Annotated in this window: 46 protein-coding genes and 1 tRNA gene (2 of these 47 running past the window's edge); 31 read left to right on the top strand and 16 right to left on the bottom strand. The window is 65.4% G+C overall.

Going from position 1 to position 57,671, the window contains the following annotated elements; genetic code table 11:
* The 3 genes from E4K64_RS25240 to E4K64_RS25230 form a co-directional block, all read left to right on the top strand.
* Window positions 1–474 carry the 3' portion of a TetR/AcrR family transcriptional regulator gene (locus E4K64_RS25240; RefSeq protein WP_235884778.1) on the top strand. It extends 63 nt beyond the left edge of the window, so the window shows 474 of its 537 coding nt (coding positions 64–537); the start codon falls outside the window, past its left edge; the stop codon is at window positions 472–474.
* Between the two features lie 71 nt (window positions 475–545).
* A complete protein-coding gene (locus E4K64_RS25235) occupies window positions 546–1,406 on the top strand; it encodes a DMT family transporter (protein ID WP_135165909.1) in 861 nt (286 codons plus the stop codon).
* A gap of 129 nt (window positions 1,407–1,535) precedes the next feature.
* Window positions 1,536–2,024, top strand: coding sequence for an Lrp/AsnC family transcriptional regulator (locus E4K64_RS25230; RefSeq protein WP_135165908.1), 489 nt, complete (start codon window positions 1,536–1,538; stop codon window positions 2,022–2,024).
* Here E4K64_RS25230 and E4K64_RS25225 read toward each other — a convergent pair.
* The gene (locus tag E4K64_RS25225) at window positions 2,021–3,049 is read right to left on the bottom strand and encodes an AraC family transcriptional regulator (RefSeq protein WP_135165907.1); all 1,029 of its coding nucleotides are present in this window, start codon (window positions 3,047–3,049) and stop codon (window positions 2,021–2,023) included. The genes E4K64_RS25230 and E4K64_RS25225 overlap by 4 nt on opposite strands.
* A 101-nt stretch (window positions 3,050–3,150) precedes the next feature.
* On the opposite strand from E4K64_RS25225, the gene E4K64_RS25220 reads away from it, so the two are divergent.
* Genes E4K64_RS25220 through E4K64_RS25205 form a run of 4 tightly spaced genes read left to right on the top strand, consistent with a single transcriptional unit; the run spans window position 3,151 to window position 8,873 of the window.
* Window positions 3,151–4,323 carry an isovaleryl-CoA dehydrogenase gene (locus tag E4K64_RS25220; protein WP_167772245.1) on the top strand — a complete coding sequence of 391 codons (1,173 nt, stop codon included), beginning with the start codon at window positions 3,151–3,153 and terminating at the stop codon, window positions 4,321–4,323.
* 24 nt (window positions 4,324–4,347) lie between these two features.
* Complete coding sequence (locus tag E4K64_RS25215; protein WP_135165906.1) at window positions 4,348–5,952, top strand: carboxyl transferase domain-containing protein; 1,605 nt, start codon at window positions 4,348–4,350, stop codon at window positions 5,950–5,952.
* Window positions 5,953–5,956: 4 nt separating this feature from the next.
* Complete coding sequence (locus tag E4K64_RS25210) at window positions 5,957–7,960, top strand: acetyl/propionyl/methylcrotonyl-CoA carboxylase subunit alpha (protein ID WP_167772244.1); 2,004 nt, start codon at window positions 5,957–5,959, stop codon at window positions 7,958–7,960.
* Between the two features lies 1 nt (window position 7,961).
* The gene (locus E4K64_RS25205; RefSeq protein ID WP_135165904.1) at window positions 7,962–8,873 is read left to right on the top strand and encodes a hydroxymethylglutaryl-CoA lyase; all 912 of its coding nucleotides are present in this window, start codon (window positions 7,962–7,964) and stop codon (window positions 8,871–8,873) included.
* Between the two features lie 217 nt (window positions 8,874–9,090).
* Here E4K64_RS25205 and E4K64_RS25200 read toward each other — a convergent pair whose 3' ends face one another.
* The 4 genes from E4K64_RS25200 to E4K64_RS25185 form a co-directional block, all read right to left on the bottom strand.
* Window positions 9,091–10,017, bottom strand: coding sequence for a dihydrodipicolinate synthase family protein (locus tag E4K64_RS25200; RefSeq protein WP_135165903.1), 927 nt, complete (start codon window positions 10,015–10,017; stop codon window positions 9,091–9,093).
* A gap of 75 nt (window positions 10,018–10,092) precedes the next feature.
* Entirely contained in the window at window positions 10,093–11,076 is a 984-nt protein-coding gene (locus E4K64_RS25195; protein WP_135165902.1) for a TRAP transporter substrate-binding protein, read from the bottom strand.
* A gap of 23 nt (window positions 11,077–11,099) precedes the next feature.
* The gene (locus E4K64_RS25190; protein WP_135165901.1) at window positions 11,100–12,365 is read right to left on the bottom strand and encodes a TRAP transporter large permease; all 1,266 of its coding nucleotides are present in this window, start codon (window positions 12,363–12,365) and stop codon (window positions 11,100–11,102) included.
* Window positions 12,365–12,988 (bottom strand): TRAP transporter small permease, encoded by a 624-nt coding sequence (locus tag E4K64_RS25185; protein ID WP_209311876.1) that lies wholly within the window; start codon window positions 12,986–12,988, stop codon window positions 12,365–12,367. The genes E4K64_RS25190 and E4K64_RS25185 overlap by 1 nt, the downstream gene beginning before the upstream one ends.
* A 218-nt stretch (window positions 12,989–13,206) precedes the next feature.
* On the opposite strand from E4K64_RS25185, the gene E4K64_RS25180 reads away from it, so the two are divergent.
* Window positions 13,207–13,890 (top strand): GntR family transcriptional regulator, encoded by a 684-nt coding sequence (locus tag E4K64_RS25180; RefSeq protein ID WP_135165899.1) that lies wholly within the window; start codon window positions 13,207–13,209, stop codon window positions 13,888–13,890.
* A 119-nt stretch (window positions 13,891–14,009) separates the two neighbouring features.
* On the opposite strand, the gene E4K64_RS25170 is transcribed toward E4K64_RS25180, so the two are convergent.
* The 3 genes from E4K64_RS25170 to E4K64_RS25160 are packed head-to-tail and all read right to left on the bottom strand — an operon-like array spanning window position 14,010 to window position 16,938.
* Window positions 14,010–15,368 carry a TRAP transporter large permease gene (locus tag E4K64_RS25170; protein WP_061881506.1) on the bottom strand — a complete coding sequence of 453 codons (1,359 nt, stop codon included), beginning with the start codon at window positions 15,366–15,368 and terminating at the stop codon, window positions 14,010–14,012.
* Complete coding sequence (locus E4K64_RS25165; protein WP_135165898.1) at window positions 15,365–15,919, bottom strand: TRAP transporter small permease; 555 nt, start codon at window positions 15,917–15,919, stop codon at window positions 15,365–15,367. The genes E4K64_RS25170 and E4K64_RS25165 overlap by 4 nt, the downstream gene beginning before the upstream one ends.
* Window positions 15,916–16,938: a TRAP transporter substrate-binding protein gene (locus tag E4K64_RS25160; protein WP_135165897.1), complete on the bottom strand. Its 1,023-nt coding sequence runs from the start codon at window positions 16,936–16,938 to the stop codon at window positions 15,916–15,918. The genes E4K64_RS25165 and E4K64_RS25160 overlap by 4 nt, the downstream gene beginning before the upstream one ends.
* A gap of 332 nt (window positions 16,939–17,270) precedes the next feature.
* Between E4K64_RS25160 and E4K64_RS25155 the strand changes: the two genes are divergently transcribed.
* Window positions 17,271–17,516 (top strand): pentapeptide MXKDX repeat protein, encoded by a 246-nt coding sequence (locus E4K64_RS25155; RefSeq protein ID WP_135165896.1) that lies wholly within the window; start codon window positions 17,271–17,273, stop codon window positions 17,514–17,516.
* Window positions 17,517–17,652: 136 nt separating this feature from the next.
* Here the strand turns inward: E4K64_RS25155 and E4K64_RS25150 are convergent, their stop codons facing one another.
* A complete protein-coding gene (locus E4K64_RS25150; protein ID WP_135165895.1) occupies window positions 17,653–18,000 on the bottom strand; it encodes a DUF6481 family protein in 348 nt (115 codons plus the stop codon).
* A gap of 262 nt (window positions 18,001–18,262) precedes the next feature.
* Here E4K64_RS25150 and E4K64_RS25145 point away from each other — a divergent pair, with 262 nt between their 5' ends.
* From E4K64_RS25145 to E4K64_RS25135, 3 genes are all read left to right on the top strand, one after another.
* Entirely contained in the window at window positions 18,263–18,490 is a 228-nt protein-coding gene (locus E4K64_RS25145; protein ID WP_135165894.1) for a hypothetical protein, read from the top strand.
* A gap of 90 nt (window positions 18,491–18,580) precedes the next feature.
* Entirely contained in the window at window positions 18,581–18,799 is a 219-nt protein-coding gene (locus E4K64_RS25140; RefSeq protein ID WP_135165893.1) for a hypothetical protein, read from the top strand.
* A gap of 196 nt (window positions 18,800–18,995) precedes the next feature.
* Complete coding sequence (locus E4K64_RS25135) at window positions 18,996–19,766, top strand: hypothetical protein (RefSeq protein ID WP_135165892.1); 771 nt, start codon at window positions 18,996–18,998, stop codon at window positions 19,764–19,766.
* Between the two features lie 366 nt (window positions 19,767–20,132).
* Here the strand turns inward: E4K64_RS25135 and E4K64_RS40525 are convergent, their stop codons facing one another.
* Entirely contained in the window at window positions 20,133–20,294 is a 162-nt protein-coding gene (locus tag E4K64_RS40525) for a hypothetical protein (protein WP_167772243.1), read from the bottom strand.
* Between the two features lie 226 nt (window positions 20,295–20,520).
* Between E4K64_RS40525 and E4K64_RS40520 the strand changes: the two genes are divergently transcribed.
* Complete coding sequence (locus E4K64_RS40520; RefSeq protein ID WP_164718612.1) at window positions 20,521–20,670, top strand: hypothetical protein; 150 nt, start codon at window positions 20,521–20,523, stop codon at window positions 20,668–20,670.
* Window positions 20,671–20,942: 272 nt separating this feature from the next.
* Entirely contained in the window at window positions 20,943–21,179 is a 237-nt protein-coding gene (locus E4K64_RS25130; RefSeq protein WP_126257741.1) for a hypothetical protein, read from the top strand.
* A 114-nt stretch (window positions 21,180–21,293) separates the two neighbouring features.
* On the opposite strand, the gene E4K64_RS25125 is transcribed toward E4K64_RS25130, so the two are convergent.
* On the bottom strand, window positions 21,294–21,521 hold the full coding sequence (locus tag E4K64_RS25125; protein ID WP_027574503.1) for a DUF2171 domain-containing protein: 228 nt from the start codon (window positions 21,519–21,521) through the stop codon (window positions 21,294–21,296).
* A 116-nt stretch (window positions 21,522–21,637) separates the two neighbouring features.
* On the opposite strand from E4K64_RS25125, the gene E4K64_RS25120 reads away from it, so the two are divergent.
* The gene (locus tag E4K64_RS25120) at window positions 21,638–22,912 is read left to right on the top strand and encodes a hypothetical protein (protein WP_135165891.1); all 1,275 of its coding nucleotides are present in this window, start codon (window positions 21,638–21,640) and stop codon (window positions 22,910–22,912) included.
* A 212-nt stretch (window positions 22,913–23,124) separates the two neighbouring features.
* On the opposite strand, the gene E4K64_RS25115 is transcribed toward E4K64_RS25120, so the two are convergent.
* Window positions 23,125–23,367, bottom strand: a complete 243-nt coding sequence (locus E4K64_RS25115; protein WP_135165890.1) for a hypothetical protein — start codon at window positions 23,365–23,367, stop codon at window positions 23,125–23,127.
* Window positions 23,368–23,486: 119 nt separating this feature from the next.
* Window positions 23,487–23,563: transfer RNA gene (locus tag E4K64_RS25110), tRNA-Arg, on the bottom strand.
* A gap of 397 nt (window positions 23,564–23,960) precedes the next feature.
* Between E4K64_RS25110 and E4K64_RS25105 the strand changes: the two genes are divergently transcribed.
* The 6 genes from E4K64_RS25105 (at window position 23,961) to E4K64_RS25080 (ending at window position 35,184) form a co-directional block, all read left to right on the top strand.
* Window positions 23,961–29,159: an alpha-2-macroglobulin family protein gene (locus E4K64_RS25105; RefSeq protein WP_135165889.1), complete on the top strand. Its 5,199-nt coding sequence runs from the start codon at window positions 23,961–23,963 to the stop codon at window positions 29,157–29,159.
* Between the two features lie 81 nt (window positions 29,160–29,240).
* A complete protein-coding gene (gene pbpC, locus E4K64_RS25100) occupies window positions 29,241–31,394 on the top strand; it encodes a penicillin-binding protein 1C (RefSeq protein WP_235884777.1) in 2,154 nt (717 codons plus the stop codon).
* A gap of 50 nt (window positions 31,395–31,444) precedes the next feature.
* A complete protein-coding gene (locus E4K64_RS25095; protein WP_135165888.1) occupies window positions 31,445–33,187 on the top strand; it encodes an ArnT family glycosyltransferase in 1,743 nt (580 codons plus the stop codon).
* A gap of 1 nt (window position 33,188) precedes the next feature.
* On the top strand, window positions 33,189–34,034 hold the full coding sequence (locus E4K64_RS25090; protein ID WP_135165887.1) for a phosphatase PAP2 family protein: 846 nt from the start codon (window positions 33,189–33,191) through the stop codon (window positions 34,032–34,034).
* Window positions 34,035–34,096: 62 nt separating this feature from the next.
* The gene (locus E4K64_RS25085) at window positions 34,097–34,849 is read left to right on the top strand and encodes a glycosyltransferase family 2 protein (protein ID WP_167772242.1); all 753 of its coding nucleotides are present in this window, start codon (window positions 34,097–34,099) and stop codon (window positions 34,847–34,849) included.
* Window positions 34,846–35,184, top strand: coding sequence for a lipid-A-disaccharide synthase N-terminal domain-containing protein (locus E4K64_RS25080; protein ID WP_135165886.1), 339 nt, complete (start codon window positions 34,846–34,848; stop codon window positions 35,182–35,184). The genes E4K64_RS25085 and E4K64_RS25080 overlap by 4 nt, the downstream gene beginning before the upstream one ends.
* 9 nt (window positions 35,185–35,193) lie before the next feature.
* On the opposite strand, the gene E4K64_RS25075 is transcribed toward E4K64_RS25080, so the two are convergent.
* Together E4K64_RS25075 and metC are read right to left on the bottom strand one after the other, a co-directional pair.
* A complete protein-coding gene (locus E4K64_RS25075; protein WP_135165885.1) occupies window positions 35,194–36,885 on the bottom strand; it encodes a Na/Pi cotransporter family protein in 1,692 nt (563 codons plus the stop codon).
* 169 nt (window positions 36,886–37,054) lie between these two features.
* The gene (gene metC, locus E4K64_RS25070) at window positions 37,055–38,239 is read right to left on the bottom strand and encodes a cystathionine beta-lyase (RefSeq protein ID WP_135165884.1); all 1,185 of its coding nucleotides are present in this window, start codon (window positions 38,237–38,239) and stop codon (window positions 37,055–37,057) included.
* Window positions 38,240–38,628: 389 nt separating this feature from the next.
* Here metC and E4K64_RS25065 point away from each other — a divergent pair, with 389 nt between their 5' ends.
* The 6 genes from E4K64_RS25065 to E4K64_RS25040 all read left to right on the top strand — a co-directional run bounded on the left by E4K64_RS25065 (window position 38,629) and on the right by E4K64_RS25040 (window position 47,859).
* On the top strand, window positions 38,629–39,645 hold the full coding sequence (locus E4K64_RS25065; RefSeq protein WP_135165883.1) for an amino acid ABC transporter substrate-binding protein: 1,017 nt from the start codon (window positions 38,629–38,631) through the stop codon (window positions 39,643–39,645).
* A gap of 25 nt (window positions 39,646–39,670) precedes the next feature.
* On the top strand, window positions 39,671–40,876 hold the full coding sequence (locus tag E4K64_RS25060) for an amino acid ABC transporter permease (protein ID WP_135165882.1): 1,206 nt from the start codon (window positions 39,671–39,673) through the stop codon (window positions 40,874–40,876).
* Window positions 40,873–42,393: an amino acid ABC transporter permease gene (locus E4K64_RS25055; protein WP_135165881.1), complete on the top strand. Its 1,521-nt coding sequence runs from the start codon at window positions 40,873–40,875 to the stop codon at window positions 42,391–42,393. Before E4K64_RS25060 ends, E4K64_RS25055 begins: the two co-directional genes overlap by 4 nt.
* An 11-nt stretch (window positions 42,394–42,404) precedes the next feature.
* Window positions 42,405–43,142, top strand: coding sequence for an amino acid ABC transporter ATP-binding protein (locus E4K64_RS25050; protein WP_126257729.1), 738 nt, complete (start codon window positions 42,405–42,407; stop codon window positions 43,140–43,142).
* A 99-nt stretch (window positions 43,143–43,241) separates the two neighbouring features.
* Window positions 43,242–45,515: an O-linked N-acetylglucosamine transferase, SPINDLY family protein gene (locus tag E4K64_RS25045; protein ID WP_167772241.1), complete on the top strand. Its 2,274-nt coding sequence runs from the start codon at window positions 43,242–43,244 to the stop codon at window positions 45,513–45,515.
* A 106-nt stretch (window positions 45,516–45,621) separates the two neighbouring features.
* Window positions 45,622–47,859, top strand: a complete 2,238-nt coding sequence (locus tag E4K64_RS25040) for an O-linked N-acetylglucosamine transferase family protein (RefSeq protein ID WP_167772240.1) — start codon at window positions 45,622–45,624, stop codon at window positions 47,857–47,859.
* A 61-nt stretch (window positions 47,860–47,920) separates the two neighbouring features.
* Here the strand turns inward: E4K64_RS25040 and E4K64_RS25035 are convergent, their stop codons facing one another.
* Entirely contained in the window at window positions 47,921–48,955 is a 1,035-nt protein-coding gene (locus tag E4K64_RS25035) for a cysteine synthase A (protein ID WP_126257728.1), read from the bottom strand.
* A 662-nt stretch (window positions 48,956–49,617) separates the two neighbouring features.
* On the opposite strand from E4K64_RS25035, the gene E4K64_RS25030 reads away from it, so the two are divergent.
* The 4 genes in view from E4K64_RS25030 to E4K64_RS25015 are tightly spaced (at most 37 nt apart) and all read left to right on the top strand, a layout consistent with a single transcriptional unit that may run on beyond the window.
* Complete coding sequence (locus E4K64_RS25030; protein WP_135165880.1) at window positions 49,618–51,102, top strand: efflux transporter outer membrane subunit; 1,485 nt, start codon at window positions 49,618–49,620, stop codon at window positions 51,100–51,102.
* A complete protein-coding gene (locus E4K64_RS25025; RefSeq protein WP_135165879.1) occupies window positions 51,092–52,486 on the top strand; it encodes an efflux RND transporter periplasmic adaptor subunit in 1,395 nt (464 codons plus the stop codon). Before E4K64_RS25030 ends, E4K64_RS25025 begins: the two co-directional genes overlap by 11 nt.
* 37 nt (window positions 52,487–52,523) lie before the next feature.
* Window positions 52,524–55,673, top strand: a complete 3,150-nt coding sequence (locus E4K64_RS25020) for an efflux RND transporter permease subunit (protein ID WP_135165878.1) — start codon at window positions 52,524–52,526, stop codon at window positions 55,671–55,673.
* Window positions 55,673–57,671, top strand: the 5' portion of a protein-coding gene (locus E4K64_RS25015; protein ID WP_135165877.1) for an efflux RND transporter permease subunit. 1,106 nt of this gene lie beyond the right edge of the window; only the first 1,999 of its 3,105 coding nucleotides appear in the window; it begins with the start codon at window positions 55,673–55,675; its stop codon lies off the right edge, out of view. Before E4K64_RS25020 ends, E4K64_RS25015 begins: the two co-directional genes overlap by 1 nt.

The raw sequence follows: 57,671 nt of genomic DNA, 5'->3' as shown, positions 1-57,671 counted from the left end.
AAGCTGTCGCGTGGCAGCCTCTACGCCGCTTTCGGTGACAAGCACTCGCTCTTCCTGCGTGCGCTTGATCGCTACATCGCCGATGCCCTGACACGAATGGATATCGAGTTCGATCCCCACAACGAGCCGGTCGATGGCCTGCGGGCCTACCTTGCCGGCTATGTTGACCGCACGAGCGGTGCCAATGGCCGGCGCGGATGCCTGCTCGTGGCCACGGCCATGGAACTGGCCGGCCAGGATGCTGAAGTTGGTCGTCGCGTCGCGGGCTTTTTCAAAGCCATGGAGGCCAGGGTGGCGGATGCACTTTCCCGTGCGAAGGCGGCGGGCAAGTTGGCTGATGGTGTCGAGCCTTCAAGTGCGGCCCGAATCCTCGTCTGTTTCGTCGAGGGGCTGCGCGTGGTCGGCAAGACGGCGCCGGCACGGATCACGTCGCAAGCCACCGTCGAGGCTCTTCTCGATCGCTTCATCAAATGAATGATCCATGGCGTGGCTCCGTTACTGGCACGCCAATATCTGGACTGATCGGTCTTTAAAGGAGAAGTGCCATGTCTGCCATCCAGATCATCTGCGCGGTGGCCGTTCCCTTGCTCTGGGGTTACCAGTTCGTGGCGATCAAGGCGGGCGTCACGGAGTTTCCGCCGCTATTCTTCCTCGGACTGCGCTTCCTGGCCATCGCGCTGTTGCTTGTCCCGTTCGTCAAGAGGCCCACACGTGCGCAGGTAGTCCCGGTCGCAGCCATTTCGATCTTCCTTGGCGGCCTGAACTTCGGGCTGTTCTATGTTGGCCTTGGGCTCGGCTCGGGAAGCATGTCGGCCGTCGCATATCAACTCGCCACGCCCTTCACGGTCCTGCTGGCCTGGCCGCTGCTCGCGGAGAGGCCGTCCGTCACCACGTCCGCCGGAGTGGTCCTTGCATGTGTCGGCGTGGTCGTGTTGGCCGCGGAGCCCGGCCCATCGGCAAACATCCTTCCGCTCCTGCTTGTGATCGGGGCGGCCTTCGCATTCGCGGTGTCAAACGTCTTGACGAAGCGCTACGGCCCTTTTGATCCGTTGATGTTGATGGGGTGGTCGTCACTGCTCACGGTGCCGCAGGTCATGTTGATGTCGCTGCTCATTGAACATGGTCAAATGGCGAGCCTTGTCACGGCGGATAGACGCGGTTGGCTGGCACTCGCCTACACGATTTTCATCGGAGGAATTGTCGGGTTCGGCCTTTGGTTCTGGCTGATCGCCCGTTGCTCCATGAACCGTGTCGCCCCCTTCGGTCTGCTGCTTCCGGTGTTCGCCTTGATTTCGAGCGTGTTGTTCCTTGGCGACCGCATGACCGCAAGGTTGATCGTCGGCGGACTGCTCGCAATCTCCGGAGTCGCCATGACACAAGTCAGGCCGAGCGCTCGACCAACTTGAATCCCAGTCCTGTTTCAGCTGTGACATCGGCCGCGCAACATAATTGGCCAGGATTCCTTTTCCGGCCCTTGGCATCGATTCCGCCGCGTGCTTCGCTGGCCGGCATGACGGGAGCGTGCGAGGTGGGGTATGGCCGGGCGTGACCAGCTCGACAGCGTCGATCTGAGGATACTCTCCGAGCTGCAACAGGACGGGCGGGTTCGCAACAACGAGCTAGCGCTGCGCGTCGGGGTGTCCGCGCCGAACTGCCTGCGACGGTTGAAATCGCTGTTCAGCCGCGGAGTGATCAGGGCGGTGCGGGCCGTCCTCGACGAGCGGCGGATCGGCTATGAGGTGGTCTCGTTCGTCTCGATCCAGCTCGGCAGCCAGGCGCAGCCGGTGCTGGAGGCGTTCGAGATCTCGATCGCCGCGATCCCGCGCATCCAGCAGTGCTGGCGGATTTCCGGCGACACCGACTATCTCCTGAAATGCGTGGCACCGAGCGTCGAGAGCATGCGCCAGCAGCTGCTGCATTTCGCGGCCATGCCCGACGTGAAGAACGTCCGCAGCTTCCCGGTGCTGGGTGTTGCCAAGGACGTGCCGCTGCCGCTGCAGGACGTCGCGGCAGCGTCCTCTTAGCGATACCGTCCTCGAAACTCACGGGGGCTCGCACCGGTCCAGGTGCGGAAGGCGCGGGAAAAGCTCTTTTCGTTGCGGAAGCCGGCGATCTCCGCGATCCGCTTGATCGGCGTGCGGCCCCGCATCAGCTCCTGCTTTGCCAGTTCGAATTTCGCCTCTTCCTTGAGGTCGCGCAGCGAGGTGGCCTCCTCGCGCAGGCGGCGATGCATGGTGCGGGTGGACAGCGCAAGCTCGCGTGCGACATCCTCGGCGCCGAGACTGCGTCCGCGCGCATTGCGCAGCACGCGGCGGACACGCTCGACCAGCAACCGGTCGCGCCGATAGGGCAGCACGGTCAGCCTGAGCGCGCCCTTGAGCATGTTGTCGAGATCGACGGCGCTGCGCGTGAGCGGCAGCGAGAGATAATGCTTGTCGAAGACGATGCGGGCGCGATCGGCATCGAAGCGGATGTTCCGGCAAAAGATGGTCGGATAGACCGAGACATGGCCGGGCTCGGTGTGCGGGAATTCGGCCGCGCGGAGCGCGATCCTGGAATCGACGGCCCAGCAGGAGAAGCCGAGCACGTAGCGGAGCAGCGTGACCAGGCAGAATTCGCGCAAAGCGCCGAGATCGCGCAGCTCCCGGATCGAGACCTCCGCGGTCTCCTCGCCGACCTCGAGATCGAGCAGCACGTCCTCGGTGAGCAGGCGGTGATGCCGGCACCAGCGCTTGAGCGCGACCTCCAGCGTCGGCGCCGTGATCGAGGCGCGGCACAGCATGCCGTAGGTGCCGAAGGGCAGCCGCCGCGAGAACCAGCCGAGCGCCTCGTCGTCGAGCTCGCGCATGGCATGGCCCGCCAGAGCCTCGAACTGGGCGGCCGTGATCCGCCCGTCCGGAGAATTGACAAGGTCTGGCGCAACCTGACTCCGGCTTAGGGCCTCGGCCGGATCGCGGCCGTATCTGGCATAAGCGGCAACCACGCCACGGACGAAGGCGGCCGGAGTGACGGCGCGGCGCGGAACCGCAGTTGCGGCTTGAAAGGGCATGAGGAAAATCCTCGCCAAGTTTGGCGGAAAATGCAACCTTTTCGACCGCAAGAGGGCCCTGACCCCGCTAGGTTCGGTGCCCAAAACACGGAGGAATCGCCTTGAACATCCCGAGCATCGATTTCGACCTGGGCGAAGACATCAGCCTGCTGCGCGACACGCTGCGCGCCTTCGTGGAGGCGGAGATCACCCCCCGCGCCGCCGAGATCGAGAAGGCCAATCTGTTTCCGGCGGACCTCTGGAAGCGCCTCGGCGACCTCGGCCTACTCGGCATGACCGCGCCGGAGCAATATGGCGGCTCCAACATGGGCTACCTCGCCCACATCGTGGCGATGGAAGAGATTTCGCGCGGCTCGGCCGCCGTCGGCTTGTCCTATGGCGCCCATTCCAACCTCTGCGTCAACCAGATCCGCCGCAACGGCAACGACGCGCAGCGCCAGCGCTATCTGCCGAAGCTGATCTCCGGCGAGTATGTCGGCGCCCTCGCGATGTCCGAGCCGGGCGCCGGCTCCGACGTGGTCTCGATGAAGCTGCGCGCCGACAAGCGCGGCGACCGCTACGTGCTCAACGGCTCGAAGATGTGGATCACCAATGGCGGTGATGCCGATGTTCTGGTGGTCTACGCCAAGACAGACCCCGAGGCCGGCCCGCGCGGCATGACGGCTTTCCTGATCGAGAAGGGTTTCAAAGGCTTCAGCCACGGCCAGCATCTCGACAAGCTCGGCATGCGCGGCTCCAACACCTATCCCTTGTTCTTCGACGAATGCGAGGTGCCGGAGGAGAACGTGATGGGCAAGGTCGGCGAGGGCGTCAAGGTGCTGATGTCCGGCCTCGACTATGAGCGCGCGGTGCTGTCGGGCGGCCCGCTCGGGATCATGGCAGCCTGCATGGACGCGGTGGTGCCCTACATGCACGAGCGCAAGCAGTTCGGTCAGCCGATCGGCGATTTCCAGCTGATGCAGGGCAAGCTCGCCGACATGTATGCGACCTGGCAAGCCACGCGCGCCTATGTCTATGCCGTGGGGCGCGCTTGCGACCGCGGCGATCACGCGCGCAGCTTGCGCAAGGACGCGGCTGCCGCGATCCTCTATTCGGCGGAGAAGGCGACGTGGATGGCCGGCGAGGCGATCCAGGCGCTCGGCGGCGTCGGCTACACCAGCGAGTTCCCCGTGGGGCGTCTCTGGCGTGACGCAAAGCTCTACGAGATCGGCGCGGGGACGTCCGAAGTCCGCCGCATGCTGATCGGCCGCGAGCTGATGGCCGAGACGGCCTAAAACCTTCACCCAATTGGAATCAAAATGCCGCTTCATTCCAGCATCGATCCCTCTTCGTCAGATTTTGCACGCAATGCCGAGTCCATGCGCGCCCTCGTTGCCGACTTGCGTGAAAAGCTCAGCCAGGTCGCCGGCGGCGGCGGCGAGGTCTCGCGCAACCGCCACACCGCGCGCGGCAAGATGCTGGCGCGCCAGCGCGTCGACCTGCTGATCGATCCCGGCACCTCGTTCCTGGAGCTGTCGCCGCTCGCGGCCTACGGTCTCTACGGCGGGGACGTGCATTCGGCGAGCGTCGTCACCGGGGTGGGGCGCGTTGCGGGCCGCGAATGCGTCATCGTCGCCAACGACGCCACCATCAAGGGCGGCACATACTATCCCATGACCGTGAAGAAGCATCTGCGTGCGCAGGACATCGCGCGGCAGAACAATCTTCCCTGCGTCTACATGGTCGATTCCGGCGGCGCCTTCCTGCCGCTGCAGGACGAGATCTTCCCGGACGAGCGGCACTTCGGCCGCATCTTCTACAATCAGGCGCAGATGTCCTCGCAGGGCATACCCCAGATCGCGATCGTGATGGGCTCCTGCACCGCCGGCGGCGCCTATGTCCCGGCGATGTCGGACGAGAGCATCATCGTGCGCAATCAAGGCACCATCTTCCTCGGCGGCCCGCCGCTGGTGAAGGCTGCGACCGGCGAGGTGGTCAGCGCCGAGGAGCTCGGCGGTGCCGACGTGCATTCGCGCCAGTCGGGCGTCACCGACCACTATGCTCAGAACGATGCTCATGCGATCGGGATCGCGCGCCGCATCGTCGGCACGCTGAAACCGCCGGTGCGGCCGAACCTCAACATGCACAAGCCGCGCGATCCGCTGTTCCCCGCGGAGGAGATTTACGGCGTGGTGCCCGTCGACGGCCGCAAGCCGTTCGACGTGCGCGACATCATCGCGCGTGTGGTTGATGGTTCCGAGTTCGACGAATTCAAGAAGCTCTACGGCACGACGCTGGTGTGCGGCTTCGCCCATATCTGGGGTTATCCGGTCGGCATCATCGCCAACAACGGCATTCTCTTCAGTGAAAGCTCGCTGAAGGGTGCGCATTTCATCGAGCTGTGCTGCCAGCGCGGCATCCCCCTGGTGTTTTTGCAGAACATCACCGGCTTCATGGTGGGCAAGAAATACGAGGCCGGCGGCATCGCGCGCGACGGCGCCAAGCTGGTGACGGCGGTGGCGACAGCCTCGGTGCCGAAATTCACCGTCGTGATCGGCGGCTCGTACGGCGCCGGCAATTACGGCATGTGCGGCCGCGCCTACTCGCCGCGCTTCCTCTGGATGTGGCCGAACGCGCGCATTTCGGTGATGGGCGGCGAGCAGGCCTCGATGGTGCTGAGCCAGGTCCGCCGCGACAATATCGAGGCCAAGGGCGACAGCTGGTCGAAGGAAGAGGAAGACAAATTCCGCGAGCCCATCCGCGCTCAATATGAGAGCCAGGGGCACCCCTACTACGCGACCGCGCGCCTGTGGGACGACGGCGTGATCGACCCGGCCGACACCCGCCTCGTGCTCGGGTTCGGCCTCTCGGCGGCGTCGAATGCGCCGATCGAGCCGACGAAATTCGGCCTGTTCAGGATGTGATGCGATGGACCGCTCAAAGCTCTACCGGCGTTTTCGCACGCTCCTGATTGCGAACCGCGGCGAGATCGCCTGCCGCGTCATCCGCACTGCCCGCGCCATGGGCCTGCGCACCGTCGCGGTCTATTCCGAGGCCGACCGCGAGGCGATGCATGTCGCGCTCGCGGATGAAGCCGTGCTGCTCGGGCCCGCGCGCGCCCGCGACAGCTATCTCAATGTCGAGCGGCTGATCGAGGCCGCGCGCAAGACCGGCGCCGAGGCCGTGCACCCCGGCTACGGCTTCCTGTCCGAGAATGCCGAGTTCGCGCAGGCCTGCTTCGACGCAGGGCTGGTCTTCGTCGGCCCGACCGCCGAGATGATGAATGCGATGGGGTCGAAATCAGGCTCGAAGGCGCTGATGGAAAAGGCCGGCGTGCCGCTGGTGCCCGGCTATCACGGCGAAGCCCAGGACGAGGCGACGCTTGCGAAGGCCGCGGACAAGATCGGCTTCCCCATTCTGGTGAAGGCGTCCGCCGGCGGCGGTGGCCGCGGCATGCGGATCGTGCGTTCGGCTGGCGAGCTTGCGCCTGCGATCGTCAGCGCCAAGCGCGAGGCCAAGGCCGCGTTCGGTGACGATCTCATGCTGATCGAAAAATATGTTGACAATCCTCGGCATATCGAAGTGCAGGTGATCGGCGACAGTCACGGCAATCTGTTGTCGTTGTTCGAGCGCGAATGCACGCTGCAGCGCCGGCACCAGAAGGTGATCGAGGAGGCACCGTCGCCGACGCTCAATGCTGCCCAGCGCGAGACGGTCTGCGCCGCCGCGCGAAAGGCGGCCGGAGCGGTGAATTATGTCGGCGCCGGCACGATCGAGTTCGTCTCCGACGGCAAGGACGTGTTCTTCATCGAGATGAACACGCGTCTCCAGGTCGAGCATCCCGTGACCGAGCTGATCACCGGCATCGACCTCGTCGAGTGGCAGCTGCGCGTCGCCTTCGGCGAGGCGCTGCCGCTCAAGCAGGACGAGATCAGGCTCAACGGCCATGCCGTCGAGGCGCGGGTCTATGCGGAGAACCCAACCAGGAATTTCATGCCCTCGGTCGGCAGGATCTCGACCTGGCGGTTGCCAGCGGAAGCCGGAGGCTTGCGAATCGACGCCGGCTATCGCGAAGGTGATGCGGTCTCGCCGTATTACGACGCCATGCTCGCCAAGATGATCGCCTGGGCGCCGACGCGGGACGTCGCGATCGAGCGGCTCAATCGGGGACTGGAAGAGTCCGACGTCCGCGGCATCGTGACGAACATCCCGTTCCTGTCGGCGCTGATGACGCATCCGAAGGTACGGACCAATGCGATCGACACCGGCTTCATCGAGCGCGAGCTGGCGGTCCTGACACAGGCCGCGCCGGCGCCCGGCGAGCTCGAGCTTTGCGCCGCGGTGGCTGCGATCCTCAATGACGAGCGACAGGCCGCAGGTGCGCAGGCGAGTTCGCCCTGGCAGACCTTCGGCTGGCAGCCGGTCGGCCGCCGCCAGCGCAACTTTGCCTTCCGTGTCGGGCACGGGCCGGAGCAGAGGATCACGCTGAATTACGGGAGTGGCCCCTCGACGCTGGTGATCGGCGAGCGCGAGCTGGCGTTCACGACCACGGCGAAGGAAGGCGGCTTCGACTTGACGCTGGACGGTGTCAAATCGTCGGTCGCGGCCGTGATCGACGGCCATGAGCTTTACTTGCGCACGCGCAACGGCCGGTTCGACCTGCACTGGGTCGATCCGTTCGGCGGCGAGAGCGAGGAGCAGGCCGGCGAGGACAAGATCGCGGCGCCGCTGCCGGGCACGGTCGTCGCCGTGCTCGCCGAGGAGGGGGCGAAGCTCGAGAAGGGCGCGCCGATCCTGACGCTCGAGGTCATGAAGATGGAGCAGACACTGCGCGCGCCCTTTGCCGGCGTGCTGAAGGCGATCAGGTGCAAGGTCGGCGACATCGTCCAGGAGGGCGTCGAGCTCGCCGTGGTCGAGCCTTCCGGAGAGTGACATGAGCGATCCCGTCCGCATCATCGAAATGGGGCCGCGCGACGGTCTCCAGAACGAGAAGACGCCCGTCAGCGTCGAGGCCCGCATCGCCTTCGTCGAGGCGCTGGTCGCGGCTGGCCTCCATACGGTCGAAGTCGGCGCCTTCGTCTCGCCCAAGGCGATCCCGCAGATGGCTAGCTCCGACGCGGTTCTGCGCGGAGTGAGCCACATCAAGGGTGCCGAATTCCACGTGCTGGTGCCGAACGAGAAGGGCTATGACGCCGCGCGTGCCGCGGGCGCCGAGGTGGTCTCGGTGTTTGCGGCCGCCTCGGAAGGGTTTTCGCGCGCCAACATCAATTGCACGGTCGCGGAGTCCATCGAGCGCTTCAAGCCGGTGCTGGCGCGCGCCAAGGCCGATGGCGTGAAGGTGCGCGGCTATATTTCCTGCGTGCTGGGCTGCCCGTTCGATGGTGAGATCAAGCCGAAGGCCGTCGCCGATCTCGCGAGCACGTTATGGGAGCTCGGCTGCTACGAGATCTCGCTCGGCGACACTATCGGCGTCGGCACGCCATCCAAGGCGAAGGAGATGCTGCGCGCGGTCAGTGCCAGCATCCCTCCCGCCAAGCTCGCGATGCATTTCCACGACACCTACGGCCAGGCGCTCGCCAATCTCTATGCCGGAATGGAAGAGGGCGTGCGCGTCATCGATGCCGCCGCCGGCGGTCTCGGCGGCTGCCCCTATGCGCCGGGCGCGACCGGAAACGTCGCGACCGAGGACGTCGTCTACATGCTCGAAGGCATGGGCGTCAGGACCGGCGTCGATATGGAGAAGCTGCTCGCAGCCACCAACGCGATGAGCGGCGTGCTGGGCAAGCCGCCCGTCAGCCGCGTGGCCTCGGCGCTGAACGCGAAGAAAAAGCGGACCGTCTCCTAGTTCTCCGTCATTGCGGGCGCAGCGAAGCAATCCAGGATCCCTCCGCGGAAATACTCTGGATTGCTTCGTCGCAAGTGCTCCTCGCAATGACGGCTGAGAGAGCTATCGTCGCTCTCGTAGGGTGGGCAAAGGCGCGTAGCGCCGTGCCCACCATCTCTCCATGATCGAGCCCGATGGTGGGCACGCTTTCGCTTTGCCCACCCTACGAGATCTGCGCTCAGGCCGCCTTGAGCCCGACATCCGGCAGGCGCGGCCGGTTCTTGAGCGCCTTGGCCATCATGGCCTCGACCTCGGCCTTCTCATGCGGCAGCAGCGCGAGGCGCGGCGGGCGCGTCAGCGCGGTGCCGCGGCCCATGATGTGCTCGCACAGCTTGATGCACTGGACGAGGTCCGGCCGGGCGTCGAGATGCAAGAGCGGCATGAACCATTCGTAGAGCGGCATCGCCTCGGCGAAGCGGCCGGCCTTGGCGAGCCGGAACAGCGTCTCGCCTTCGCGCGGGAAGGCGTTCGACATGCCCGAGACCCAGCCCACGGCGCCCATGGCGACGCTCTCGACGATGACGTCGTCGAGGCCCGCGAACAGCACGAAGCGGTCACCGACCATATTGCGGGTGTCGATGAAGCGCCGCGTGTCGCCGGACGAGTCCTTGAAGCAGACCACGGTCTCGACGTCCGCGAGCGAGGCCAGGATATCAGGCGTGACGTCATTCTTGTAGATCGGCGGATTGTTATAGAGCATCACGGGAAGATCGGTCGCGCTGGCGACGGCGCGGAAATGCGCGGCGGTCTCGTGCGGCTTGGAGGAATAGACCAGCGCCGGCATCACCATCACGCCGTCGATGCCGATGCGCGCGGCTTCTTTCGCGGTCTCGACCGCAAAGGCCGTGGTGAATTCGGCGATGCCGCACAGCACCGGCACCCGGCCATTCGCGACCGACTTCGCCGCTTCCATGATCGCGATCTTTTCCTTGCGCTCGAGCGAGGTGTTCTCACCGACGGAGCCGCAGACGATCAGGCCGGAGACGCCGTCGCGGATCAGCCCGTCCATGACCTTGGCGGTCGCGTCGATATTGAGCGACAAATCGTCGTTGAACTGCGTGGTGACGGCCGGGAAGACGCCTTCCCAGGAGATGCGTGGGCTCATTGCTTGGCTCCGATTGGAATTGTGCCGGCGGATCGCTCGATCCGCCGGGCATTGACGTGAGGGCGATGGATGGGATCAGAGCGTCGCGCCGACCTTGCGCAGCTCGGCGAGGACGGGGGCTTTCGGCAACCAGATCTTGTCGAACTCGGCGATGACGGCCTCGGTGTCCTTGGCGTCGACCAGGCGGATCGGGATCGGCGCGTTCTTGAAGTTCTGGATCAGCGCGGGCTCGTTGCCGGCGAGCTCGTCGATCTGCGCGTCCAGCGTCGTCTTGATCGTCTTGGTGATGAGCTCGCGATCGGCTGCGGGAAGCGACTGCCAGACCCGCCCGGAGACGACCGCCGCCATCGGCATGAAGACGGCGTTCATCTGCAGGATGACCTTGGACACCTTGTCGAAGCGCTGATTCCAGGAGAATTCGAGATCGGCCTCGAGGCCGTCGACCTGGCCGTTGGCCATGGCATCGAACACCTGCGGCGTCGGGATCGGCGTCGGGGCGGCGCCCAGCGAAGAATAGAAATCGCGATAGACCGGCGTCGGGTTGATGCGCAGCTTCATGCCCTTGATGTCGGCGAGCGCGTGCAGGTCCTTGGACGAGAACACGGCACGCATGCCGGTGATGCCCCAGCCGAGCCCGATCGTTCCTGTTTCCTGCGGCAGCACGTCGAACAGCTTCACCGCCGCCGGATGCCGTACGAGCTTCGCGACCGAAGGCGTCGAGCGAACAATGTAGGGCGCGTTGATCGCGGCGATGTGCGGTACGCGCGAGCCGAGCTCGGCGGCCTGGATGAACCCCATGTCGAGCGCGCCGGACTGCAATTGCTGCATCATCGCGGTCTCGTTGCCGAGCTGGCCGGAGTGGAACACGGTCAATGTCAGGCGGCCGTTGGTCGCGGACTTGAGATCCTCGCCGAATTTGAGCGCGGCCTTGTTCCAGGAATGGCCGTTGGGCGTGATCAGGCCGAGGCGGAATTCCTTGGCCTGGGCGAGCGCCAGCGATGGGGCAAACACCGAGGCGACGGCACTGGCGGCGAGAAAGCGGCGGCGAGAAAGCGACATGGTCGGGCTCCTTTCGGATAGGCCTATTTGACGAGGATCAGCGAGAGCGAGGGATAGAGCGAGAGCAGCACCAGGAGGACGCAGGAGATGACGAAGAAGGGCAGCGTCACCATGAACATCTTGCCGGGCTTGGCACCGGTGACGGCGGCCGCGACGAAGAAGCAGAGCCCGACCGGCGGCGACAACAGGCCGAGCACCAGGTTGATCACCACCACGACGCCGAACTGCCGGGGGTCGATGTGATAGATTTCGGTTGCCACCGGCAGCAGGATCGGCACGGTCATGATCAGGCCGGGAATGCCGTCGATCACCGTGCCGATCACCAGCAGGATGACGTTGCAGATCAGCATGAAGCTGACCGGGTCCTTGGCGGCGGTCTGGATCCAGGCGGCGGTCTCCTGCGGCACCTTGCCGAAGATCAGGACCCAGGAGAATACCGCTGCGGCCGCCACCAGGAACAGCACGATCGCCGAATAGATCGCGCTGCGCAGCATCATCTGCGGCAGCTGCGCGAACTCGAACTCTTTGGTCCAGAACTTTCCAACCAGGGCCGCGGCAACTGCGCCGACGGCCGCGGATTCTGTCGCATTGGCGAGGCCGCCGAGGATGGTGCCGACGATGACGATCGGGATCAGCAGCGTCGGCGAGGTCCGGAGGATCGTCATGACGCGCTGGCGCGGCGTCTGGTAGTCCGCGCGGGGATAGTTGTAGATGTACCCCATCAGCGCGATCACGAGGCAGAACATCACGGTGAGAATGACGCCAGGCACGATGCCGGCGATCAGCATGTCGCTGACCGACACCTGCGCGAGCACGCTGTAGACCACGAACATTACCGACGGCGGGATGATCGGGCCGAGCATGCCGCCATAAGCGGTGAGGCCGGCGGCAAAGGTCTTGTCGTAGCCCTTCTTCTCCATCTCCGGGACCATGATCTGGGCCATGATCGCCACCTGCGCGGTGGCGGAACCCAGGATGGAGGAGATGAACATGTTGGCGAGGATGTTGACGTAGGCGAGCCCACCCTTGAGCGAGCCGACGAAGGCCATCGCCATGTCGACGATGCGCCGCGTGATGCCGCCGCCGTTCATGATCTCGCCGATCAAAATGAAGAGCGGGATGGCGATCAGGCCGTAGCTGTCGACGCCGCCGAACAGCTGCAGCGGATAGGACTGGAACAGCACGGGATTGCCGGACGCCGCGATGTAGACGAGGCCGGCAAGGCATAGGCACAGGCCGATCGGGACGCCAACCAGCATGAACGCCATGAAGGCCGCTGACGTGATCATCAGTTGACCCCGTCCAGCTCGGACAGCTGGAAGCCCGTCAGCGGCGTGCGCGGGACCAGCTCGAGGTCTTCCAGCAAATTGGCGAGACCGTGAATGGTCATCGACACCGCGAAGATCGGCAGCGTCAGATAGAGCACCCAGGTCGGCCAGTTCAGCGTCTGGGTCCGCTCGGTGTAGAGGAAGTTGAAGGTCTCGGCGGCGAGCTTGCGCCCGTCGAAGCCGGCGCGGGCAAGGCCGACCGGGTCCATCCAGAGCACGCAGGTGACGATCAGGGCGACACCGAACACGACGACGAGGCCGGTCGAGATCACCTTGGCGATCTTCTGGTGCCGCGGTGACAGACGCTCCGTCAGCATCGCGACCGCGAAGTCGAGCCGCAGCCGCGTCATCGCGGACGCCCCGATGAAGGTCAGCCAGACCACGCAATAGACCGCAGATTCATCGATCCAGTAGATCGGGAAATGCGAGTAACGGGTGACGACGTTCACCAGGATCAGTCCGGTGAGCAGGTACATCAGGCCCATCAGCGCGAGGCGCTCGACCGCGAGCAGGCCGCCCGACATCCGGACGATCGTACGCCGGAGGCTGAGCGCGCGCGTGGCCGGCACGGTCTGCTCGATCATGAAAGAGGCCCCAAATCCCGAAGAATTGTCGTGCGATTGCCAAATGTATAATTTATACATTTTCGGAGTCAAACGAAGTTTGCGGTCATTTCTGCGGCAGGGCGCGCTTTTGCTGGGCACCTCCTTTGTGGAGCGCCTGGCTTTTGCCGGGCATCCCGACATGCAAGACAGGGACCGCGTCGGCCGAGCGAGTCGGAAAAGGGACAACAGAAGGTCAGATGAAACAGCCTCTGAAGCATCGCACCCTGTCGGCCGCGATCGTCGATCAGCTCCGGCAGGCGATCCTCGACGGCACCTATCCGGCCGGATCGCAACTGCGCCAGGATGCGCTCGGCGAGGCCTACGGCGTCAGCCGCATTCCCGTTCGCGAAGCGCTGTTTCAGCTCGAGGCGGAAGGCCTGGTGCGGATCGTGCCGCAGAAGGGCGCCATCGTCTCGGAGCTGTCGCTGGACGAGATCAACGACGTGTTCGATCTGCGCTGTATCCTGGAGCCGCGGCTGCTGGCGCAGTCGGCACCGCGCTTCAGCGCGGAGGATTTCGAGGGGCTCGACGACATCCACAGGCAGTTCGAGAAGGCGATCAAGGCGAAGAATGTCAGCGAATGGGGCCAGCTCAACGCCGACTTCCACATGGCGCTCTACGTCCACGCGCCGCAGCCGCGAACCCGTGCGATCGTGCTGTCGCTGCTTCAGACCAGCGACCGCTACACGCGGCTGCAACTCTCCAACACCAAGGCGATGGGCATTGCCGAGAAGGAGCACGCCCATCTGGTCGCGCTCTGCCGCGCAGGGAGGGTCGAGGACGCCTGCCGCTTCCTGGAGCGGCACATCGAGGCCGTGCGCAAGGATCTGTTGCAGGTGGTGGCGAACGCGCCGAAGGGACGGCGGAAGAGCGGGCCATAGCCACGGAACTTGTAGGGTGGGCAAAGGCGCGTTGGCGCCGTGCCCACCATCTCACCGTGATAGCCGACAAGTGGTGGGCACGCTGCGCTTTGCCCACCCTACAGCAGCTGTGATTGCGGCTACCTGCTTCCGTCCGGCCCCATCACCAGGTCCGGCAGCCAGGTCGAGATCCCCGGCACGAAGCACAGCAGCAGCACTGCGAGCATCATCAAGAGCACGAAGGGCAGGGTGCCCCAGATCACCTCGCGGAGCGGGATGTCCGGCGCGACGTTGCGGATAACGAAGATGTTGAGGCCGACCGGCGGATGGATCAGCCCCATCTCCATCACGATGGTCATGACCACGCCGAACCAGATGATGTCGAAATTGGCGGCGCGGAGCGGCGGCAGGATGATCGGCGCCGTCATCAGGATGATCGAGACCGGCGGCAGGAAGAAGCCGAGCACGACGACCATGACCAGGATCGCGAACAGCAGCTCCCAGCGCGGCAGGTGCATCGCGACGATGGATTCGGCGACCGATTGCGAGATGTGCAGATAGCTCATCACGTAGGAATAGAGCAGCGACATGCCGATGATCATCATCAGCATGGTCGATTCCCGGATCGTCGATTTCATGATCGGTGCGAGATCGCTCGGCCGCCACACGCTGTAGATCGCCGCGATCAGCGCCAGCGCCAAGAGGCCGCCGAGCCCCGCAGTTTCCGACGGCGTGGCGTAGCCGCCATAGAGCGCGATCATGACGCCGGTGAGCAGCAGCACGAAGGGGATCACGCGCGGCAGCACGCTGAAGCGCTCGGCGAGCGTGTACTCGTCACGCTGCAGGATCGGAGCCTCTGGTCCGCCGTTCTTGTAGGCCGCTTCGGCCGCGGCATATTCCTGGCGGAAGCGGATCACGGCGTAGGCGCCGAACAGCGTGACAAGCAGGAGGCCAGGCCCGATGCCGGCCAGGAACAGCCGCCCCAGCGACTTTTCGGCCGCGACCGCGAACAGGATCATGGTGATCGAGGGCGGCAGCAGGATGCCGAGCGTGCCGCCGGCGGCGATGATGCCGGCCGCAAAGCCGCCGGAATAGCCGCGCTTGCGCATCTCGGGGATGCCGGCCGAGCCGATCGCCGAGCAGGTCGCTGGGCTCGAGCCCGCCATCGCCGCGAACAGCGCGCAGGCGAACACGTTGGCGACGCCGAGGCCGCCGGGGACCCGGTGCAGCCAGGCGTGCAGCGCCGAATAGAGGTCCTGGCCGGCGCGCGATTTTCCGATCGCCGCGCCCTTCAGGATGAAGAGCGGGATCGACAGCAGCGTGATCGAGGCCATTTCCTCGTAGACGTTCTGCGTGACCGTATCGAGCGAGGCCGAGGGCATGTAGATGCCCATGAACACGACGGCGACCGCGCCGAGCGCGAACGCGATCGGCATCCCCGAGAACATCACCAGCAGCGTCACGATGCCGTAAGCGACGCCGATACCGAAAACGCTCATGGCCGCCTGGCTCCGGTGAAGGGCAGCGCAAGCTGCACGAGGATCTGGATGCAGAGCAGGCTCATCCCGAGCGCCATCAGCGAATAGGGGATGGCGAGCGGCGGCGACCACATCGAGTTCGAGACCTGGCCGTCGACATAGGCCTCGTGGGCCAGCGTCCAGGACTTCCAGGTGAAGAAGGCGCAGAACAGGAACGTGGCGGCGTCGACCAGCCAGAGCCGGACCTTGTTCGCCAGCGGCGACAACAGGCCGACGAAGGCCTCGATGCCGATGTGACCGCGGTTCTGCTGCACATAGGCGGCCGTCATGAAGGTCGCGCCGACCAACAGGAACACCGCGGCCTCGTCCTGCCAGTAATTGGCGGCCTTGAACAGCGCGCGGCTGAGCACGCTGTAGCTCAGGATCATGCAAGCGGCGACCAGCGCCACCGCCGCGAACACCACGATGATGGTATTGAGGATGGCAAGACCGCGATCGACCGCTGCCGCAAGGCCCGTCCTTGCGACAGCGTTGGCCGTGTCGTCACGATCCGGAAGCGGACCGTGGCTCATGCCGCGACGTCGGTGGCGAGCTTGAGCAGGGTAGCCGCGGTCGCGGTCTTGGCGCTGTAGTCCTTCCAGGCGGTGTCGCGGGCGATGTCGCGCCATTTGCCGACGGTCGCGGCATCGAGCGCCGAGACCTTGGCGCCCGCCTTTTCGTAGACCTTGGCGACCTCGACGTCGTCGTCCTGCGCGCCCTTGCGGCCGAAGGCTTCGAGCTCGGTGCCCACCGTGAGCAGGATGTCCTGGTGGTTCTTCGGCAGCTTGTCGAAGATCGCCTTCGACATCATCAGCGGCTCGAGCATGAACCAGTAGGAGGTGCCCGCGCCCGAGGTCAGGGACTTCGCGACCTCTTCGAGGCGGAACGAGATCAGGCTGGTCGAGGAGGTGATGCCGGCATCGCAGGCGCCGGTCTGCATCGCCGCGTAGATTTCGTTCGAAGGCACCGACAGCACCGAGGCGCCGGCGGTCTGGAGCACCATGTCCATTTCGCGCGAGCCGCCGCGCACCTTCATGCCCTTGGCATCCTCGGGCGCGACGATCGGCTTGGAGCGGCTGGCGACGCCGCCGGCCTGCCACACCCAGGTGAGCAGGATGATGCCCTTGTCGGCGAGGAAGTCGGTCAGCGCCTTGCCGACCGGCTCCTTCTTCCAGCGCAGGCCCTGGTCGTAGGTGGTCACGAGGCCGGGCATCAGGCCGATATTGGTCTCCGGCAGCTCGCCTCCGGCGTAGGGCATCGGATAGAGGCTGATGTCGAGCGCGCCCTTGCGCATCGCCGAGAACTGCGCGTTGGTCTTGATCAGCGAGGAATTCGGATAGATCTCGGCAGCGATGTCGCCATTGCTGCGCTTGGCCACTTCAGCGGCGAACATGCGGCAGAGCCGGTCGCGGAAATCGCCCTTGTCGATGGTGCCGCCCGGGAACTGGTGCGAGATCTTCAGCGTGGTCGCGGCGTGCGCGGTGCCGGTGCCGAAACGGAGGATGGCGGGTGCGGCGACGGCGGTCGCAATCAGATGGCGGCGCGTGAGCATGGCGTGATCCCCTTGAACGTTTCTTTGAACGATTCTTGGTTGGCGTGATTGGGCGGGTCATGTGTGACCGGGGCGTAGGCCCATCCTAGCCGGTCTTTCACCCGATATTCTCTCATCTGATAGTTCGAGATGGAATGCCACGGCAAGTGCCGCCTGTGCTGCGCTGCACACATCCGATCGCTGCGGCAGGCTCGGACTCACCGGAACGACGGATCGCAGGCGGGCTCGCTGAAATTTATCGGTGGCGGCGTAACAACTCCGACGGTCCATCCGTCGAGATTGAATAGCGGCGCATGTCGCTGACAAACACCACCTCGAAGGGAAGATGATCCATGACCATTCGCACCCGCATCGCGCTCGGCGTCTCGGCTGCCACTCTCTCGCTCGGCGTTGCGCTGTCGCCGGCCGCTTTTGCCCAGGACAAGATGGGCAAGGATGACGGCATGATGAAGAAAGACACGATGTCCAAGGACGGCATGATGAAGAAGGACACCATGTCCAAGGACGACGGCATGAAGAAGGATCACATGTCGAAGGACGGCATGAAGAAAGACGACGGCATGATGAAGAAGAATTGATCTTCGCCGGTTCGCGATCGAGGCGTTTGGCAAAGCAAACGCGCGCTCGAATGTTTGGGGCGGTCAGCTGGACCGCCCCAAATCATGTCTTGCTTCAATTTGAATTGAACGTGACCTGCGAAGGTCACGCGTCAGATTACTTGCGCTTGGCCTTGCGGGCTGCGTAACGCGCGTCGCGCTTGGCCTTCTGCTCGGCTTCGAGGGCCGCGGCCCTTTCGGCAGCTTCCTGGGCCTCGCGCGCGATTCGCGCAGATTCGGCGGCCTTGGCCTCTTCCTCCAGACGCTTCTGCTCGGCCTTTTCGGCCTCGCGCGCAGCCTTCGCCTCGGCGCGCTTGGCCGCGAGTGCTTCACGCTCGGCACGCTTCGCCGCCACCGCGGGATCATCAGGCCCCGGTTGGGATTTGAATTTGTTCAAAAGGTTCTTGCGGGCTTCCTGCGCCGCCTTTTGCCGGTCTGTGAAGCCGGGTTCCCTGAATCCACTCATCGACGAGCCTTGTCTTCCTCGCTTTCGATCCTACATCACTGCCTGTTGGTACGTCGGCTGGGCATAGCGGGCGCCGCGCGACACAGTAGCGTGTACATCGCTGCGCGTCGCGAAGCCACCCATAATCGCAGCCGATCAGGACAACGAAAATCGCCACCCCCCGACGATCTCTCGTAGCCCGGAAAAGCTGCCGAATTGTGATGTCCCTCATATGGGATCACGAGGGCGACGCCTAGCGTCCGCCGCGATACGGAGCACGGGCATGCCGATCTTGAGATTAACCCTGAAGACGCTCTCAATTGCGTTCGCGGTGGCAGTCGTGGCCGGTGCCGTGCTGCTGCTCGCGCGTCCGCAGCCCATCGAGAGTGCTGTTCTGGGTACCGACTGGGAGTGCACTCAGACCGCGCTCGTGCTCACGACTTGCGCACCGCGGGCGATCCCGGCGGTCGAAACCTTGCGCAAGGAGGCGGCCAGCGCGACCCGGGGCTGAGCCTCTGAAGCTGGAGCGAGCGGCCCACCAGAGGATGTGACGGGACGTCGCAGAGGTGATAAGCCGGCCTGCCCACGCGACCAGATAGCCATGTCCACCTCCAAGCCCGAACCGGGCGAGAAGCCGAAATCCAGACCGAAGCCTCCATCCGGCGACAACCGCCGCGGCGCGATTGCCGGTCTGATCATTGCGATCGCGATCCTCGCTGTCGGCTGGTGGCTCGCCCGGGACCTCACCGCGGCCAGCAAGATGCAGGACTGCCTGATGTCCGGGCGAAGCAATTGCAACGTGATCGAGCCGGCCCGCTAGAAGCTCCAGCGTGGCTCTTCGCAGCTCGCTGGGGCCGAAAAATTGCCGTCATCTTAATGATTTGTAACGGGACTTCGCCGATCAAAGCAGGTCAGCTATGCCAGCCGGCATCAAGCCCGGCGCGGTCCGAATCATCTATCGCGCCAGGCACCACGGCAATTGCGAGAGCAATCGAGAGAGCAGGGGTCAAGCACGCATGAGTGCGTCCAGCCGCATGAAGATCATCATTCCGTTGGTTTCGGCCATGTCGTTGCTCGCGCTGCCGGCGCAGGCCCAGGACGCCAGGCCATCGAGGGACGCCGGCCAGCCTCCGGCCGGCCCCGCCGCCGGGGCGCCGCCTCCGAACAATCCTGACATGCGCAAGAGCCCGCCGCCGCAGCAGGCGGCGAGGCCCGCACCGCGGCCCGATGGTCAGCCCCATGCGAATCCCGGACCGCGCGCGGCCGGCGGCCCGCCGTCGGGACGCTATGTCGACCGCGGGCCGGCTCCGGCGCGTGACTGGGGCGGACATGCTTATCGCGGCCACCGCGCCTGGGAGGGCGGGCGCTGGCGCCATGAGGTTCACAATGGCCGCTCCGGCTGGTGGTGGGACGTTGGCGGCGTCTGGTATTATTATCCGCAACGAATGGCCGGCCCGCCTGCCTACATCTCTGATGAATATTACGACGACGTGCCGGTAGCCTATGCGCCGCCGCCGGTCGCCTACGCCCCGCCACCGCCGCCTCCGCCGCCGGCTGATCCCGGCGCGAGCGCGCTTGGCGGCGCCATCGTCGGCGGCTTGCTGGGCGGACTGATCTCGGGCAACGCAACGGGGGCTGCTGCCGGCGCGGTTCTCGGCGGCGCAACCGGCGCCATTACGGGCGCCGCCGCCGCTTCCCAGCCTGGCTATTACTGGGCACAGGGCAATTGCTACTACCGCTATCCCAGCGGCCAATATGTTCAGGCCGATCCCCGTGCCTGCTATTGAGTTTTCCAAAGCGGATTGAAGCCTAAGGCGCGATGCGATCAGGATGAATCGTCATCGCGCTTAGGTTGTTGTTTAGGCATGATCTTTTCGGAAAACCGCTGGCGCACTTTTCCGGATCATGCTTGAGGAGTCGGGCCCCGGCCCGCCTTTTTCGTGCGCTCCGGCCATGGCTTCAAATTGCCGCTGGCGCTCGTTGCCGCCTCACGCAAATCTCAAAGAAAATTGTCGGGGTGATTCGCGGGGACGTGGGACATGCTGGATGCAATCCAGATCAGCTTGGCGCTTTGGGCGATGATCGTTTGTGGCGGGATCAAGCTTGGGCAGGTGCTGCACTGCCTGTTCTAGTAAGGGACCGGTCGCCTTGCATCAAGCCACGAGCCAGTTGAAGAACGCCATCGCGCCCCAGACCAGGCCGGCGATCCAGGCCAGCATCACGATGCCGATGGTCCCGAGATAGGCGATGCCGAGCAGGTCGCCCCGTTGGCGTCGCGTCGGGACGTTGGCTGAGGCCGCTGCGTCTTGTGTCATGACGGAAAACACCATCGCTGCCTTCGCGCTTCTTGAAGCGTCGAGACATTCTTAACTGAGATGCCGGACCAGGACTGTGATGCCGTTCACAGATCGTCTGAATGAATCCCGGCCTCGAGGCTTCGCAATCAGCGCATGCAATGGGGCCGCGGGGACCGCGTCACCCCGCAATCATACGGACGAAATTGCCATGCGCTGGTCCAGATGGCGAGCTAGGGTCGGCCGCATGTGTACCAAGTACGATCCACAGCGTGAGGCCGAGGCCGCGATGAAGCGGGCCGCGGCATCGGAAGGCGACGACCGGCAACGCCTGATCCAGCTTGCTTTGGCCTGGCACGAACTTGCGCGCGACCGGCGCGACGAGCAGGCGGACTGAGGACATTTCGGGGAAAAATTGGCGGGGCAGGGCGAGGTCGGTCAGTTCCCCTTCAGCATGAGAAAGCCCCGTGCTCGGGGGACAAGCACGGGGCCCTTCAAAGCCGATCGGGGCTGGCGGATCGGCACCACTTGATTTCACGGCATCAACGCGCCCGTCGCGATCTCGTTCCGCCGGGCCTTCAGATTTATTGGACCGTGGTTATGCGCGGGGAGGCGTGCGGCGCTCGCGTTCAAGGAGGAACATCCGTTCCTTGCGGACGTTGGCTGGCTATGACCGACCCCGAGTTACGCGCACAGTCTTTCGAGATCGCCTGGAAATATCTCGATCGATCCGGCCTGCTCACAGGTGACCACCGGGAGTCAGCCCGCTTCATCCTGAACAGAATCGATCGCATGATGCTGCGCGGAGAGCGACGCAGATTGCTGCTGTCGAATGCGGCGATCGACGCCTACCGCTTGCGGCCGGGTGCCGGTGACGCTGAATGCGTGAACAAGCTGGTTGGGTGAAACGCGGCATTAAGAAATGCGCCGCGCTGATTTCTCCGGTTACGATTCGTGCTTCGGGAACGAAGCGGAGTCGGATCGTGAACAAACAAAAAGCCCCCGAAGGGGCTTTAAGTTTCAGGCGGCTTCCGTCTTCGGGACTGCGTCGGCATTCACCGAAAGCTTGACGACATCGCCCTCGACGGCACCGACATATTTCGTGTCGATGTAGTGGTGATGGTCCTTGTGACCTTCGGGGCTGTCCTTTCGCGTCAGCTTGATCCGGTTGCCCTCGACGCGGTCGACGGTGCCGACATGTGCGCCGTCCTTGCCGATGATCTTCATGTGCTCTCTGATGTCAGCCATGTGGTCCTCCTTGCTGAGGTCTCAACTGCGAACATCGACGTTCGTTGCAGCCGCCGCGCGTTGGACCCAAGGCGGTTTCAGCACGTTGAAATCCGATCGGATTCGCCAAGACGCGCATGGAGACCATTCAGGCCTATCTGGAACGCAAGCACGAGGAACTCGGGCTGTTGAACGACTGCCTGAGACGTCGGCTCGATTTGGCCCCTCCGCGATCGATCGACGAGGTCATCAGGTCCAAATTCCAGCTCACAGCGGCGCTGAGGGCGGAGCACGAGCTGCACGAGTGGAACGCGACGGAGACGGCCTGGTCGCATACGGCCGATCCCGTCAGCGGGCCTTTCGAATTCAGTTATGATTACCAGCGGGCCGATCTGACGGTGCGCGGTCCTTCCTTCTATGAGCTCGACTGCGGCTGCGCGAGCACGGCGATCTACACCGCGTCCGGCATGGCCGCGATCTCCGCCGTGCTGCTGGCCTCGGCGCAGATCGTCGAGAAGGCCGAGATTCTGGTGCTTCCAGGCTCGTACGGCGAAACGCTGGAGCTGATCCGGGGCTTTGTCCCGCATTTGCGGCTCGTGGCGTTAAGTTTGCCGCTGGGCCATGCGCTTGCTCGGGCGAATTCGCCGCGGATTCTTCTGTTGGATTCCTGCTCCGTCGCCGGCGCCTTTGATGCCGTGCTGCGCTGTGACGGCTCCGGTCTCGATCTCCTGATCTGCGACACGACGTGCTTTGCGGGCAGGTCGGGCCGGATCCGGCGCGTCCGGAGGTGGGCTCGGCGATACCGAATTCCGCTGGTGCTGGTGCGCAGTCACAACAAGCTCGATTCGCTCGGAGCGGAATATGGCCGCCTCGGCTCGGCGGTCTTCGTGAACGACAATCAGCACGAGCCACGGACGGAGCATCCCTGGACGCGTCTCGCGTGCGAAACGCGCAACGCGGTGCGACTGCTCGGCGGCGCGGCGTTGCCGGCGCATTTCCCGCCTTTTGTGGGCAGCGCGGCCTATTGGAACCTCACGCAGCGGCGCGTTGCGGCGATCCTGCGCAACGGCCGCAGCATGGCTCGCCATTTTGCTGCGAAGCTCCCGGAGCTCTCGGCCGAGCTTCATTTCGCCCACGGTCTCTACGTCACCCTTCGGGGCAGGCGGTCCCTCGACGAGGCGAGCGCCCGGCAGGCCGCCGAAAACATGAGCCACGACCTGCGCGCAGAAGGCTTCCCGATCCGCCATGCCGGCAGCTTCGGTTTCGATTTCGCGGCGACCGAGTGGTTTCACGACGCGACCACGGGCCGGTACAGCGTTCGCGTCGCAGTGTCGGATTTGCCGACGGAGGTGTGGAGCGATCTCACCGTGGCCATCGCGCGGTGGTGGCGGGCCCATCAGTCGGAAGGCTGATTGCATCTGAGGTCGTCATGCCCGGGCTTGTCCCGGGCATCTACGTTCTTTTTGCTGCGGCCAAGGCGTGGATGGCCGGGACAGGCCCGGCCATGACGATGCGGAGACTATGTGCCCAAAAACGGTCCGGCTCATACGGAGGGGTCCTCCACATAAGTCGGCAAGCGGTGAAGAATGAATGTTTCGCATATAAGCCCAGGCGGGCGCCTCGATCAGTCGAGCGCCAGGCAATGCTCGAGCTGCGGCTTGTCGTGGCCGCGACGCGTCCACTCCTGAACGGCGAAGGCCAGGTGATGCTGGCCCATCGCGGCGCCAAAGATGGAGGCCTGAGCCACCTTGATGGGCTTCGTGACCACATTGGTGTTCACCAGGCCTGCATCGATGGCCAGATACGACATCGCACCGATCGCCACTGCAGACGCGATCGCCATTCTCGTCAATTCGGATTGCTGCATCAAGAAAACCTGTCGGGCGGCGTCTCGCCCGGCGCATAGATAGGAGTGATCGGCGCGATGCAAAGGCCGGGGTATGGTTACCCACGCGTTCGTGAACAGCGGTTGATCTGGCAGTGGACTGGCGATCCCGGCAGGACTCGAACCTGCAACCCGCGGAGTAGAAATCCGCTACTCTATCCAGTTGAGCTACGGGACCGTCTGGAGCCGCCCCAGTTTGGGGGCTGGCTGTTCATCTAGCATGCCAATATGAAAAATATCGTCTTTCGCCAAGCCTGAACCGAACCGTTTTCCTTAATGCCGCGACAAAGCGAGACGGTGGCATGTCAGGGTGCCGGGTTGAGCGGCAGCGCAACGGACGATGGATCGCCGGGAGCGCTGAAAAGCTTCCGGGATGTGGCCGCCGGACGACGGGTCAGGTATGGCTGCGCTCAGGACGGCGTGCGCGGCGGTATCTCGATCGGTCCCCTCTGGGCTTGCCCAATTATGGCGAATGCGACGATTTGCACCTTTGGTTCCATCGCCTTGAGTCCGTCACCTTTCCGCGCACCTCATGCTGCCTGCGGGCGGCTTTCCGCGATTTCCGGGAGTCCATCATGATCGGTCTTGTTCGCGCCGTTACACTCTGCGCCGCGCTGGCGCTCGGCCTTTGCGCGGCGCAAGCCGCGGACAAGGCGTTCAAGCGCGACGACCTCGCCGATTCCGCGATCAAGCTGGAGGCCCAGATCAAGAGCGAGGCGGGGCCGGTCGCCAAGACCAGCGCGACGCTGAAGACGGACGCCGACGCCGCTTTCCGGCGCAACGATTATCGCACCGGTCTGTCGGTGCTCGGCCAGATCGCGGCCATCACGCCGGAAGACACCGGCAACTGGCTGCGGCTCGCCAAGGTCATCTTCCAGATCTTGCCGAAGAGCTCGAGCGAGCAGACCTTCCTGCTGGAGCGCGCCTCGACCGCGGCCTACATCGCCTACCAACGGGCCGGCAATCCGGGCGAGGAAGCCGATGCGCTCGCCGTGCTCGGCAAGTCGCTGGCCGAACGCAAGCTGTGGCGGCCGGCGCTCGATGCGCTGCGGCTCTCGCTCGACATGCGCGAGGTCGCCGATGTCCGCGGCCAATATGAGAAGCTGCGCGACGAGCACGGCTTCCGGCTGCTCGACTATACCGTGGATTCGGACTCGGCGAGCCCGCGCGCCTGCTTCCAGTTCTCCGAGGAGCTGGCAAAACGCACCGATTTCGCGCCGTTCCTGGCGCTGGCGGGGCAGGACAAGCCGGCGCTGTCGGCCGAGAGCAAGCAGCTCTGCGTCGACGGGCTGAAGCACGGCGAGCGCTACAACATCAATTTGCGCGCCGGCCTGCCGTCCACGGTGAAGGAAGGCCTGCCGAAATCGGCCGAGTTCAACATCTATGTGCGCGACCGCAAGCCGTTCGTGCGCTTCACCAGCCGGGCCTATGTGCTGCCCCGGACCGGGCAGCGCGGCATTCCCGTGGTCAGCGTCAACACGCCCGCGGTCAACATCAACGTGTTCCGGATCGGCGACCGCAACCTGATCAACACGGTGATCGACAGCGACTTTCAGAAGACGCTGTCCAGGTATCAGCTCACCGATCTCGGCGACGAGCGCGGCGTCAAGGTCTGGTCCGGCGAGCTTGCGACCGCGATGACGCTGAACCAGGACGTCACCACGGCATTCCCGGTCGATCAGGCGCTCGGCGAGCTTCAGCCTGGCGTCTACGTGATGACGGCGGCGGCCAAGGGCCCGGACGACGATTATCAGCTCGCCACGCAATGGTTCATCGTCTCCGATCTCGGCGTGTCGGCCTATTCCGGCAACGACGGCATCCACGTCTTCGTCAACTCGCTGGCCTCGACCGATCCGGTCGGCAAGGCCGAGGTGCGGCTGGTCGCCCGCAACAACGAGATTTTGGCCACCCGCAAGACCGACGACAGCGGCCATGTGCTGTTCGAGGCCGGCCTTGCGCGCGGCGAGGGCGGCCTGTCGCCGGCGATGCTCACGGTCACCGGCGAGAAGGCCGATTATGCCTTCCTCAGCCTGAAATCGTCGGCCTTCGACCTGTCCGACCGCGGCGTCTCCGGCCGCGCGGCGCCTGCTGGCGCCGATGCCTTCGTCTATGCAGAGCGCGGCGTCTACCGCTCCAGCGAGACCGTCTATCTCACCGCGCTGTTGCGCGACGGGCAGGGCAATGCCGTCACCGGCGGGCCGATGACGCTGGTGATCGAACGCCCCGACGGTGTCGAATACCGCCGCGCCGTGCTGCCCGACCAGGGCGCCGGCGGTCGGATGCTGGCCGTGCCGCTCAACTCGGCCGTGCCGACCGGGACCTGGCGGGTGCGCGCCTTCACCGACCCGAAGGGCTCCTCGGTCGGCGAGACCACCTTCATGGTCGAGGATTACGTCCCCGACAGGATCGAATTCGACTTGTCCGCCAAGGACAAGCTGATCAAGGCTAACGCTCCAGTGGAGCTTAAGGCGAACGGCCATTTCCTCTATGGCGCGCCGGCCTCGGGGCTTGCACTCGAAGGCGACATGCTGGTCGCGCCCGCGGCCGAGCGCCCGGGCTTTGCCGGCTACCAGTTCGGCGTCGCCGACGAGGAGACCAATTCGGACGAGCGCACGCCGCTCGAGAACCTGCCTGAGGCCGACGCCAATGGCGTTGCGACCTTCCCGGTGACGCTGGACAAGCAGCCGGCTTCGACCCGTCCGCAGGAGGCGCAGATCTTCGTCCGCATGGTCGAGACCGGCGGCCGCGCCGTCGAGCGCAAGATCGTGCTGCCGGTCGCGCCCGGCGCGGCGCAGATCGGCGTCAAGCCGCTGTTCGGCGACAAGAACGTCGCCGAGGGCGACAAGGCCGAGTTCGACGTGGTGTTCGTCTCGCCCGAGGGTGAGAGGCTGCGCCGCGACGGCCTGCGCTACGAGCTGCTGAAAATAGAATCGCGCTACCAATGGTATCGCCAGAACAATTACTGGGAGTACGAGCCGGTCAAGTCGACCTCGCGCGTTGCCGACGGTGACGTGACCGTTGCGGCCGACAAGCCGGCGCGGATTTCGCTCAGCCCCCAAACCGGCCGCTACCGGCTCGACGTGAAGTCGAGCGACGCTGACGGCCCGGTGACCTCGGTGCAGTTCGACGTCGGCTGGTATTCCGACGGCAGCGCCGACACGCCGGACCTCCTGGAGACCTCGATCGACAAGCCGCAATATTCCTCCGGCGACACCATGACGGTGTCGGTCAATGTCCGCAGCGCCGGCAAGCTCACTGTCAACGTGCTCGGCGACCGCCTGCTGACGACGCAGACCATCGACGTCAAGGAAGGCACCGCCCAGGTGAAGCTCCCGGTCGGCAAGGACTGGGGCACCGGTGCCTATGTGGTGGCGACGCTGCGCCGTCCGCTTGATGCCGCCGCCCAGCGCATGCCGGGCCGTGCGATCGGGCTGAAATGGTTCGGCATCGACAAGCAGGCCCGCACCTTGCAGGTGAAGCTGTCGCCGCCGGCGCTGGTCCGGCCGAATTCGGCGTTGAAGATTCCGGTCAAGCTCGACGGACTCAATCCGGGCGAGGACGCCAAGATCGTGATCGCTGCGGTCGACGTCGGCATCCTCAACCTGACCAATTACAAGCCGCCGGCTCCGGACGATTTCTATCTCGGCCAGCGCCGCCTGAGCGCCGAGATCCGCGATCTCTACGGGCAATTGATCGACGGCATGTCCGGCACGCGCGGCCAGATCAAGTCCGGCGGCGATGCGGGGGCCGGCGAATTGCAGGGCTCACCGCCCACGCAAAAGCCGCTCGCGCTCTATTCGGGCATCGTGACCGTTGCCGCAGACGGCACTGCGGAGGTGAGCTTCGACATTCCCGAGTTCGCCGGCACCGCGCGCGTGATGGCGGCGGCGTGGACGGCCACCAAGCTCGGCCGCGCCAACACCGACGTCGTGATCCGCGACCCAGTCGTGCTGACCACGACCCTGCCGCGCTTCCTGCTCAACGGCGACCGCGGCACGGTCAACCTGGAGATCGACAATGTCGAGGGCCAGGCCGGTGACTACGTCATCAACGTCAAGACCGGCGGTCCGGTGAAGATGACGGGCAATCCGGCGACCACGGTCAAGCTCGCCGCCAAGCAGCGCAATTCGTTCTCGCTCGCGATCGACGCGACCGCGGCAGGGCAGGCGACGCTCGACGTCGACATCAAGGGGCCGAACGGGTTGACGCTGGCGCGGCATTACGCACTCGACGTCAAGGCGGCGACGCAGGTCCTGGCACGGCGCTCGATCCGGACGCTGGCGAAGGGCGAGAGCCTGACGCTGACCTCGGACATGTTCTCCGACCTCGTGCCGGGCACAGGCAGCGTCTCGGTTTCGGCGAGCCTGTCGACCGCGCTCGACGCCGCGACGATCCTCAAAGCGCTCGACCGTTACCCCCATGGTTGCTCGGAGCAGATCACGAGCCGTGCCATGCCGCTGCTCTATGTCAATGACCTTGCGGCCGGCGCGCATCTCGCCATGGACACCGAGGTCGACCAGCGCATCCGCGACGCGATCGAGCGGCTGTTGGCGCGCCAGGGCTCGAACGGCTCGTTCGGCCTGTGGTTGGCCGGCGGCGACGACGCCTGGCTTGACGCCTATGTCACGGACTTCCTGACCCGCGCCCGTGAGAAGGGGTTTGCGGTGCCGGATGTGCTGTTCAAGAACGCGCTCGACCGCATCCGCAACTCCGTCGTCAATGCGAACGAGCCGGAGAAGGACGGTGGGCGCGATCTCGCCTACGGGCTCTATGTGCTCGCGCGCAACGGGGTCGCGCCGATCGGCGATCTCCGCTATCTCGCCGACACCAAGCTGGCCAATCTCGCGACGCCGATCGCGAAGTCGCAGCTCGCGGCGGCGCTCGCCCTGGTCGGCGACCGCAACCGCGCGGAGCGGGTCTATGGTGCCGCGCTCGACAGCCTGGCGCCGAAGCCGGTGCTGGAATTCGGGCGCACCGATTACGGCTCGCAGCTTCGCGATGCCGCGGCTCTGGTGTCGCTTGCCAGCGAAGGCAACGCGCCGAAGGCGACGCTGACGCAGGCGGTGTCCCGGGTCGAGACCGCGCGCGGGCTGACGCCCTACACCTCCACGCAGGAGAATGCGTGGCTGGTGCTGGCGGCGCGGGCGCCGGCCAAGGAGAACCTGTCGATGGAAGTGGACGGCGAGCCGGTCAAGACCGCGCTCTACCGCAGCTACAAGGCGGAGACGCTGAGCGGCAAGCCGCTGAAGATCACCAACACCGGCGATGCGCCGGTGCAGGCCGTGGTCTCGGTGTCGGGCTCGCCGGTGACGCCGGAGCCGGCGGCGTCGAACGGCTTCAAGATCGAGCGCAATTACTTCACGCTCGACGGCAAGCCGGCCGACATCAGCAAGGTCAAGCAGAACCAGCGCTTCGCGGTGGTGCTGAAGATCACCGAGGCCAAGCCCGAGTACGGCCACATCATGGTGGCGGACTATCTGCCGGCCGGCCTCGAGATCGACAATCCGAAGCTGGTCTCGTCCGGCGACAGCGGCACGCTGGACTGGATCGAGGACGGCGAGGAGCCTGAACATACCGAGTTCCGCGACGACCGCTTCACCGCGGCCGTCGACCGGGCCGCGGATTCCAAGTCGGTCTTCACCGTCGCCTATGTCGTGCGCGCGGTCTCGCCGGGCAAATACGTGCTGCCGCAGGCCTATGTCGAGGACATGTATAATCCCTCGCGCTATGGCCGCACCGGCACGGGGACGGTCGAGGTGCGGGCGGCGAAGTGAGGTGGTGATTGAATGAGCGCAACGGAGCCACACACTCAGTCGTCATGCCCGGGCAAGAGCGCGAAGCGCGTCTTCGCGCAGATGTCCCGGGCATCCACGACCTGTGGCATGGCCGGCAAGAACGTGGATGGCCGGGACAAGCCCGGCCATGACGGGCGGAGAGGGCGGATGGCCTTTCGCCTTCTCTCGACAGCCGCTCTCGCTTTCATCCTCGCCATCACCGGCTTCGTCGGTTGGGTCTACTCCCTCGGTCCGCTCCCCCTTGACGAGGCGCGGCAGGTCTCCACCACCATCGTCGACCGCAACGGCAAGCTGCTGCGAGCCTATGCGATGGCGGATGGCCGCTGGAGGCTGCCGGTCGATGCCAGGACCAACGTCGATCCGACCTATCTCAAACTGCTGCTTGCCTATGAAGACCAGCGCTTCTACGCCCATGACGGCATCGACCCGCTGGCGCTGGGGCGCGCTGCGCTACAGCTCGCAACGCGCGGCCACATCGTCTCGGGCGGCTCGACGATCAGCATGCAGCTGGCCCGGCTGATGGAGCCGCGGCGGCAGCGCTCGCTCTATGCCAAGCTGCGGCAGATGGTGCGCGCGATCGAGATCGAGCGCAGCATGAGCAAGGAACAGATCCTCGACCTCTATCTGGCGCTGGCGCCTTATGGCGGCAATCTCGAAGGCATCCGCGCCGCCTCGATCGGTTATCTCGGCAAGGAGCCGAAGCGCCTGTCGCTGGCTGAAGCGGCGCTGCTGGTGGCGCTGCCGCAATCGCCGGAGACGCGCCGGCTCGATCGCCATCCCGAGGCCGCGCGCAAGGCGCGCGACCGCGTGCTCGACCGCATGGTCGAGGAGCAAGTGGTCAGCGCAGACGACGCACGGCAGGCCAAGGCCGTGCCCGTGCCAAGACTGCGCAAGCCGATGCCGATCCTGGCGCCGCATGCCTCCGACACCGCGCTGTCGACGGTCAAGGATACGCCGGTCGTCAAGCTCACGCTCGATGCGAATTTGCAGAAGGTGCTGGAGCCGTTGGCGCGCGACCGCGCCATTGCGCTCGGGCCGAACATCTCGGTCGGCATCATCGTGGTCGACAATGAGAGCGGGGACGTGCTCGCCCGCGTCGGTTCGGCCGATTATTTCGACGAGAGCCGGGCAGGGCAGGTCGACATGACCCGTGCGATCCGCTCACCGGGCTCGACGCTGAAACCCTTCATCTACGGGCTCGCCTTCGAGGACGGCTTCGTTCATCCGGACAGCCTGATCGACGACCGGCCGGTTCGCTTCGGCTCCTACGCGCCGGAAAATTTCGACATGACCTTCCAGGGCACAGTGCCGGTGCGGAAGGCGCTGCAATTGTCCCTCAACGTCCCTGCGATCGTGCTGCTCGACCGGGTCGGCTCCAGCCGGCTCGCCTCGCGGCTGCGGCAGGCCGGCGGCAATCTGGTTCTGCCCAAGGACGAAGCGCCGGGGCTCGCCATGGGTCTCGGCGGCGTCGGCGTGACGCTGCAGGATCTCGCCCAGCTCTATGCGGGCTTCGCCCGCCTCGGCACCACCAAGCCGCTGCGCGAGGTCATGGCGGAAAGGGACGACCGCGAGCCGCTCCGGCTGCTGGATCAGGTTGCGGCATGGCAGGTCGGCAACGTGCTTTTGGGAACGCCGCCGCCGGAGAATGCCGCTCACAACCGCATCGCCTTCAAGACCGGGACCTCCTACGGCTATCGGGACGCGTGGTCGGTCGGGTTCGACGGCCGGATGACCATCGGCGTCTGGGTCGGCCGGCCCGACGGCGCGCCGGTTCCGGGCCTGATCGGGCGGGTCGCCGCCGCACCGATCCTGTTCGATGCCTTCGCGCGCAGCGGCAAGACGTTGGCCCCGCTGCCGAAGCCGCCCAAGGGAACGCTGGTGGCCAGCAACGCCAAGCTGCCGCTGCCGTTGAAGCGGTTCCGCCCCGTCGGGGAGCTGGTGCGGACCGGCCGCGAGCAGGCCCTGCACATCCAGTTTCCGCTGAACGGCTCGCGGATCGATATTGATCGCTCCGGCGGGCACGAGAGCGCCGCGATGCCGGTCAAGGTCGCCGGCGGCGTTCTGCCGATGACTGTCATGGTTAACGGCACGGCGCTTGGCGAGATCGACGGCCGCCGCCAGCGCCTGATCGATCCACCCGGTCCGGGCTTTGCACGGCTCACCGTGATCGATGCCACGGGCGCCGCGGACACAGTCGTCATTCGAATTCAATGAGCCTGCCTTAAGCGGTTGTGGCGATGGCGGTTTCAGCGTAAGCGGAACCAATGGCCGAGACCTACCCACCACCCCGTTTTGGAGCACCCCGCGAACCGAAATCGCCCGCAAATCCGGGCAGCGGGCTCGTGCGCATGCTCGACATCGTCACGGCCAGCCATGCGCGCGCGGTCGGCTTCCTGGTGCTGTGCGCGCTGCTGCTGTTCCTGCCGGGCTTCTTTACCATCCCGCCGATCGATCGCGACGAGGCGCGGTTCGCCCAGGCCACCAAGCAGATGGTCGAGAGCGGCGACTATGTCGACATCCGCTTCCAGGAGGACGTCCGCTACAAGAAGCCGATCGGCATCTACTGGTTGCAATCGGCCACGGTGGAAGCCGCCTCGATGCTGAAGCTGCCGAAGGCCGAGTTGCGGATTTGGGTCTATCGGCTGCCGTCGCTGTTCGGGGCGATCGGCGCCGTGCTCATGACCTATTGGGCCGCGCTCGGCTTCGTTACGCGGCGCGCCGCGGTGCTGGCGGCGCTGATGATGTGCGCCTCGGTGCTGCTCGGCGTCGAGGCGCGGCTCGCCAAGACCGACGCGATGCTGCTGCTCTGCGTCGTCGCCGCGATGGGGGCGATGGCGCGGGCCTATCTGTCCTGGCAGCGCGCCGAGGACGAGACGCGTCCGCCCTGGAGCTGGCCCGCGATCTTCTGGACCGCGCTCGCGGTGGGCATCCTGATCAAGGGCCCGCTGATCCTGATGTTCGCAGGCCTGACCATCGTTGCGCTCGCGATCCAGGACCGCGATGCCTCCTGGTTGTGGAAGCTGCGCCCGGTCTGGGGCCTCATGTGGATGCTGGTTCTGGTGCTGCCCTGGTTCGTCGCGATCTTCTGGCGCGCGGGCGAGGCCTTCTTTGCGGATTCCGTTGGGGGCGACATGCTGAGCAAGCTGGGCGCCCAGGAATCCCATGGCGCGCCGCCCGGGCTTTACCTGGCGCTGTTCTGGATCACGTTCTGGCCCGGCGCGCCGCTTGCGGCGATGGCGGCGCCCGCGGTGTGGCGGGCGCGGCGCGAGCCCGGCGCGCAGTTCCTGCTGGCCTGGCTGATCCCGTCCTGGATCGTGTTCGAGGCGGTGCTGACCAAGCTGCCGCATTACGTGCTGCCGCTCTATCCGGCGATCGCGATTCTCACCGCCGGTGCGGTGGAGCGGCGCGTGCTGTCGCGCTCCTGGCTGATGCGCGGTTCGGCCTGGTGGTTCGCGATCCCCGCGGCCGCCTCGATCATCGCGGTAGTCGGCGCGGTGATGCTGACGCGGCAGCCCGCCTTCGTGGCCTGGCCCTTCATCGCGGCGTCGCTGATCTTCGGCCTGTTCGCCTGGTGGCTCTACGACAACAATCGCGCCGAGCGCTCGCTGCTCAACGCGCTGGTCGCGGCCCTGATGCTGGCGGTGATTGTGTATGGCATCGTGTTGCCGTCGCTCACGCCGTTGTTTCCGAGCATCGAGATCGCGCGTGCGCTCCGCAACGTCACCTGCGTCGGGCCGAAGGCGGCTGCGGCCGGCTATCACGAGCCGAGCCTCGTGTTCCTGACGGGCACCCAGACCGTGCTCACCGACGGCTCGGGCGCGGCGGATTTCCTGCGGCAAGGAAGCTGCCGTTTTGCGCTGATCGAGCAGCGCTCGGAGCGCAGCTTCGTGCAGCGCGCCGAGGCGATCGGACTGCGCTACAAGGTCGGGACCCGCATCGACGGCTACAATTTCTCGCAAGGCCGCGCGATCTCGATTTCGATCTTCCGGTCGGAAGGTACCGAGTAGGATGTCGGCCTCGACCAGCCCCGCGCCGCGTCCGGGCTATGCCGCGCAATTGCTCGCCGTGTCGAGGCACGCGCTGGCGCAGCTCGTCCGCACGCCCTCGCATTCACGCCGCGCGGAAGCCGCGCGAAAGCTGGCGCGGCATTCGCTGTGGCTCAGCGCGGCCGGCGCGGCCCTCGTCATCGTGCTGATGGTCGCGTTCGACCAGACCGAGATCCAGCTGATGCCCGCGCGCGGCACGCCCGGCCTGTGGCCGATCCGCATCCTCACCGATTTCGGCAAGGACGAGTATCTGCTCTCGGTGTTCGGGGCCGCGCTGGTGGTGTTGGCGTTCGTTGCGGCAGGGCTTCACGGAACGCGCCGCACGCTGCTGCTCGGTCTCGGCACACGGCTGCAGTTTGTGTTTCTGTCGATTGCCGTGTCGGCATTCATTGCCGAGATCCTGAAATATTGCCTCGGCCGCGGACGTCCGTTTGTCGGCGGCAAGGCCAATCCGTTCAACTTCGTTCCGTTCGAGGGGACGGGGGCTTATGCCAGCTTGCCGTCAGGCCATGCCGTGGCCGCGTTCGCCCTGGCGTTCGCGGTATCGGCATTGTGGCCGCGCCTGCGCGTGTTCATGCTCACTTACGCAATCGTGATCTCGTTGACGCGGCTGGTGCTGGTCGCGCATCACCCGAGTGACGTCGTGGCCGGCGCCCTGGTCGGCACGGTCGGCGCCATGGCAGTCCGCTACTGGTTCGCGGCCCGAAGGCTGGGCTTTGCCATCCGCGCCGACGGCACCATCGTGCCGCTCGCGGGGGCGGTCTCGGGCCGCCTCAAAAGGGTTGCCCACGGGGCATCCGCCCCATAAAAGCGGCTGCCTGCCGGGACCGCCGGTTCCCGTGGCAGGCCAATTCCAACCACGAGCCTCACTTGTCGACGTCCCAGCCTTCGGTTTCCCAGCCTTCGGTTTCCATCGTCGTTCCCGTGCGCAACGAAGCCGACAACATCGCGCCGCTGATCGCGGAGATCGGCGCAGCGCTCGACGGCCGCTGGGACTACGAGATCATCTACGTCAACGACGGCTCGACCGATGCGACCGGCGAACGGATCACGACGCTGATGGCGCAGCGGGACAATCTGCGCCAGCTCCGCCATGCCAGATCAGGCGGCCAATCCGCGGCGGTGCGCAGCGGCGTGCGCGCGGCGCGCGGGGTGATCGTGGCGACGCTCGACGGCGATGGCCAGAACAATCCGGCCTTCCTGCCCGACCTGATCGCGGCGGTCGAGAAGGGAGCAGGGCGCGTCGGCCTCGCCGCGGGCCAGCGCGTCGGACGCAAGGACACCGGCTTCAAGAAATTGCAGTCGCGCGTGGCCAACGGCGTCCGCAATGCCATCCTGAAGGACGGCACGCGGGATACCGGCTGCGGGTTGAAGGCATTCCGGCGCGAGGTCTTCCTGATGATGCCCTATTTCGACGGTCTGCATCGCTTCCTGCCGGCGCTGGTCCGCCGCGAAGGCTACGACATCGCCTATGTCGACGTGATCGACCGGCCGCGCCATTCCGGCGTGTCGAATTACGGTTTCTTCGACCGGCTGTGGATCGGCATCTTGGATCTCGCCGGCGTGTGGTGGCTGATCCGCCGCAAGAAGCCGACACCAGATGTGATTGAGGTGAACGCATGATCATCCAATACGGTCAGGCGCTGAGCAACTATCTCTATGACGTCTTCGTCGCCAAGTTCGATTTCTGGCTGGCGTTCGGCCTCGTCGCGCAGCTGTTCTTCACCGCGCGCTTCCTGGTGCAGTGGATCGCGAGCGAGCGCGCCGGCAACAGCGTGGTGCCGATGGCGTTCTGGTTCTGCTCGATGGGCGGCGGCCTGATGACGCTGGTCTATGGCGTGGTGAAGCGCGAGCCGGTCATCATCCTCGGACAATCGCTCGCGACGGTGATCTACATCAGGAACATCATGCTGATCTGGAAGAACCGCGCCAGCGCCTCGAAAACGCTGGACCGCTGAGCGGAAGCGCTAGCGCGGCAACGCCGATGGCGCGCCGGCCGCGGGCAGGGTGGCCGTCTCGGCCTCGGTCCTTCGATACGGCTCGCCGGCCGCGTCCAGCACGGGATAGGCGACCGAGCAGATATGCGAGTGGATGCGCCTGAGGTCGCGCAGCACGTCGAGATGCAGCGACGTCGTTTCGATGGTTTCGGGACGGCCCTCGCGCAGGCGATCGAGATGCCGTTCGACCGCGGCAAGCTCGGTGTTGCGCAGCGCGGTTTTCTCCACCAGCAGCTTGCGGGCCTCATTGGCGTCGCCCGACATGAAGACGCCGAACGCGATCCGCAGCGAGTCCATCGTGCGCTTGTGGAAGGCGGCGAGCTCGTCGGCCCCTTCCGCAGAGAACTGGAAGCGCCGCTTGATCTTCTTGGTCGCGAGCTCGCTCAGACTCTTGTCGATGATGTCGCCGATATGTTCGAGATTGATGGCGAAGGAGATGATCTCCATCGCGCGCCGTCCTTCGCTCTCGTCGAGGCTGCCGCGCATCAGCTTGGTCACGTAGAGCTTGATGGCCTCGTCGAGACCGTCGACCAAGTTGTCCATCTTGGAGACCTGGTCGACCAGCGCACGATCGCCTGTCATCATCGCGGCCATCACCTTGCGCAGCATGACCTCGACGAGATCGCCCATGCGCAACGTCTCGCGGGCGGCGTCGGCGAGTGCCAGCGACGGCGTCTCCAGCGCGGTCTCGTCAAGATAGCGCGGCCGGGCCGGGTCGGCCTCCTGCACGCGATCCGGCAAGAGGCGGGCGAGCAGGCGCGACATGGCGTCGAGCAGGCCGATGAAGACGATGGCCGTGCCGACATTGAAGGCGATGTGGAAGGCCGCCGTCATCTTGGCGAGATCAGGCTGCCAGGCGTGCATATGCTCGGCGATCCCGCCGAGGAAGGGCAGGACGAGGGCAATGCCGATCACGCGGTTGACGAGATTGCCGACCGGCAGGCGATAGCTCGCGGGATCGTCACGCTTGCCGCCCTCGAGCACGGGATTGATGGCGCTGCCGAGATTGGCCCCGAGCACCAGCGCCAGCGCCGCGTAGGGCGTGATGAACTGCGAATAGGCCAGCGACATGATCAAGAGCACGCTGGCGACGCTCGAATGCACTGTCCAGGTGACGAGGGCGGCGATGACGATGCACAGGATGGGATCGCCTGTGATGGCCGACATCACGACGCGGACGCCGGGCGCGTTCTCGGCCGGCGCCAGCGTGTCGAGCAGGATGTGCAGCGAGAGCAGCATCAGGCCGAGGCCGATGCAGACGCGGCCGATGTCCTTGATCCGCGAGCGCGGGCCGGAGCGGAAGGCGACGAGGCCGAGCACGAACAGCACCGGCGCAACGGCTGCGATGTTGAACGACAACACCTGAACGATCAGCGTCGTGCCGACATTGGCGCCCAACATGATGGCAAGCGCGGCGGCGAGGCTGACAAGGCCTTCGGCCGCGAACGAGCTCGTGATCAAGGCGGTCGCCGTGCTGCTCTGGAGCAGGGCGGTGAGCCCGAGGCCGGCGGCAAAGGCGCTGACGCGGTTGCTCAGCGCCTTGCCAAGCAGGCGCCTGAGGTCAGGACCGAAGGCGCGCAGAATCCCGCTGTGGACCATGTGCAGGCCCCACAGCAACAGCGCCACGCCGCCCATGAGATCGAGCAGTACCAACGTTCCCATGCTCCGTGTCCGGATGAGAGTCGATTGGTGAGGCTAGCGCCAAACGTCAGTGGATCAAATCATTTGTTGGCGCGTCGGCGTTAACGTTTACGGCAGTTGCACGTTCCCGCGCCGTGCGTCCGTCGACGCACATTGGCGCGTCGGCAGGCGCATTGCTCAGTGAGCAGGCTCACATTGCCGCCTTGAGGGCAGCAAAGCCGCGATCGAGATCGGCCTTGAGATCGTCGGTGCTTTCGAGCCCGATGTGCAGGCGCAGAGCCGGCCCGCCGGGCGCCCACCTGGTCGCGGTGCGATAGGCGTCGCAATCGAAGGGAATCGCAAGGCTCTCGAAGCCGCCCCAGGAAAAACCCATGCCGAACAGCTTGAGCGTGTTGAGCATGGTGTCGACGGCCTTCTGCGGCGCCGGCTTCAGCACGATGCTGAACAGGCCGGATGCGCCGGTGAAGTCGCGCTTCCAGATGGCGTGACCGGGATCGGTCTCCAAACCCGGATGCAGCACGCGAGCAACCTCGGGTCTGGCAGCGAGCCAGCGCGCCATGTCGAGACCGGAGCGATGATGCTGCGCCAGCCGGACCGACAGCGTGCGCAGGCCGCGCAGCGCGAGGAAGACGTCGTCGGGACCGGCGCAGACACCGAGCAGGCGGATGCCTTCGGCAATTATCGGCCAGGCCTTGGCATTGGCCGAGATCGTGCCGAACATGATGTCGGAATGGCCGCCGATATATTTCGTTGCGGCCTGCATGCTGACGTCGACGCCCTGTTCGAGCGAGCGGTGATAGAGCGGCGTCGCCCAGGTGTTGTCGTCGATGACGAGCGCGCCGCGCGCATGCGCGACCTCGGCGATGGCGCGAATATCCGGCATCTCGAACGATTGCGAGCCCGGCGCCTCCACCAGCACCGCGCGGGTGTTCGGCTTGAACAGCTTGTCGATGCCGGCACCGATCAGCGGGTCAAAGTACGTGGTCTCGATGCCGTAGCGGGCGAGCATGCCGTTGCAGAAATTGCGCGAGGGCCGGTAGACGTTGTCGACGACCAGAATGTGGTCGCCGGCCTTCAGCACCGCGAGCAGGGTGGTGGAGATTGCCGACAGCCCCGACGGGACGATGCCGACGCCGGCGCATTGCGGCCCCTCCAGCGCCATCAGCGTCTCCTGGAACGCCTTGGTGGTGGGGGAACCGTGCCGGCCATAGGAGAACTCGCCGCGATGGGCGTGCAGGTCCTCGGCGGTGGGATAGAGCACGGTCGAGCCGTGGAAAACCGGCGGATTGACGAACCCCTTCTGCGCCTTGGTGTCGCGGCCGGAGGTGACCAGCCGGGTCTCGGCCTGCTGCTCTTGGGGGTGCGAGGAATCCATGCGTCTGCTTTCAAAACCGCGTTTCCGCTCGGGGCCTGGCGCCCGAGGGCCGGCCGAAAGGCCGCTGTCGTTAATAACAGAACACAGAAGAGTCCCGTCAACCCCTTGACCCGGCACGCCAGTCGTTCTGTGATGCGCGGGTGCTATTCAGTCGCCGCATGTTGAGGGGCCTGCCGCGACCTTCGATCCATCGTCTGACCGACCCTTGCGCCACAGCCCATCGCGGCGGGCGCCAGCGGCGGGGATTAAGGTATGGCCTCCCGGGATCGGCGAGTGTTCGGCAAGGTTTTCCAGCATGACTCTTGCAAGGCCGGACTTGATACGCCCGGCCCGGCAGGGATGATCCTGAGACAACGTTCCTTGAGACGACTTTGAAAGGCCCAAAGCCCATGAAACGCGTAACCCTGGCTCTCACTCTTGCTCTCGCCGCCGGTCTCTCCGCCCAAACCGCCGATGCGCAAACCCTCAAGACCGTCAAGGATCGGGGCATGCTGTCCTGCGGCGTCAGCCAGGGCCTGCCGGGCTTCTCCTCGCCCGATGACAAGGGCAACTGGACCGGCCTCGACGTCGACGTCTGCAAGGCAATCGCCGGGGCGATCTTCAACGATGCGAGCAAGGTCAAGTACGTGCCGCTGTCCGCCAAGGACCGCTTCACCGCGCTGCAATCCGGCGAGATCGACGTGCTCTCGCGCAACACCACCTGGACCATCTCGCGCGATACCTCGCTCGGCGCCAACTTCACCGGCGTGACCTATTATGACGGGCAGGGCTTCATGGTGAAGAAGTCGCTCAAGGTGAATTCGGCGCTCGAGCTCAACAGCGCCTCGGTCTGCGTGCAGACCGGCACCACCACCGAGCAGAATCTCGCCGACTACTTCAAGGCCAACAACATGAAGTACGAGGTGATCGCGTTCGGCACCAACGACGAAACGGTGAAGGCCTATGAGGCCGGGCGCTGCGACGTCTTCACCACCGACCAGTCGGGCCTCTACGCCAATCGCCTGAAGCTCGCCAATCCCAATGAACACATGGTGCTGCCCGAGATCATCTCGAAGGAGCCGCTCGGCCCGATGGTGCGCCACGGCGACGACCAATGGTTCGACATCGTGAAGTGGTCCCTGTTCGCGATGGTCACCGCCGAAGAGCTCGGGGTGACCTCGAAGAACGTCGACGAGAAGACCAAGCTGGAAAATCCCGAGTTGAAGCGCGTGCTCGGCAGCGACGGCAATTTCGGCGAACAGCTCGGCCTCACCAAGGACTGGGTGGTGCGGATCGTGAAGGCGGTCGGCAATTACGGCGAAGTGTTCGATCGCAATGTCGGCGCCGGCTCGCCGCTCGGCATCAATCGCGGTCTCAACAATCTCTGGAACAAGGGCGGTCTTCAGTACGCGCCGCCGATCCGCTGACCGCCCCTGACCCGCTGGCAGCGGCATGAGCACCGAGGCCCGAAAACCGCCGCCCCAGATCGCGCTGAAGATCAGGCGCCTTCTGGGCGGCAAGGCAGGCTGGAACGGCGTCGCCGTCCAGTTTGCCTTCGCGGCGATCCTGGGCTGGATCGGCTATGAGATCGTCTCCAACGCCCGCGCCAACCTGGAAAACCAGCACATTGCCGCCGGCTTCGGCTTCCTGCGGAACAATGCCGGCTTCGACGTCAACCAGACCCTGATCTCCTATACCGGCTCGGACACGTTCCTGCGCGTGTTCGTGGTCGGGCTCCTGAACACGCTCGTCGTCTCCGTGGTGGGCATCGTCTTCGCCACATTGATCGGCTTCATCGTCGCGCTGTGCCGGCTCTCGCCGAACTGGCTGTTGTCGCGCGTCGGCGAAATCTATGTCGAAATCATCCGCAATTTGCCGCTGCTGTTCCAGATCCTGTTCTGGTACCTGGCGGTGCTCGCAGCCCTGCCCAATCCGCGGCAGAGCATCTCGCTGCTCGGCCTCGCCTTTATCAGCAATCGTGGCCTCGTCGTCCCCAGCCCGATCGGTGAGCGGGGCCTCGAGCCGTTCCTGGCGATGCTGGCGCTCGGCATCGTCGCGTCACTGGCCTTGCGCTTCTATGCCCGGCGCGCATTGTTTCAGGAAGGGCGGATGATCCGCATCTGGCCCTACGTGCTGGGTCTGCTGTTCGGTCTGCCGCTCGCCACCATGCTGGTGTTCGGCCCGCCGTTCAGCTTCGAGCTGCCGCAGCTGAAGGGCTTCAATTTCGCCGGCGGCTCGCGGATCATTCCGGAGTTCGTGGCGCTGACGCTGGCGCTGTCGACCTATACCGCCGCCTTCATCGCCGAGATCGTGCGCGCCGGCATCCTGTCCGTCCACAAGGGCCAGATGGAGGCGGGATCGTCTCTGGGCCTCAGCCGGGGCACCACGCTGCGGCTGATCGTGGTGCCGCAGGCCATGCGCGTCATCGTGCCGCCGCTGACCAACCAGTACCTCAATCTCACCAAGAACTCGTCGCTGGCGGTCGCGATCGGCTATCCTGACCTCGTCTCGGTGTTCGCCGGCACGTCGCTGAGCCAGACCGGGCAGGCGATCGAGATCATCGCGATGACGATGGGCATCTATCTCCTGATCTCGCTGCTCACCAGCGCGATCATGAGCGTCTACGGTTGGCGCGTCAGCCGGAGTCTGGGCGCATGAGCGATATCGCCTCGAGCAGCTTCGTCCGCCAGGACCTGCTCACCGAGCGTCCCGCGCCGGTGAAGACCACGGGTTTCGTCGGGCTGATGCGGACGCGCCTGTTCAACTCGCCGACCAACATCCTGCTCACCATCGTGGGCGCGCTGCTGCTGTGGTTCACGATCGTTCCCTCGGTCAGGTTCCTGCTGGTCGATGCGGTCTGGAGCGGCAAGGACCGCACGGCATGCCTCACCGAGAACGCCGGATTTGCGGTCGGCGCCTGCTGGCCCTACATCCAGGCCAAGCTGCCGCAATTGATCTACGGTTTCTATCCCGAGGCCGAACGCTGGCGGGTGAACCTGACATTCGTTCTTGCGGTGGTCCTGCTGGTTCCGCTGCTCGTGCCCCGCCTGCCGGCGAAGGGGCTCAACGCCAGTCTGTTCTTCGTCGCCTTTCCGATTGTCGCGTTCTTCCTGCTGCACGGTGGCGGCATCAAGGGCTTTGGCCTCAGCTGGACGGCGGGCTTGCTGGAATTGTTCGACGAGAGCATCAGCGGGGCCGGCCAGGCCCTGCTCAGTCTCAGCAAGACGTCGGCCGCCGGGCCGCTGTTATGGCTGGTCGGGAGCTTGATCGTGCTGGTCGGCACCGCGATCCATTGGCTGATCCTGCCGCTGATCTGGCTGCGCGACCAGATCCAGGGAGCGGGCCAGTCGCTCTGGGCCGATTTCGCCGTCACCGCCGCGGTCGTCTGTCTGATCGCCTTCGGTCTCGGCGGCGGCTTGCGCACCGGTTGGCGCGCACTGGCCTCGAGCATCGCTGCCTTCGTCGCCATCGCCGCCGTGATCAAGCTGATGGGCCTCGATCGCGGTGGCCTGCCGGTCGTGACGACCAATCTGTGGGGCGGCCTGCTGGTGACGCTGGTGGTCTCCGTCACCGGCATCGTCACCTCGCTGCCGATAGGCATCGCGCTGGCGCTCGGGCGCCGCTCCACCATTCCCCTGATCCGGATCTTCTCGATCGCCTTCATCGAGTTCTGGCGCGGCGTGCCCCTGATCACCGTGCTGTTCTTCGCCACCTACATGCTGCCGCTGTTCCTGCCGGGCAATTTCACGGTCGACGGTCTCGTCCGCGCGTTGATCGGTATTGCGCTGTTCACGGGCGCCTACCAGGCCGAGAACGTCCGCGGCGGGCTCGCCGCGATCCCGCGCGGGCAGGGCGAGGCGGCGGCAGCCCTGGGCCTGTCCTGGTGGAAGACGACCTCGCTGATCGTGCTGCCGCAGGCGCTGCGGCACGTCATCCCGAACCTCGTCAACAGCTTCATCTCGCTGTTCAAGGACACCTCGCTGGTCTCGATCGTCGCGCTGTTCGATCTCTTGGGCTCGCTCAGGGCATCGTTCTCGGATCCGAAATGGTCGACGCCTTCGACCGCGTTCACCGGCTTCGCCTTCGCCGGGATCATCTACTTCATCTTCTGCTTTGGAATGTCGCGCTACTCGCTGTTCGTCGAGCATCGTCTCAACGCCCATCGTCGCAACTGATCGAGGTCCCCATGTCAGACCCCATCGTCAAGATTTCCGGCCTCAACAAATGGTATGGCGATTTTCATGTGCTGCGCGACGTCGACCTCGATGTCCGCAAGGGCGAGCGCATCGTGATCTGCGGGCCCTCGGGCTCCGGCAAGTCGACGTTGATCCGCTGCATCAACGCGCTCGAGGAATTCCAGGAGGGCGAGATCGTCGTCGACGGCATCGAGCTCGGGCCCAATCTCAAGCATGTCGATGCCGTGCGCCGCGAAGTCGGCATGGTGTTTCAGAGCTTCAATCTGTTCCCGCACCTCACGGTGCTCGACAATTGCACGCTGGCTCCGATCTGGGTCCGCAACATCCCGAAGAAGGACGCCGAGGCGGCCGCGATGAAGTTCCTGGAGCGGGTCAAGATCCCGCATCAGGCCAACAAGTTTCCGGGACAGATGTCCGGCGGCCAGCAGCAGCGCGTCGCCATCGCCCGCGCCCTGACGATGAATCCGAAGGTCATGCTGTTCGACGAGCCGACCTCGGCGCTCGACCCTGAAATGGTCAAGGAGGTGCTGGACACGATGGTGGACCTCGCCGAGGAGGGCATGACCATGCTGGTCGTCACCCACGAGATGGGTTTTGCCCGCGAGGTCGCCAACCGCGTCGTGTTCATGGATGCCGGCCAGATCATCGAGGCCAACACCCCGAACGAATTCTTCGCGGCGCCTCAGCACGCCCGCACGAAGCTGTTCCTGAGCCAGATCTTGCGCTGAGCCCCCGGGAAATCCCGGGGCGATGCTGGTCCGGTGACCGGGCGGTCACGGCGCGCGAATCAGTTAGACTCAGCCTCGGGCATCCTCCGGAGAGACACCTTGCAGAAGAGCGGCGGCGGCGCGCGCGCATTCCAGAATGCGCGATTGCAGAAGAAATTGATGAAGCAGGCCGACGCCGTTATTGCCGCTGCGGCGAACGCCTATGGCCAGGGCCGGTATGCTGAGACCGAGGCGTTCTGCCGCGAGATCCTGAAAGCCCTTCCGGATTACGTCGACGCCATCCACCTGCTCGGCATGTGCGCCCATGACGGCCGGCGCCTCGAGGAGGCGAAAGAGCTGCTGGAGCGCGTGATCGCGCTCGATCCGCGCCTGCACGATGCCCATAACAACCTGGCGACCGTGCATTTCGATCTCGGCAATTACGAAGAGGCGCGGCGCTGCCAGGAAAGGGCGATCGCGCTAAAGCCGAATTTCGCGGTCGCGCTCACCAATCTCGGCAACACGCTGATGCATATGGGACAGTACGAGCAGGCGCTCGAGATGCACGAGCGCGCCATCAAGCTGAAGCCGGATTACGCCGATGCGCTCTGCAACCGCGGCATGGTCGAGATTGTGCTTGGGCAGGTCATGCGCGCCAAGGAGAGTTTCGATCGCGCCCTGCTGTTTCAGCCGCGTCACGCCGAGGCCATCGTCGGCAGCGGCATGGTCAGCATGGAGCTCCGACACCACGACGAGGCGGCCGCCAAGTTTGCCGCGGCGCTGGCGATCAAGCCGGGCGCGCCGAGGATCCTGGCCCAGCGCGGGCGGCTCAGTTACGAACTGCAGCGCCTTGAGCCCGCGCTTGCGGATTTCGAGGCGGCTCTTGCGATCTCGCCCAAGCTCGAGCTGGCGCTCCGGGGCAAGGCGCAGGCCTGCCTCGTCATGGGAAAGACCGCGCAGGCGATGGCGGCCGCGACGACCTTGATCGAGCGAAACCCGCGTTCCGAGATGGGAATGGCGCTGATGGGATTCGCTTATTCGAACCAGGGTGACATGGACACCGCAATCGAATATCTCGACCGCGCACTGGCGCTCCGACCGGACTATGGGGATGCGATCAGAGGAAAGATCTTCCTGCAGGATTACCGCGCCGAGGCCGATTTCGTGGTGCAGCAGGCGGTGCGAAAATCCTGGTGGGATGCGATCGGCTCGAGGATACCGCAAAGGACGCTGCCGAAGCGACCGCTCGATCCGGAAAAGCGGATCGTGGTCGGCTATGTCGCTGCCGAATTCCGCCAGCATTCGGCGGGGCTCACCTTGCTGCCGGTGCTGCGCCATCATGATCACACCAAGTTTGAGGTCATCTGCTACTATTCCTGGCCGGGAGCGGACGAGTACACCGCCAAGTTCAAATCATTGGCTGACGTCTGGGTCGATGCCTGGGGGCTCTCCGACGACGAACTCGCCGATCGCATTCAGGCCGACAATGTCGACATCCTGATCGACGTGTCGGGCCACACCACCGGAAACCGGCTGCAATGTTTCGCGCGGAAGCCGGCTCCGATTCAGGCGACCGGCTTCGGTCACGCGACGGGCACGGGCATGCCGACCATGGACTATGTGCTCGCTGATCCCATCTTCATTCCGCCATCGGTCCGGCACTTGTTTCCCGAGAAGATCCACGATCTGCCGTGTCTGATCACGATGGAGCCCGTCACCAACCTGCAGCCCTCCGAGCTGCCGATGCTCCGCAACAGCTACGTCACTTTCGGCGTGTTCAACCGCATCTACAAGATCTCGGACGATGCGATCCGCGTGTGGGCGCGCATCATGCGGGAGGTGCCGGGATCGAAGATCATCCTCAAGCATGGCCTGCTCGACGATGCCCTGCTGCGCGACAGCCTGATCGCACGCTTCATAGCCCAGGGCATTGCGGAGGAGAGCATCACGTGCCTCGGCACCACCTCGCGCGACGACCATCTGATGGCCTTCGACAAGATCGACATTTCGCTCGACACGTTCCCGCAAAATGGCGGCATCAGCACCTGGGAATCCCTCTATAAGGGCGTTCCCGTCGTCGCCAAGCTCGGCATCGGCGCCTCCTCGCGGGCCGGCGCCTCCATCGTGGCGGCGGTCGGGCTCGGTGACTGGGTCGCCGAGGATGACGATGGCTATGTCGAGATCGCCCGCAAGTTTGCCTCGCAGCCCGAGCATCTGGCGAAATTGCGTGCGGGCTTGCCGGCTCAGATCGCAGCCTCGCCCGCCGGCAATGTCGAGATCTACACGCGCGAGCTCGAAGCGGGCTACCGCAAGTTCTGGCACGACTATTGTGCCGCGGCCTCGGAACGCGGCGACGCTGCGGTAGGCGAGGCGGACACGCCCAGCGGTTCCTGAGCCCACAGGTCCTGCGCACCGGGATATTGCGGAGGGATTCTAGGTCCCGCCGGGTGGCCGTGCGAATCAGTTAGACTCGCCACGGGCCATTTTCCGGAGAGACACCTTGCAGAGCAGCGCCGGCGCGCGCGCGTTCCAGAATGCGCGATTGCAGAAGAAGTTGAAGAAGCAGGCCGACGCCATCATCTCCGCTGCGGCGAGCGCCTATGGCCAGGGCAGATATGCCGAGAGCGAGGCACTCTGCCGCCAGATCGTGCAAGCCGTTCCGGATCATTTCGACGCCACGCATTTCCTCGGCCTGAGCGTGCAACAGCTCGGGCGTCTCGATGAGGCGCAACAGCTGCTTGAGCGCGCGGTCGCGATCGATCCGCGTTCGCACGAGGCGCATAACAATCTCGCCTCTGTATACTTCGCCCTCCAGAAATTTGAGGCCGCCCGCGCATATCTGGAGAAGGCGATCGCGCTGAAGCCGAATTTTCCGCCGGCCCTGGCCGGCCTCGGCAACACCTTGCTCCAATTGAACCTGCCGGAGCAGGCGATCGAGCTGTATGACCGCGCCATCGCGCTGAAACCCGACTACGCCGATGCGCTCTGCAATCGTGGCCTGGCCGAGCTGGCGCTGGGGCGGTTTGACCGCGCCGGGCAGAGCTTCGCGCGCGCGCTGTTGTTTCAGCCGCGTCATGCCGAAGCCCTCGGCGGCAAGGGTGTGGTCAACATCGAGCTCAAGCACTACGACGAGGCGGAAGCCGCGCTAGCGGCGGCGCTCGCGATCAGGCCCGGCTCGGCGAAGCTCCTCGCACACCGCGGACGGCTCAATTTGGCGCTGTCGCGGTCAGAGCAGGCGGCCGCGGATTTTGATGCGGCACTTGCGTTGTCGCCGAAGCTCGAAGTGGCCTTGCGGGGGAAGGCGGAAGTCTCGCTTAGCATGGGCAATACCGCGCAGGCGATCCTGGCCTGCACGGCCTTGCTGGAGGAAAATCCGCGCTCGACGACCGCGCTGGCGCTGCTGAGCTCTTGTTTTGCAAACCAGGGCGAGATCGCAGCTGCGATCGAACATCTCGACGCCGCGCTCGCCATCGCGCCGGACCAGCCGGACCTGATCGCGCGGAAGATCTACTTTCTGGACTTTCTCTCCGACGCCGATTTCGCGGTCCAGCAGGCGGCGCGCAAATCCTGGGGGGATGCGATCGGCGCCAGATTGCCCCCGCGGAAGCTCGCGCCCCGGCAGCTCGATCCCGACAGGCGGATCGTGGTCGGTTATGTCGCGGCCGAGTTCTGGTACCACTCGGCAGCGTTCGGTCTGCTGCCGGTGCTGCGCCATCACGATCACGCCAAATTCGAGATCGTCTGCTATTCGTGCTCGCCGCTGCGAGACGAGATGACCGCCAAGTTCAAGTCGCTGGCGGACGTCTGGGTCGACGCCTGGCAGCTGTCCGATGACGAACTGGCCGATCGTATCGAGGCCGACAAGGTCGATATCCTGATCGACGTGTCCGGGCATACCACCGGCAACAGGCTCCCAGTGTTCGCCCGCAAGCCGGCTCCGGTCCAGGTCACGGGTTTTGGACACGCCACCGGAACCGGCCTGCGGACCATGGACTACGTGCTTGCGGATCCGATCTTCATTCCGGTTTCGGCCCGCCACCTGCTGGCTGAAAAGGTCTACGATCTGCCGTGCCTGATCACGACCGATCCGATCCTGGACGTACCGGCGTCGGAGCTCCCCATGCTCCGCAACGGCCATGTGACCTTCGGCGTCTTCAATCGCATCTCCAAGATCTCGGACGAGGCCGTTCGCGTGTGGTCGAATGTGATGCGGGAGGTGTCGGGATCGAAGATCATCATCAAGCACACGCTGCTCGACGATCCGTTGGTCCGCGACGGTCTGATCGCGCGCTTCGTGGCGCAGGGGATTGCCGAAGAGAAGATCACCTGTCTCGGCTCGTCCGAGCGCGCCGCGCATCTGCGGGCCTTCGCGGAGGTCGATATTTCGCTCGATCCATTTCCGCAGAACGGCGGCGTCAGCACCTGGGAATCCCTCTATGCGGGCGTGCCGGTCGTTGCCAAGCTTGGCCACGGCGCCTCTTCGCGCGCCGGCGGCGCCATCGTGGCGGCCGTCGGCCTCAATGACTGGGTCGCCGAGGACGACGAGGGTTACGCCGCGATCGCATGCAAATATGCCGCGCAGCCGGCCCATCTGGCGAAGTTGCGTGCGGACTTGCCCGCCCAGATCGCAGCCTCGGCCGCTGGCAATGTCGAGATCTACGCGCGCAGGGTGGAGGAGGGATACCGCCAGTTCTGGCGCGACTATTGCTTCGCGGCCTCGGGCGGCGAGATCGCGTAACCCGGCTGAACCGCGCTGAGCTTGTGGACGCGCGTCCCGACCCGAAGGGGGCGCGCGACGATCACACGAACGGCGGCTTGATGTTGCTGCGCTTCTCCAGCCACTCCGGCACCGGCAGGTTCTTGGCGCGCATGAAATCCGCGTTAAACAGTTTTGATTGATAGCGGCTGCCGGAATCGCACAGCACTGTCACGACTGTCTTGCCGGGCCCGAGCTGCTTTGCGAGGCGCATCGCACCGACGACGTTGATGCCGGTCGAGCCGCCGAGGCACAGGCCTTCGTGCTGGAGCAATTCGTAGATCGCCGTGACGGCTTCAGCGTCGGGAATGAGATAGGCATCATCCACCTTCGCGGTCTCGACGATCGCGGTCGCGCGGTTGAGACCGATGCCTTCGGTGATCGAGCCGCCGGGCGTCGCCTTGGCATCGCCGGTCCTGAAATATTCGTACATGCCGGCGCCGTGCGGATCGGCGCAGGCGATCCGCACGTTCTTGTTCTGCTCCTTCAGATAGCGGCTGACGCCAGCCAGCGTGCCGCCGCTGCCGACCGAGCAGACGAAGCCGTCGACCTTGCCGCCGGTCTGCTCCCAGATCTCGGGTCCGGTCGATTCGTAATGCGCCTTGGCGTTGTCGAGGTTGTTCCACTGGTCTGCGAACAGCACGCCGTGAGGCTCGGTCTTGCGCAACTCATCCGCAAGCCGCCGGCCGACGTGTTGATAATTGTTGGGGTTGGCATAGGGCAGGGCCGGCACCTCGATCAGTTCGGCGCCGCACAGCTTCAGGAAATCCTTCTTCTCCTGGCTCTGCGTTTCCGGGATCACGATCAGGGTGCGATAGCCGCGCGCGCTGGCAACGACGGCAAGCCCGATGCCGGTATTGCCGGCGGTCGCTTCCACCACGAGACCGCCAGGCTTGAGCTCGCCGCGCTTCTCGGCCTCCAGGATCATCCATTTGCCGGCGCGGTCCTTGACCGACTGGCCGGGATTCATGAATTCGGCCTTGCCGAGAATGGTGCAGCCGGTCAGTTCCGAGGCGCGCTTCAGCTTGATCAGCGGGGTGTTGCCGATGGCTTCGACAACGTCGTTTCGAATGCTCATGTCAGGAAAATCGCCACCAAGAAGGTTGATCTGGTTGGCCAGAACCTAGTGCTTGGGGGGCCAAAGGGGAAGGCTTTTGCGCTGCGGCGAAACCGGCTGAAACGCCTGTCCCAACAGTGATATTCTCGCGCGGCAATGTGCGCGGCCGCGAGGGGAGATATCAGGAGGAGGAAATGGCTGAACTCCGTCCGATGACGGAAGATGGCCGTCGTCGGCAGCCAATCCGCGCACGCTTCTTTCCAGGGACCGGAGGGGGCCGGCATCCGGAGCCGTTGACGGCTTTGTGAGATGGCTCCGGCCAGAGAGCGGATTGAAGCGAAGCCGCGCGAGGCTTCTTGTGGCCGCATGGAAGGCCCGGACGCCGGTGTGGCAGCAATATCACATGAAATCTTGGTAAGCTTGATCACGCCTCCCGGTGTTTTCAGAACGAGAAAAGTCGCTGCGAGACAGGCACCTTTCGAATTTTCATCGATTCGTTTCAGGCTCGTTGGCAGGACCGTCTCGCTACCGCGGCCCTGTCCCCCAGTTCAACGCCCGGCTAGTATCATTTCGAGGTTCCGAGAAAGCATCATCGTTGTGAACGAGTTGTCCAAAGCCCCCCGATTGTCCCGCCGCGAATCGGTTAATCCGGTTGCGCGGCGGTTTGATCTGCCCGGCGGGGGGTGGATGTGACACAGGGTGTTCCGGGGATCGCGGCGCGGCGGTCCGAAGGTTCAGCGGCCCGGACGCTGCGTTCGGCGCGCTGGCTTGCGGTGGTGTGCCTCGCTGCCACCTCAGGCGCTTGCGTGCTGACCCAGGACCTTCCTGATCCCGCCCTCGACGTTCCCATACAGTACAAATACGCCGGCAAGGGCGATGCGCCGCCCTCATTGGATTGGTGGCGCGGCTTCCGCTCCACGGAGCTGACGCAGCTGATGGAAGAGGCGCAGACCGTCAATCTCGACATCGCCGCAGCGGTTTCGCGCATCGTTCAGGCCGACGCCCAGGCGCGGCAGGCCGGCGCGGCGCTGCTGCCGAGCCTATCGACCGCCGGTTCGGAAACCTATTCGCGCACCTCGGGCGCAAGCTCCTCGGGTCTGTCCATCGGCGGTCGCGAAGTCGTCAACTATTCGGCTTCGCTGAGCGCGAGCTATCAGCTCGACTTCTGGGGCCAGAACCGCGATGCGCTGCAGACTGCGGAGGAAACTGCCAACGCCAACCGCTTCGATCGCGACACCGTCGCGCTGACGACGCTCGCTGCCGTCGCCAACGCCTATTTCCAGGTGCTGGCCTCGCAGGACCGGATCAGGACCTCACAGCGCAACATCGCGAGCGCGCAGCGTATCCTCGATGCGGTCAGGGAGCGGCGCAAGGCCGGCACCGGCACGGATCTCGATGTTGCCCAGCAGGAGAGCGTGCTCGCCAACCAGAAGGCCCTCGTGCCGCCGCTGCGCCAGACGCTGGACCAGAACGTCAACGCCCTCGCCGTGCTGGTCTCGCGCCCGCCCGAGAGCGTGCGCGTGCACGGCGGCTCGCTGGACCGGATCGCGATCCCGCGCGTGACGCCCGGCCTGCCGTCGGAGCTTCTGACGCAGCGGCCTGACATCCGCCGGCAGGAGGCGCAGCTTGCGTCTGCGACCGCCAACATCGGCAATGCCCGTGCCCAGTTCTTTCCGACCATCCAGCTTACCGGCAATGGCGGCTATCAGAGTGCGGCACTGGTCTCGCTGTTCCAGCCGCATGCGGCGTTCTTCCAGCTCGTCGGCAGCGCCACGCAGCCGATCTTCGACGGCGGTAGGATTCTCGGCAATTTCGAACTCGCCAAGGCGCGGCAGGACGAACTGCTCCAGACCTACCGCAAGACCATCGTGCAGGCCTTTGCCGACGTCGACAATGCGCTGTTCTCGATCAAGCAGACCACGATCAAGCTGCAATTGCAGCGCGACGTCGTTACCGCCTCGCGCCGCGCCTTCGATCTGTCCGAGCAGCAATTGCGCGCCGGCACTGCCGACATCGTGACCGTGCTCAACACTCAACTGACCCTGTTCCAGGCGGAGGACGCGCTGTCGCAGGCGCAACTGGCCCGCTTGCTCGCCATCGTCAGCCTGTATCAGGCGCTCGGCGGCGGCTGGGAGCCGCGAATGGAGAAACCCGTCAATGCTCTTTAAGCCGGACGGCAAGCCAGGCGTGGAGGAGGGGACGGCGAGAAGATCGCGCGGCCGCGGCTTCGTCGTCACCCTGATCACGCTCGCGATCCTCGGTGGGCTCGGTTATCTCGGCTGGATCGCCATGCATCAGCAGCAAGCCAACAACCGCAACAACCAGCGGCCCGATCTGCCGGTCCCCGTGCTGGCGGCGATCCCCCGGGTGCAGGACGTGCCTGTCTATCTCGACGGCGTCGGCGCGATCCGCGCGCTCAACACCGTGACCGTGCGCTCGCAGGTCGACGGCAAGCTGATCGCGGTGAATTTCACTGAAGGCCAGGACGTCAAGAAGGGCGACGTGCTCGGCGAGATCGATCCGGCGATCTACCAGGCGCAGTACGACCAGGCCGTCGCCAAGAAGGCACAGGATCAGGCCCAGCTCGCCAACCAGCGCATTGACCTGACCCGATACGAGCAGCTCGCCGCCTCCAATGCCGGCTCCAAGCAGCAGGCCGACACCCAGCGCGCGCTGGTGGCGCAGACCGAGGCGCTGGTGAAGGCCGACCAGGCCGCGATCGACAATGCGGCGGCAACGCTGAGCTACACCAAGATCGTGGCCCCGATTTCGGGCCGCGCTGGCCTGCGCCAGGTCGACCAGGGCAATATCATCCACGCCTCCGACACCACGGGTCTGGTGGTGATCGCGCAATTGCAGCCGATCGCGGTGTGGTTCAGCCTGCCGCAGCAGCAGATCATGCGCGTCAATGCGGCCGCGGCGAAAGGTACGCTCGCGGTCGACGTGTTCGGCAATGACGGCATCACCGTGATCGACACCGGCAAGCTGACCGGCATCGACAATCAGGTCGACCAGACCACCGGCACGCTCAAGCTCAAGGCGGAATTTCCCAACGCCAATTACCAGCTCTGGCCGGGCCAGTTCGTCAACGTCCGCCTCAAGGTCGAGACCTTGACGAAGGCGCTGGTGGTGCCGACATCGGCCGTGCAGCGCGGGCCGATCGGGACATTCAGCTATGTCATCGGCGAGGATAATATCGTCTCGGCCAAGCCCGTGGCGGTGACGCAACAGAACGAGCATGACGCGGTGATCGCGAGCGGCCTGTCGGCGACCGACCGGGTCGTCACCACCGGCTTTGCCAACCTGTCCGACGGCTCCAAGGTGATCGTCGGCCGCGACGACCAGACCCCGTCGGCCGATCTCGCCCCGCGCAAGCGCTCGCGCGGGCCTGACGCCCAGAAGAAGGATGGCGCCAAGGAAAGTCAGAAGGACGGGCAAGGCAAGGACGACGAGTTCCGCGCCAGGCGCAAGAGCGGCGAAGGCGACCAGAAGGGACAGACCGGGCCGGCCCCGGGGCCGGGGGCAGCGGGTAGTGGAGCCAAGCAGCCATGATCCCGACAACAGCCGCTTGACGCGGCAGGCAGATCCCATGGGTGTCTCCGAACCGTTCATCCGCCGGCCGATCGCGACCTCGCTGCTCGGCATCGCGCTGCTGATCGGCGGGCTGCTGGGCTATTTCGCGCTGCCGGTCTCGGCGCTGCCGCAGGTCGATTTCCCGACCGTGCAGGTGACGACGCAGCTGCCGGGCGCGAGCCCCGACGTGATCGCCTCGCTGATCACGGCACCGCTGGAGCGGCAGCTCGGCCAGATCCCGTCGCTGTCGGCGATGAACTCGACCAGTTCGTTCGGCGTCAGCCAGATCTCGCTGCAGTTCGACCTCAACCGCGACATCGATGGCGCGACCCAGGACGTGCAGGCGGCGATCAACGCCGCGGCGGGCGTGCTGCCGAAGACGCTGCCTTATCCGCCGACCTACGCCAAGGTGAACCCGGCGGACGCACCTGTCATGACGCTGGCGCTGCGCTCGGACACCATCTCGCTGCGGGCGATGAGCGACATCGCCGACACGCTTCTGGCGCAACGTTTGAGCCAGATTTCCGGCGTCGGACGGGTCTCGGTGCTCGGCGGGCTGAAGCCGGCCGTGCGCATCCAGGCCGATCTGGCGCGGCTCGCCGCCTACGGCATCGCCATGGAAGATCTGCGCACCGCAATCGCCAATGCCAATGTCTCGGGGCCGAAAGGCTCGCTCGACGGCGCGCAGCAATCCTACATCATCGCGGCCAACGACCAGATCGCCGCGGCTGACGCCTACAAGCCCGTCATCATCGCCTATCGCAACGGCTCGCCGGTTACGATCGCCGACGTCGCCCAGATCGTCGACGGCCTCGAGAACGACCGCACCGGCGGCTGGTACCAGGGCACGCCGGCCGTCATCATCGACATCCAGCGCCAGCCCGGCGCCAACGTGATCGACGTCGTCAGCCAGATTCGCGCCGAAATCCCCAAGGTGCAGCGCGCGATTCCGGCGGGCGTGAACCTCACCATCGTTTCCGATCGCACCGTCACCATCCGCGCCTCGGTGCGCGACGTGCAGTTCACGCTGGTCCTTGCCGTCGTGCTGGTGACCCTGGTGGTGCTGCTGTTCCTGCGTTCGCTGCGCGCAACCTTGATCGCGGGCGTCGCGCTGCCGCTGTCGCTGATCACGAGCTTCGGCATCATGTATTTCGCCGGGTTCAGCCTCGACAATCTCTCGCTGATGGCGCTCACGATCGGCACCGGCTTCGTCGTCGACGACGCCATCGTCATGATCGAGAACATCGTGCGCCACATGGAGAACGGCGACGACGCGATGGAGGCCTCGCTGAAGGGCGCCAGCGAGATCGGCTTCACCGTGATCTCGCTGACGGTGTCGCTGATCGCGGTGTTCATCCCGCTGCTGTTCATGTCGGGCCTCGTCGGACGCATGTTCCGCGAATTCGCGCTGACCTTGACGATCGCGGTGGTGACCTCGGCCGTGGTCTCGCTGACGCTGACGCCGATGATGTGCTCGCGCCTGCTCAAGCACGCCCATGAGGAGCTGGCGGTGCCGGGATTGGCCGCGATCAGCCGATTCATCGACCGCACCGTCGAATTCTACCACCGGACGCTGCTTTGGGTGCTGGAACGCCAGCGCGCCACGCTGGTCGTGACCTTCGCCACGCTGATCGCGACCCTGGTCCTCTATGTCGTCGCGCCGAAGGGCTTCCTGCCGCTGCAGGACACCGCCTCGATCACGGCGGTGACGGAGGCTGGACCCGACGTGTCGTTCGCGGAGATGCAGAAGCGGCAGGCCGAGGCTTCCGACGCCATCAGGGCGGATCCCGACGTGGTCGGCGTGGTCTCGGTGATCGGGGCGGGCTCGGTCAATCCGACCACCAATGTCGGCCGGCTCGTCATGAGCCTGAGGCCGCGCGGCGAGCGGCGTGACGATGTCGCGGCCGTCATAACCCGGCTGAAGGAGAGGGGCGCGGGTATCCCCGGCATGACCGTGTATTTCCAGCCGGTGCAGGACGTGCAGATCTCGACCCAGTCGAGCCGCTCGCAATACCAGTACACGCTGACCGGCACCGACGCGGCGCTGGTGTCGGAATGGGCGCGCAAGCTGGTGACGGAGATGCGGCGCGATCCCTTGTTCCGCGACGTCTCTTCCGAGGCGCAGGAGGGCGGCCTGCGGGCGCAGCTCGACGTCGATCGCACCCGCGCCGGCCAGCTCGGCGTCAGCCTCCAGGCCATCACGGATACGCTCAACGACGCGTTCGCGCAGCGGCAGATCTCGACCATCTACGGCCAGGCCAACCAGTACCGCGTGGTGCTGGAGGCGCTGCCGATGTACCAGCGCGATCCCTCGATCCTGTCGAAGCTCTATCTGCCGGGCGCCGCGAGCGCCACCGTCGGTGCGCCGAACGCGCAGGTGCCGCTGTCGGCCGTGGCGACGCTGAAGCGCACCACCGCGCCGCTGGCGATCTCGCACCAGGCCCAGTTCCCCTCGATATCGCTCAGCTTCAACCTCGCGCCGGGCGCCGCGCTCGGCGATGCGGTCAACGCCGTGAAGACGATCGAGACGCGGATCGGCATGCCCAACAGCATCGTCGGCGTCTATGCCGGCGATGCTGCCGAATTCGCCAAGGCGCTCGCCGGCCAGCCCTGGCTGCTGCTCGCCGCCGTGATCACGATCTACATCGTGTTGGGGGTGCTTTACGAGAGCTACATCCACCCGATCACGATCCTTTCGACGCTGCCCTCGGCCGGCGTCGGCGCGATCCTGGCGCTGGTGCTGTGCGGGCAGGACCTGTCTGTGATTGGCCTGATCGGCATCATTCTCCTGATGGGCATCGTCAAGAAGAACGCGATCATGATGATCGACTTCGCGCTCGAGGCCGAGCGCGGGCAGGGGATGTCGCCGGACGAGGCCATCGTGCAGGCCTGCCTGTTGCGCTTCCGTCCGATCATGATGACGACGCTGGCGGCGCTGTTCGGCGCGCTGCCGCTGGCGATCGAGAGCGGCACCGGCGCCGAGCTGCGTTTCCCGCTCGGCGTCTCCATCATCGGCGGCCTGCTGCTGAGCCAGCTGCTGACGCTTTACACGACGCCTGTGATCTACCTCGCGCTCGACCGCATCAACCGCCGCCTCGAGCAGGCGCTGCCGCCGGCCGAATCCGGCGGCCCGCCGGTCGCGGGCGCGACCGAGGGGATGCAGTGATGGCATCGATCTCGGAGCCCTTCATCCGCCGCCCAGTCGCGACCACGCTGCTGTCGATCGGGTTGTTCCTGCTGGGTGTGGTCGCCTACCAGTTCCTTCCCGTCGCCTCGGTCCCGAACGTCGACTTCCCCGCCATCTTCGTCTCGGCCAGCCGGCCGGGGGCCGACCCGTCCGTGATGGCGGCGACGGTAGCTTCGCCATTGGAGCGGCGGTTGGGCGAGATCGCCGGCATCAACCAGATCACCTCGACCTCGACGCTCGGCACCACCACCATCCAGCTCCAGTTCGACATCGGCCGCAGCATCGACAAGGCCGCCCGCGACGTGCAGGCGGCGATCAACGCCGCGATGGTGGACCTGCCGAGCGACCTCCCGACGCTGCCGCGCTTCCGCAAGGCCAACACGGCCGGCGCGCCCGTCTTCGTGCTGGCGCTGACCTCGAAGACGCTGTCCGCCAGCGCAATCTACGACGTCGCCGATACGGTGCTGGCGCAGCGCATCTCGCAGGTTCCCGGCGTCGGTGATGTCACGGTGTCCGGCGCCGACCAGCCAGCCGTGCGGGTCCAGCTCAACCCCGTCGCGCTGTCGAACGCCGGTATCGCCACCGACGACGTGCGGACCGCGATCGTCAACGCCAACCCACTCGGTCCCGTCGGCATCTTCAACGGCGAACGCCAGAGCGAGACGCTGGCGCTCAACCGGCAGATGCGAACCGCCAAGGAATTCCGCGATATCGTCATCAAGAGCGCCAACGGCAACTTCGTGCGGCTCTCCGACGTCGCCGATATCGAGGATTCCGTCCGCAACGCCCGCTCGATCGCCTGGTTCAACAAGCAGCCGGCGGTGCTGATCCAGATCACCAAGCAGGGCGATGCCAATGTCATCGATACCGTCGACCGGGTGAGGGAGCTGGTCCCGCAGCTGAAGCAGTGGATTCCGGCCGGCGTCGAGATTTCGACCCTGGTCGACCGTACCGGCACGATCCGCGCCAGCGTGCTCGACATGCAATGGACATTGCTGGCCACCGCGATCCTGGTGATGGTCGTCGTTTTCGTGTTCCTGCGGCGGTTGACGCCGACGATCGCGGCCGGCGTCTCGGTGCCGCTGGCGCTGGCCGGCACCTGCGCCGGGATGTGGATCGCAGGCTTCTCGATCGACAATCTGTCGCTGATGGCGCTCGCGATCTCCGTCGGCTTCGTGGTCGACGACGCCATCGTCATGATCGAGAACATGTATCGCAATCTCGAGCACGGCATGGCCCCATTCCGGGCGGCGCAGGAGGGCGCCAGGCAGATCGGCTTCACGGTGGTCTCGATCAGCCTGTCGTTGATCGCAGCGTTCACGCCGCTGATCTTCATGGACGGCATCGTCGGCCGCCTCTTGCGCGAATTCTCGCTGACGCTGACCTTCGCCATCCTGGTCTCGACGTTGGTCTCGCTCACGGTGACACCGATGATCTGCGCCCATTACATCCGGCAGACCACCTCCGGCACCGCGACCCTGTTCGACCGCATCATCGAGGGCTCGCTGTCGCGTATCGTCGCCTTCTACGCGAGAACCTTGCGCACCGTGCTGGACTACCCGCTGGCGACGCTGCTGGTGTTCTTCGCCACCATCGGCCTCACCGTGACGCTCTACATCAAGATCCCCAAGGGCTATTTCCCGACCGACGATTCCGGCTTCGTCATCGGGGCGACGCGCGCCTCGGCCGACATCTCGTTTCAGTCGATGCTCGGTCTCCAGCAGCGGCTCGCCGACATCGTGATGAAGGATCCGGCCGTGGCCGGCGTCGGCTCGACGGTCGGTGCCGGAGGCGGGCCGGGGGGAGCGACCTCGAACCGCGGCGTCATGTATATCAGCCTGAAGCCGCCGGAGGAACGCGACCACGTCTCGACGGAGGTCGTGATCGACCGTCTGAGACGCGCGCTGTACCCCGTGCCCGGAATCCGCCTCTTCATGTTCGCCGCCCAGGACGTCCGTGCCGGCGGGCGGCGGAGCG

This window comes from Bradyrhizobium frederickii (assembly GCF_004570865.1).
In the GTDB taxonomy this organism is placed as follows: domain Bacteria; phylum Pseudomonadota; class Alphaproteobacteria; order Rhizobiales; family Xanthobacteraceae; genus Bradyrhizobium; species Bradyrhizobium frederickii.
This window is presented reverse-complemented; position numbering and strand designations above follow the sequence as displayed.

Coding starts and splice junctions, on each gene's coding strand:
- E4K64_RS25235 (WP_135165909.1), top strand. CDS start 546: ATGTCTGCCATCCAGATCATCTGCGCGGTGGCCGTTCCCTTGCTCTGG.
- E4K64_RS25230 (WP_135165908.1), top strand. CDS start 1,536: ATGGCCGGGCGTGACCAGCTCGACAGCGTCGATCTGAGGATACTCTCC.
- E4K64_RS25225 (WP_135165907.1), bottom strand. CDS start 3,049: ATGCCCTTTCAAGCCGCAACTGCGGTTCCGCGCCGCGCCGTCACTCCG.
- E4K64_RS25215 (WP_135165906.1), top strand. CDS start 4,348: ATGCCGCTTCATTCCAGCATCGATCCCTCTTCGTCAGATTTTGCACGC.
- E4K64_RS25210 (WP_167772244.1), top strand. CDS start 5,957: ATGGACCGCTCAAAGCTCTACCGGCGTTTTCGCACGCTCCTGATTGCG.
- E4K64_RS25205 (WP_135165904.1), top strand. CDS start 7,962: ATGAGCGATCCCGTCCGCATCATCGAAATGGGGCCGCGCGACGGTCTC.
- E4K64_RS25200 (WP_135165903.1), bottom strand. CDS start 10,017: ATGAGCCCACGCATCTCCTGGGAAGGCGTCTTCCCGGCCGTCACCACG.
- E4K64_RS25195 (WP_135165902.1), bottom strand. CDS start 11,076: ATGTCGCTTTCTCGCCGCCGCTTTCTCGCCGCCAGTGCCGTCGCCTCG.
- E4K64_RS25190 (WP_135165901.1), bottom strand. CDS start 12,365: ATGATCACGTCAGCGGCCTTCATGGCGTTCATGCTGGTTGGCGTCCCG.
- E4K64_RS25185 (WP_209311876.1), bottom strand. CDS start 12,988: ATGATCGAGCAGACCGTGCCGGCCACGCGCGCGCTCAGCCTCCGGCGT.
- E4K64_RS25180 (WP_135165899.1), top strand. CDS start 13,207: ATGAAACAGCCTCTGAAGCATCGCACCCTGTCGGCCGCGATCGTCGAT.
- E4K64_RS25170 (WP_061881506.1), bottom strand. CDS start 15,368: ATGAGCGTTTTCGGTATCGGCGTCGCTTACGGCATCGTGACGCTGCTG.
- E4K64_RS25165 (WP_135165898.1), bottom strand. CDS start 15,919: ATGAGCCACGGTCCGCTTCCGGATCGTGACGACACGGCCAACGCTGTC.
- E4K64_RS25160 (WP_135165897.1), bottom strand. CDS start 16,938: ATGCTCACGCGCCGCCATCTGATTGCGACCGCCGTCGCCGCACCCGCC.
- E4K64_RS25155 (WP_135165896.1), top strand. CDS start 17,271: ATGACCATTCGCACCCGCATCGCGCTCGGCGTCTCGGCTGCCACTCTC.
- E4K64_RS25150 (WP_135165895.1), bottom strand. CDS start 18,000: ATGAGTGGATTCAGGGAACCCGGCTTCACAGACCGGCAAAAGGCGGCG.
- E4K64_RS25145 (WP_135165894.1), top strand. CDS start 18,263: ATGCCGATCTTGAGATTAACCCTGAAGACGCTCTCAATTGCGTTCGCG.
- E4K64_RS25140 (WP_135165893.1), top strand. CDS start 18,581: ATGTCCACCTCCAAGCCCGAACCGGGCGAGAAGCCGAAATCCAGACCG.
- E4K64_RS25135 (WP_135165892.1), top strand. CDS start 18,996: ATGAGTGCGTCCAGCCGCATGAAGATCATCATTCCGTTGGTTTCGGCC.
- E4K64_RS40525 (WP_167772243.1), bottom strand. CDS start 20,294: ATGACACAAGACGCAGCGGCCTCAGCCAACGTCCCGACGCGACGCCAA.
- E4K64_RS40520 (WP_164718612.1), top strand. CDS start 20,521: ATGTGTACCAAGTACGATCCACAGCGTGAGGCCGAGGCCGCGATGAAG.
- E4K64_RS25130 (WP_126257741.1), top strand. CDS start 20,943: ATGACCGACCCCGAGTTACGCGCACAGTCTTTCGAGATCGCCTGGAAA.
- E4K64_RS25125 (WP_027574503.1), bottom strand. CDS start 21,521: ATGGCTGACATCAGAGAGCACATGAAGATCATCGGCAAGGACGGCGCA.
- E4K64_RS25120 (WP_135165891.1), top strand. CDS start 21,638: ATGGAGACCATTCAGGCCTATCTGGAACGCAAGCACGAGGAACTCGGG.
- E4K64_RS25115 (WP_135165890.1), bottom strand. CDS start 23,367: ATGCAGCAATCCGAATTGACGAGAATGGCGATCGCGTCTGCAGTGGCG.
- E4K64_RS25105 (WP_135165889.1), top strand. CDS start 23,961: ATGATCGGTCTTGTTCGCGCCGTTACACTCTGCGCCGCGCTGGCGCTC.
- pbpC (WP_235884777.1), top strand. CDS start 29,241: ATGTCCCGGGCATCCACGACCTGTGGCATGGCCGGCAAGAACGTGGAT.
- E4K64_RS25095 (WP_135165888.1), top strand. CDS start 31,445: ATGGCCGAGACCTACCCACCACCCCGTTTTGGAGCACCCCGCGAACCG.
- E4K64_RS25090 (WP_135165887.1), top strand. CDS start 33,189: ATGTCGGCCTCGACCAGCCCCGCGCCGCGTCCGGGCTATGCCGCGCAA.
- E4K64_RS25080 (WP_135165886.1), top strand. CDS start 34,846: ATGATCATCCAATACGGTCAGGCGCTGAGCAACTATCTCTATGACGTC.
- E4K64_RS25075 (WP_135165885.1), bottom strand. CDS start 36,885: ATGGGAACGTTGGTACTGCTCGATCTCATGGGCGGCGTGGCGCTGTTG.
- metC (WP_135165884.1), bottom strand. CDS start 38,239: ATGGATTCCTCGCACCCCCAAGAGCAGCAGGCCGAGACCCGGCTGGTC.
- E4K64_RS25065 (WP_135165883.1), top strand. CDS start 38,629: ATGAAACGCGTAACCCTGGCTCTCACTCTTGCTCTCGCCGCCGGTCTC.
- E4K64_RS25060 (WP_135165882.1), top strand. CDS start 39,671: ATGAGCACCGAGGCCCGAAAACCGCCGCCCCAGATCGCGCTGAAGATC.
- E4K64_RS25055 (WP_135165881.1), top strand. CDS start 40,873: ATGAGCGATATCGCCTCGAGCAGCTTCGTCCGCCAGGACCTGCTCACC.
- E4K64_RS25050 (WP_126257729.1), top strand. CDS start 42,405: ATGTCAGACCCCATCGTCAAGATTTCCGGCCTCAACAAATGGTATGGC.
- E4K64_RS25035 (WP_126257728.1), bottom strand. CDS start 48,955: ATGAGCATTCGAAACGACGTTGTCGAAGCCATCGGCAACACCCCGCTG.
- E4K64_RS25025 (WP_135165879.1), top strand. CDS start 51,092: ATGCTCTTTAAGCCGGACGGCAAGCCAGGCGTGGAGGAGGGGACGGCG.
- E4K64_RS25020 (WP_135165878.1), top strand. CDS start 52,524: ATGGGTGTCTCCGAACCGTTCATCCGCCGGCCGATCGCGACCTCGCTG.